Origin of the sequence: Methylibium sp. (assembly GCF_031393925.1) — a bacterium.
In the GTDB taxonomy this organism is placed as follows: domain Bacteria; phylum Pseudomonadota; class Gammaproteobacteria; order Burkholderiales; family Burkholderiaceae_C; genus Methylibium.
Map to the genome: position 1 here is coordinate 1 of NZ_JANMWL010000006.1, position 55146 is coordinate 55146.

Sequence of the window (55146 nt, forward strand, 5' to 3'; positions counted from 1 at the left end):
TTCCCGATGCAAAAGCGCCCGAAGATTTCGCCAAGCAGATCGTCGGCGGTGAAGGCGCCGGTGATCGCACCGAGCGCGTCGTGCGCCAGTCGCAGTTCCTCGGCCAGCAGGTCGAGTGCGCCGTCTGCGCATGCTGCCAGCGCTTGCGCCTGAAGCAAATGCTCACGGGTGGCATGCAAGGCCTGCAAGTGGCGGGTCCGGGCGATGAACACACCCTCGCTGCCGGCGCGCCAGCCGGCCAGCGTCAGCAGGCGTTGGCGCACCGCTTGCAGCCCGAAACCGGTGCGTGCAGAGATTGTCAGGGCCGCTTCGGGCAACGCCGCTGCGGGTGCAGCATCGATCTTGTTGAAGACATCGACCACGCTCGCGCCGGGCGCTAGCCGCTCCGCGATCTCGCGCTCGGCCGCGTCGTACGCGGGCTCGCCGATGCGCGTGAGGTCGTGCAGGAAGATCACGGCATCGGCGTCGACGATGGCCTCCCAGCTGCGCTGCATGCCGATGCGTTCGACCTCGTCGCGCGCCTCGGGCTCGGCACGCAGGCCGGCGGTGTCGATCACATGCAGCGGCACCCCCTCGATCTGGATCGTCTCGGCCACCTTGTCGCGCGTGGTGCCGGCGATCGGCGTCACGATCGCCAACTCGGCGCCAGCCAAGGCATTGAGCAACGAGCTCTTGCCCACGTTGGGCTGGCCGGCCAACACCACGCGCATTCCCTCGCGCAGCAGCACGCCCTGGCGGGCTCGCGCCAGCACCGAATCGAGCTGAGCGGCCATGCGCACAAGCCGCCCGCTTGCGTCGGCCTGCTCGAGAAAATCGAGCTCCTCTTCAGGAAAATCTAGCGTTGCCTCGACCAGCATGCGCAGCTCGATCAGCCGTTCGCGCAGGCCGTCGACTTCGCGCGAGAAGGTGCCGGCCAGCGCGCGCGACGCCGAGCGCGACGCCGCCTCGGTACTGGCATCGATGAGGTCGGCCACCGCCTCGGCCTGCGCCAGATCGAGCTTGTCGTTGAGGAAGGCGCGCTGGGTGAATTCGCCCGGCTCGGCAACGCGCAAGCCCGCCAGCCTGGTCTGACCGCTGCGCGCGTCGGTTTCGGCCGCGGCTTCCAGGCAGCGCGCCAAAAGCAACTGCAGCAGCACCGGCCCGCCGTGCGCCTGCAACTCGAGCACGTCTTCGCCGGTGTAGCTGTGGGGCGCTGGAAAGTGCAGCGCGAGGCCCCGGTCGATCGGCTCGCCGCGTGCGTCGAGGAACGGTAGGAAGTGCGCATGCCGGGGCATCAGTACGCGGCCACACAGCGCGCGGACGAACGGCCCCAGCGCCTGCCCGGAAATGCGCACGATGCCCACCGCACCACGGCCCGGCGCGGTCGCAACGGCGACGATGGGGTCTTGGTGGCGCGGCAGCATGCTCCCGATTGTCATGGCTGAAAAGCAAACGCCCCGCGGTGCGGGGCGTTGCCTGCAACGGTGCGGTGGTGCGCGTCAGTTCACGCCCATCTGGCGATTGATCCACCACTGCTGCGCAATCTGCAGCAGGTTGTTGGTGATCCAGTACATCACCAGCCCGGCCGGGAAAAAGAAGAACATGACGCCGAACACCAGCGGCATCATCCACATCATCCGGGCCTGCATCGGATCGGGCGGCGTCGGTTGCAGCCAAGTCATGAAGACCGAGGTCGCCGTCATCACCAGCGGCAGGATGTAGAACGGATCCTTCACCGACAGGTCCGTGATCCAGCCGACCCACGGCGCATTGCGCATCTCCACACTCGACAGCAGCACCCAGTACAGCGCAATGAAGACCGGCATCTGCACCAGGATCGGCAAGCAGCCGCCGAGCGGATTAACTTTCTCTTCCTTGTAGATGCGCATCATCTCCTGCTGCATCTGTTGCGGCTTGTCCTTCAGGCGCTCGCGCAGTGCCATCACCTTGGGGTTGATCGCCTTCATCTTGGCCATGGACCGGTACGCACTCGCGTTGAGCCCGTAGAACGCCGCCTTGAGCAGCACCACCAACGCCACGATCGCCCAGCCCCAGTTGCCCAGCAGCGTGTGCAGCTGGTCGAGCAGCCAGAACAGCGGTTTGGCAATGATGGTGAACCAGCCATAGTCCTTCACCAGCTCCAGGCCCGGTGACAACGCCTCGAGGCGCTTTTCTTCTTGCGGTCCGACAAACAACTGGCTGTCGAACACCTTGGCTGCGCCGGGCGCGATCTCGCCAAGCGCGAAGATCTCGCCCACCGCATAAAGGTTGTTGTCGACCTTGCGGGTGTAGAACTCACGCGGCGCCTTGTCGTTGTGCAACCAGGCCGAGAAAAAGTAGTGCTGCACCATCGCGACCCAGCCGTTGTCGGCGCTTTTGTCGTGTTCGGCGGCGGTCTTTTCGATGCTCTTGAACTCGATCTTGGTGAATTTGCTCGCGTCGGTATAGATGACCGGGCCGGTGAACGTGCTGTAAAAACTCGACTCCCCGGGCGGCGGGTTGCCGTCGCGCACAAGTTGCAGGTAGAGCTGCGGCGAGAGCGACGCGCCGGAAGTGTTGACGACCTCGTGGCGCACCTGCACCGCATAGCTCGCGCGGTTGAAAGTTAGCGTCTTCCTGAGCCTCACGCCGCCCTGCTCGGGCGACTCGAACACCACGCTGATCGCGTCGCGGCCGGGCGCCAGGGTGGTTTCGCCGGGCTGCAGCAGCATCGGCGTCAGGTGCGTGGGCAGCCCCGCCGCGCCGATGAGCCCGGTCTGCGCGAGGTAGATGCGGGCCGCCGAGCGGTCGAGCAGCACCACGTTCTTGCTGCGGTCGTTCTGGTCGACCTGCGTGAGCAGTTCGACCCGGACCACGTCGCCGCCGCGCGCGTCAAGCGTCGCCTTGACGACGTCGGTGGCGACTGTCACCGTCTGCGCGGCAGCAGGCGCCGAGGCCGCGCCAGAGGGCGGCGCCCCGATGGGGGCAGACACCGAGGCCGCGGCGATGGTGGTCGCGGCGGGCACGGCGCCCGGCGCGGAGAGCGGCGCAGAAGCACCTGCCGCCGGGCGCGACGCACCGCCAAACATCGAGGGCCGGCCGGCATGCTTGTTCCAGCCGTCCCACAGCAAAACGAGCGACATCGTGAATACCACCCACAGCAGGGTGCGGCGCATATCGGTCATGAGGAACTCTCGGACGGGGAAGAGGACACCGCGGCGACCGCGCGTCGAAAAGTAAAGACCGACGGCACGGCATCGTGGCCGCCGGCACATCCGGGATGGCAACGCAGGACGCGGCGCCCGGCAAGAACGCTTCCACCCAGCGCGCCATGCCACTCGAGCGCCTGCAGCGCGTACGCCGAACAACTCGGCGTGAAACGACATCCACTGCCGAGCCAAGGGCTGAGCAGCAATCGGTAGCCGCGCACCAGCGCGATCAGCAACGCTCGCATTGCGTCGTCGGCGTGTGCGCCTTGGCAAACAGCGACTCGACCTCGGCGCGCACGCTGCGGCGCAGCGCGTTGGACGCGGCGCTCGGGAACTGGGCCACGGAGAACGGACTGCGCAAGCGCAGCAGCCAGTCCCCCGCGCGCAGCGCGCCAGCGTGGCGCAGCCAGCCGGCTCGGCCCTGACGCTTGATCAGGCTGCGCGTCACCGCGCGCCGCGCATGGCGTTTGGGGACAACAAGCCCGAAACGCAGGCAGTCTTCCACAGTGGGCGCGCGCGGCGTTTCGCCGGTTGTTGACAACTTAGGCGACTGTGGCAGGTAATGGAGCGCGAAGTGCTCGGTGCGGGCGCAAGCTCGCGTACTCAAGGCACGTTCAAAATCGGCGGCACCGAGACCCTGCCCTGCCGCACACCGGCTCACGCCCGCTTTCGCAAGGATCGAACTCAGAGGCCCAGACGCTTGCGGCCCTTGGCACGACGCGCATTGAGCACGTGACGGCCGCCACGCGTCTTCATGCGCACCAGAAAACCATGGGTGCGGGCGCGGCGGATCTTAGACGGTTGGTAGGTGCGTTTCATGATGAACTAAACCTCAGGGCGTTTGGGAACTCTCGGCAGCGCAGGTAGAGTGTGTTGGGCCGATGCCGCGCCGGCGCGGCTGAAAGGCCCCTAGTCGCAAACGCGGCCAGGGAAACCAGGCATTAGAGCAAAAACGTCCTTTTAGGTCAACGGCTTGCGCCGCGAAGCCTGGTTGCGGGCAGTTTGATCGGCGCTTCTAAACTGTGGATAACCACCTTTTAAAGCGGCTCGTAGCGACTAGAATCCAACCGCTCCGAATGAATTGTCCACAACGAAAACAATGATCGCTGATGTCTGGTTGCGTGGCTGCGAACGCCTGGCGACCGAGTTGCCAGAGCAACAGTTCAACACCTGGATACGCCCGTTGCCGGCGGCTGAAATGGTCGATCGCGGCAGCGAAGTCGTGGCGGTGCTGCGCGTGCCCAATCGCTTCAAGCTCGACTGGATTCGCAACCAGTACGGTGCGCGCATCGAAGCGGTGTTGAGCGAGGCGGCGGGCAAGCCAGTGCGCCTTGATTTACAACTCTCCTTGCGTGAAGCGTCGCCGCGCGGGCCGGATGTGGCTCGCGGCACGGGCCACCTGCAAGCGATTGGTCAGTGGTTGGGGGGTTCGGGGCCGAACGGCGGCCCGGCCGTTGCGTTCAGCGCGCCCGCACCGACGCCGCTGCACCGCCTGAACGCTTCGCTCAGCTTCGACACGCTGGTGCCCGGCCGTGCCAACCAGATGGCGCGCACCGCGGCGTTGCACGTGGCTGGCGCGCCGGGCGTCATGTACAACCCACTGTTCATCTATGGCGGCGTGGGCCTGGGCAAGACGCACCTGATCCACGCAGTGGGCAACGCCCTGCTGCGCGACAAGCCCGACGCACGCATCCTCTACCTGCACGCCGAGCAGTTCATCACCGACGTGGTGAAGAACTACCAGCGCAAGACCTTCGATGAACTCAAGGCCAAGTACCACTCACTGGACCTGCTGCTCATCGACGACGTGCAGTTCTTCGCCGGCAAGGAACGCACCCAGGAGGAGTTCTTCAATGCCTTCGAAGCGCTCTTGGCCAAGAAGGCGCACATCATCATGACCAGCGACACCTACCCCAAGGGGCTGGCCGACATCGACGAGCGCCTCACCTCACGCTTTGATGCCGGGCTGACCGTGGCCATCGAGCCGCCCGAGCTCGAGATGCGCGTGGCCATTCTGATGAAGAAGTCCGACGTCGAAGGCGCACCGATGCCAGAGGACGTGGCGTTTTTCATTGCCAAGAACGTGCGTGCCAACGTACGCGAACTCGAAGGCGCACTGCGCAAGGTGCTGGCGTATGCGCGCTTTTCGCACAAAGACGTCAACATTGCGCTTGCCCGCGAGGCGCTCAAAGACCTGCTGTCGATCCAGAACCGGCAGGTCGGCGTCGAGAACATCCAGAAGACCGTCGCCGACTTCTACAAGATCAAGATCTCCGACATGTACTCCAAGAAGCGCCCTGCCTCGATCGCCCGGCCCCGGCAGATTGCCATGTACCTGGCCAAGGAGCTCACGCAAAAGAGCCTGCCAGAAATTGGTGAGTTGTTCGGCGGCCGCGACCACACCACAGTGCTGCACGCGGTGCGCAAGATCGGCGGCGAACGGACCAAGAACACCGAACTGAACCAGCAACTGCATGTGCTCGAGCAGACACTCAAGGGCTAAAGCATGCCGATCGCCATCACGTCAAGTGACAAGCCTGGGGACAAGTTTCCAACAAGCAGCAGGTCATCCACAGCACCGGCGCGCCGAGCGAAGTTGTTGTGTCCGACTCCCAAGCGACCGGCGCATCGGCACACAGGGTTGCAGCCCAGCTAAGTGACCGTAGGAACGAGAGAAAATGCCCTTGTCCACAGAACACGTCGGCTTCTACTACAACGACTACTCCAAGAGGTTTAAATGATTGTCTTGAAGAGCCCGCAGGAAAAGTTTTTGGGAGCGCTCCAGGCCGTGTCCGGCATCGTGGAGCGCCGACACACCTTGCCGGTGCTGGCCAACGTGCTACTGCGCAAGACGGGCAGCGAGATCGAGTTCACCACCAGTGATCTCGAAATTCAGGTGCGCACGCGCGGCGAGTTCGACGGCGATGAGGGCAACTTCAACACCACCGTCGGTGCCAGAAAACTCATCGACATCCTGCGGACCTTGCCCCCCGAGCAGACTGTCACTCTGTCGAGCGCGCAGAACAAACTCACGCTGACCGGTGGCAAGAGCCGCTTCACCCTGCAAACCCTGCCTTCGGAAGATTTTCCGCTGGTGCAAGAGGCCGCCGATTTCGGCCCTGTGTTCAGCGTTCCGCAGAACTCGTTGCGGGCCTTGATCGCGCAAGTTCACTTCGCCATGGCGGTGCATGACATTCGCTACTACCTGAACGGCATCTTGTTCGTGGCTGAAGGCAAGAGCCTCACGCTGGTTGCAACCGACGGCCATCGGCTGGCGCTGGCACAGGCTAATCTCGACGTAGAAATGCCCAGACAGGAGGTGATCCTGCCGCGCAAGACCGTGCTCGAACTGCAGCGGCTCCTGAAGGAAGAAGACACGCCGATCGAGATGAGATTTGCCGGCAACCAAGCCAAGTTCGCGTTCTCTGGCATGGAGTTCGTCACCAAGCTGGTCGAGGGTAAGTTCCCCGACTACAACCGTGTCATTCCCAAGACCCATAAAAACCATGTCACGCTGGGCCGATTGCCCCTGCTGGCGAGCCTGCAGCGCGCCGCGATTCTGACGAGCGAAAAGTTCAAGGGCGTGCGCCTGAATATCGAGCCCGGCAGCCTGCGGATTGCATCGAGCAATGCCGAGCAGGAAGAAGCCAAGGAAGAGATCGAAATTGACTACGGTGGTGACGCCATCGAGATTGGCTTCAATGTCACCTACCTGATGGACGCTCTGGCCAATATGGGGCAAGAGATGGTGACTCTGTCGCTGCAAGACTCCAATAGCTCAGCGCTTGTGACCGTGCCCGAGCAAGCCGGCTTCAAATACGTGGTCATGCCGATGCGCATTTGAGCGCATTAACCCGACCACCAGAGAGCAGCGGGCCGCGAGCCCGCTGCGGCGTTTTAAAGGAGTGGTACCCGGGCCCAAAGGCCTGCCACCCGAGAGTGAAGAAAGCCCCCATGAGTGATCCAAAGACTCCACAGCACGACGCCAGTAGCGGCGTGACGCAACAACCCGTGCCATCGGCCGAGGGCCACGTCATTTCAGTGGGATCAGACGCATCGCTCGCTTACGGCGAAGGTTCGATTCAGATCCTCGAAGGCCTGGAAGCGGTGCGCAAGCGCCCTGGCATGTACATCGGCGACACCTCCGACGGTACCGGCCTGCACCACCTGGTTTTTGAAGTGGTCGACAACTCGATCGACGAGGCCCTGGCCGGCCATTGCGACGACATCGTCGTCACTATCCATTCCGATAATTCCATCTCCGTCATCGACAACGGCCGCGGCATTCCGACCGGCGTGAAGATGGACGACAAGCACGAGCCCAAGCGCAGTGCAGCCGAGATTGCGCTGACCGAGCTGCACGCCGGCGGCAAGTTCAACCAGAACAGCTACAAGGTCTCGGGCGGCCTGCACGGCGTGGGTGTGAGCTGCGTGAATGCCTTGTCCAAGTCGCTGCGTTTGACGGTGCGCCGCGAAGGAAAGATGCATTTCATGGAGTTCAAGCGCGGTGTGCCGCAGGACCGTGTGCTCGAGCAGCGGGGCGGCTTCGAGGTCAGTCCAATGAAGATCACCGGAGAAACCGAGAAGCGCGGCACCGAGGTGCATTTTCTGCCCGATGAAGAGATTTTTACCAACATCGACTTCCACTACGACGTGGTGGCCAAGCGCTTGCGCGAACTCTCGTTTCTGAACAACGGCGTGAAGATTCGCTTGGTCGACGAGCGCAACGGCAAGGAAGACAACTTCGCCTACGCCGGCGGCGTGAAGGGTTTCGTCGAGTTCATTAACACCGGTAAGAAAGTGCTGCACCAGAACATCTTCCACGCCCTGGGCGACAAGATGAGCGAGTTCAATACCAACATCGGCGTTGAAGTGGCAATGCAGTGGAACGACGGCTACAGCGAAAACGTTCTGTGCTTCACCAACAACATTCCGCAGCGCGACGGCGGCACTCACCTCACCGGCCTGCGCGCTGCCATGACGCGCGTCATCAACAAGTACATCGACGAGAGCGAGCTGGCAAAGAAGGCCAAGGTCGAGATCGCTGGTGACGACATGCGCGAGGGTCTGGCCTGCGTGATCAGCGTGAAGGTGCCCGAGCCCAAGTTCAGCAGCCAGACCAAGGACAAGCTGGTGTCCAGCGAAGTGCGCGGCCCCGTCGAAGAAATCGTCGGCAAGCTGCTCAACGATTACCTGCTCGAGAACCCGGTCGATGCCAAGATCATCTGCGGCAAGATCGTCGAGGCCGCGCGGGCGCGTGAGGCCGCGCGCAAGGCCCGGGAACTGACACGCCGCAAGGGCGTGCTCGACGGCATGGGGCTGCCCGGCAAGCTGGCCGACTGCCAGGAAAAAGACCCGGCACTGTGCGAGATCTACATCGTCGAGGGCGACTCCGCCGGAGGCAGTGCCAAGCAGGGCCGCGACCGCAAGTTCCAGGCGATCCTGCCGCTGCGCGGCAAGATCTTGAACGTGGAACGGGCGCGTTTCGAGAAGCTGCTCACCAGCAACGAGATCCTCACGCTCATCACCGCACTGGGCACCAGCATCGGCAAGGACGAATACAACCCCGACAAGCTGCGCTACCACCGCATCATCATCATGACCGACGCCGATGTGGACGGCGCCCACATCCGCACGCTGCTGCTGACCTTCTTCTACCGCCAGATGCCGGAGCTGGTCGAGCGCGGCCACATCTACATTGCGCAGCCGCCGCTCTACAAGGTCAAGCTCGGCAAGGAAGAACAGTACCTCAAGGACGGCGTGGAGCTCGATGCCTACTTGCTGCGTGTGGCACTGCGCGACGCGCGCCTGGAAACCGGCGTCGACGGTGCGGTGCTGCAAGGCGAAGCGCTCGAAGCGCTGGCGCGCCAGTACGTGCTGGCCAGCAACGTGAGCGCGCGCTTGGCCAACTGGATGGACGTCGAAGCGCTTCGCGCCATTGCCGACGGCCTGCCGCTGGACCTGGACACCCTGGCCGAGGCCGAGACCTCTGCCGCAGGCCTGGCCGCGGCGCTGCATGACGCCGAGGTTCGCGCCGAATTCGACGTGCGCACCGACAAGCACATCCTGCGCATCAGCCGCCGCCATCACGGCAACACCAAGAGCAGCGTGATCACTGCCGACTTCGTGCATGGCGCCGACTACGAAGCCCTGGCCAATGCCGGGCTTGCCTTCAAGGACCTGGTGGCAGCCGATGCCCTCATCAAGAAGGGTGAAGGCGAGAAGCAAAAGGAAGCCAAGGTCAGCGACTTTCGCCAGGCGATGGCGTGGCTGATGCTGCAAGCCGAGAACAGCGTCGGCCGCCAGCGCTACAAGGGCCTGGGCGAGATGAACCCGATGCAGCTATGGGAGACCACCATGGACCCGACCGTGCGGCGCCTGCTGCGGGTGCAGGTCGACGATGCGATCGAGGCGGATAGGGTGTTCACGATGTTGATGGGCGACGAGGTGGAGCCGCGAAGAAACTTCATCGAGGCCAACGCCCTGAGGGCGGCGAATATCGACGTGTGATCACTGGAGAAAGGTCAGCGGTAGTTGCCGCGCAGGCGGGCGGCGCAGCCGTTCTTGGACGCCGCGCTTCGCTCAGCGCACTCCGGCAGCCGACGCCAGCGCCGACACCGCGGCCGGGTAGTTTTGCCCCGCCGCATGACGCAGCCAGGCCTCGCTTTGCGCCAGATCACGTTCCTTGCCCTTGCCGTTTCGAAACATCATCGCCAAGGCGTACTGGGCCTCGGGGTCACCCGCTTCGGCCGCTGCCGTGAAGCGCCGGGCGGCTCGTCGAGGTTGCGCGGCACGCCGCGGCCGGCTTCATACATCCAGGTCAGACGCGTCAGTGCCGAGCGGTCGCCTTGTTCGGCCAGCTTTGCCGCTTCGTCGAAGCTGCGCTCGCGCTGCGCATCGGCGGGAATCTCCAGGCTCACCGTGTCTTGTGCGGCGACGGTGACGGACCATCGTTCAGGCGCCGCTGCGGCGGCCGGCTGCACCAGGGAATTTCTGAGTTTGCTCATGATCCGCCAAGCGTAGCGGATGCGTGCGCACCGTCTGGCAAGAGGCGGGGGCATACTCGGTTGGACCAACGGCATGCTTCGTGCTCAGCATTCATTGCCCTCGACATGCCGACCACGATGATCAAGCTCAGCCTCGCTCTCGACCTGAACTACCTGGTGGGTGAGTACGGCGCCGATTTCGTCTTCAACATCCACGCCGCGCACACCGCTTGCCAGACCCTCGCCAGCGAACAGCTCACGCTGAGCCCGCCGGTCGAGCACCGCGTGGACACCGACCCCGCCACCGGCAACCGTTACCTGCGCCTGAAAGCGCGGGCCGGGGCCCTTCACGTGGCCTACCGCGCCACGGTGGAGCTGCGACACCACTTCGCGGCACCCGAAACGCTCGCCGAGGTGCCGGTGGAGCGCATGCCGCTGACGGTGCTCGGTTATCTGTACCCAAGCCGCTACTGCCAATCCGATCGCCTCATCAAGCTGGCGATCCGCGAGTTTGGCGCGCTGCGCCAGGGCCACGCACGCGTCGAGGCGATCCAGGCGTGGGTGCGCGAGCGGGTCAGCTTCACGTCCAATTCGTCCAACAGCAACACCGCGGCGGTCGACACCCTGATCGAACAACGCGGCGTATGCCGCGACTTCGCGCACCTCATGATTGCGCTGTGCCGCGCCGTCAACATCCCGGCGCGTTTTGCCACAGGCACCGACTACGGCGCCGACCCCGCCCTCGGTCCGCCCGACTTCCATGCTTACGTAGAGGTCTACCTGGGTGAGCAGTGGGTCATCTTCGATCCATCGGCCACGGCCACGCCGATGGGCTTGGTGCGCTTCGGCACAGGCCGCGACGCCGCCGATGTGGCCTTTGCCACCATCTTCGGCGCCGTCAGTTCGCAGCCGCCGCTGGTGAGCGTGCTAGCTCTAGAGGATGCCGCGGCGGGCATTGGGCCGCCTTATCACTGCCGCGAGGCGATCTCTACCGACGGGGTCGCCACGCTCTGCTAGGAAGCGCTCTTGCCCGGCTACCAAGTCAAGCACGAGCGCATCGCCGTTACCGGCGTCGCCGACCTGCAGATCCGCTCGCTGCTCGACCGCCAGCAGTTCGCCGACCCGCTCGGCGTTGCACTGCGGCTGGGCATTTCGTCGGCGGCTTGGCCGCTGTTCGGGCTGCTTTGGCCTTCGGGCTACCAACTCGCGGCTCGCATGGCGCTGCGGCCGGTCTGCCAGGGCGAGCGCATTCTGGAAATTGGCTGCGGCCTGGCGCTGGCCAGCCTGGTGAGCCACCGTCGCGGCGCGGACATTACCGCCAGCGATTGCCACCCGCTGGCCGCCAGCTTCCTGGCCGAAAACGTACGGCTCAATGCGCTTGCGCAGTTGCCCTATCGACATGGGCATTGGCAGGACGACACGTTCGGCGTTGAAGGGCCCGTGGGGCTCTTGCCGGTGCAGGGGCGCTACGACCTCATCATCGGCAGCGACCTGCTTTACGAGCGCGACGAGCGCGGATCGCTTGCCGGCTTCATCGCTCGCCACGCGCTGCCTTCCGCGGCGGTGTGGATGGTCGATCCCAACAGGGGCAATCGCCCCGCGTTCGCGCGCCACATGCGCCTGCTGGGTTTCTCGCTGCACGAGCAACGCCTGGATGTCCCCGCCACGTTCGACACTGCCGGCTACAAGGGCCGCCTGCTGGTGTTCTCGCGAGCCGTGTAGCGCGATGGGTCAACTCCGGCACGGTATACATCCGCTTACCCCGTGACCGAGGGGGCATGACGCCTGCGAATGGGGGCTGCGCTGGTGCGTGTCAGCCGGCACACTAAAGGTGTCGCAACGCCCACGGCGCTAGCGCAACACAATTAAGCGTCGGAGGGCTGAATCATGAATACGCGCAAACGTAAGGCGATCTTCAGAAGTCTCATTGCGCTGGTGTGCCTCGCGGCCACAGGCATCGGCACGTATTCCATGAGGGCCAGCCAATTCCCCGGTGGCGAGGCCGAGCACGATCCGCGCGCGCAGGCCAAGTTGCTGGCGCACGCGCCTACCGGTGGACCCGACGAGTCGCTGGGCAAGATCGCGCCGTGGCCTACGGCCGGGCGTGGCGGTTCGGTGGGCGGTGTCGAGCCGGTTTCGCTGGTGGTGGTCGGCACCCGCGACGCTCCGGCCTTGAGCAGCACGGTGCTGTTCGACTATCCGCCGACCGATGAGTTTTTTGAGCCATTCGTGCTTGCCTTTGCGCACCCGCCCGCGGGCGGGCCGTCGAGTGGCGGCAGCGACGGTGCCGTGCCCGGAACGCCCGGCGACGAGGCCGGCCCCGATCTGGGCGATGCACCGATCACCCGGTCCGGCCCACGCGCCTTTATTGGCGGGCCCGGTGGCGCGTCAGGCGGTGCGGGTTCGCCGTTCACGGTCTTGTCCGGGCCACCCGCCAGCGATTGCTCGGACTGCGTCGGGCAGCAGCCGTCGGTGCTGATGGCCGTTTCGCCGGTGCCCGAGCCCAGCACCTACGCCCTCATGATCGCTGGCCTGCTCGCCGTGGGCGCCACGACGCGACGCCGCCGTCGCGAGGGTTGAAGCGCGGCCGGGGCGCTGCGCTGGTAGGCGCCCCGCTGCTTCACTTGAGTTTCACGTCCTCGCTCTTGGCCTCGGCCATGGCCTCAGGCTCCAGCTCCTCCGCCGCGCGGTTGAGTTTGATGAACACCCCCAGCCGGCCAGCAGCGCGCCCACCGCCAGCAACACGGACGCCGCTTCGGGCAGTCGCTCGGGCGCTTCGTGCAACGCCTGAAACACGGCGACCAAGCCCTCGATCGCCAGCGCCACCACCACCACGACGAGAAAGCGCGACAGGAAGCGCCGCACCCGCGTCGGCGCGCTCACGTGCGCCTCGCGCACGACCTCTCTTCGATGATGGTCTGGCCGATCTGTAGCGGCGCCACGACCGCCACCGCGATCAGGCCGATGGCTTCGATTACGCCCAGTGAGGCTTTGTGCGTCAGGCCATCGCCCAGCGCCTCCCACCCGGTATGCATCCCGATGGCCACCAGCGCCAGCGACGCAAGTACGAAGATCAGCGCAATCAGCGCGTGGACGAGCGGAATACGCGCAACAGGAACTTCATGAGGCGGGTCGAGAGCGGGCCGGAACGCCCGCATCGTAGCGGCGCCCGGCCGCACGCGCCTGCTGCAATCAGGGGGCGTCCGCCGCGCGACGACGGCCGGCGCGCGTGCGCGGCGGTGATGCTGGCCCCGGCGCCCGGGGCGCCAGGGCCGGCGTCTCTTGCTGCGTCTGATTCTGCGTTGTCGTCGGCGCGGGCACTTGAGCCCGCAGCGGCGTCGGGGCGGGCGCAGCGGCACTGGACGAGCTGATCGCGGCCTTCATCATCGCCCGCTGGGCCAGCAGCAAGGCACGCGTTTCCTCCACGCGGCTGCGGTGGGCTTGTAATGCGCCGTAGGAAGGTTTGCAGTTGCCCAGGCGCACGGCGCCCATGCCTTCGATCAGGCACCTGCCCGAAGCGCGATCCCACAGCCAGTAGAACCCTTCGAGCAGGGTGAGGATCTGCTGCGGCGTGGCCTGCACGAGGCAGTGGCGGTAGCCATCGGAGTCGTACAGGGATTTCGTGACGTTGAGTCTTCGATCGAGCATGGCGGCGGGCAAGCTGGCAAGGGTGGGAAAGCCAAGCATGCCGGCAATCGCGTCGCCGCCGCGTTAAATACGGCGCGCCGGAGCGCTTCGCTGCTGCGAAGCGCCGATGAAAGCGGGCCAAACGTGATGTCCTGCTATCGAATCCTGCTGAAATCGCAGCCCGGCACTTAGCGGCTCAGCTGCTCTGGGCGCGCGGCCCGACCGCCTGCCCACCTGCGCAGCCCGCCCGGCGGGCGCGTGCCTCCATCGTCAGATACAGCGGCACCGCCACGGCGAGCGGTGCGAGGTAGTAGATCGCCCGGTAGGTCAGCAGCGCCGCAAGCAACTCGGTCGTCGGCACACGGTGCGAGAGCAGGGCGACGAACACCGCCTCGAGCACGCCCAGCCCGGCCGGCACGTGTGCGATCACACCCGCCACGGCGGCCACCAGCAGCACGGCGAGCACGGTGGGGTAGTCGATCTGGCGCTGCAGCAGCATGAACACAACACCGCCGATCAGCGCCCAGTTGAGCATCGACAACACCAACTGCAGCAGCGCCAGTCGCGCGCCGGGCAAGGTGAAGTCGTGCCCGCGCAGGTTGAAGCTGCGTCGGCGCGCGAACGCGCACAGCGCCAGGTAGGCCAGCGAGGTCGCGAGCATGCTCGCACCCAGCCAGCGCAGTCCGCCGCTGCCCAGCTTCCAATCGGGCGGCAGCTCCAGTGGGCGCAGTAGGAATAGCGTACCGCCCAGGGCCAGATAGCCCAGCCAGTTGGTGGTGAGGCTCAAGGCCAGCACTCGCGTGATCACGGCCGTGTCCAGGCCGAGCCGTGAATACAGGCGGTAGCGAAACGCGAAGCCGCCGACCAGCGAACCGAAGTTCAGGTTGAAGGCATAGCTCACGAAGGTGACGCCGATCACTTGGCGGATGCGCAGGTCGTGCCCGGCGTAGTGCCGGCCCAATACGTCGTAGCTGCCGTAGACGGCGTGGCTCGCGAGCGCCAGCGCGGCGGCCGCCAGTAGCGTGGGGGTGGTGTAGCGTTGCATGGCGACAAACACGTCGGACCATTCGATTTGCCGTGCGTGCTTGACGATCAACCACGCTACCAGCGCGAAGAACGCGCAGGTGAGCACACGCTTCAAACCAGGCCACCATGGTCGTGACGTGATGCCGCCGCGCGAGCGATCGGGCACGGTGATCCCCGACTTGCGGGCGGTGGCCGGGCTATTGGACGAAGACCGCGAGCCCATTTCAGTGGGGATCGGGCAGCCCCGACGCGCCGGAGCTAGCTTCTGGCGCCGCAGGCGGCTGCGTCGAAGCCAGTCGCGGCGCATGAGCCGGCAGCCATCCGGCCCAAGCCGGAAAGCGCCGCAGGAAATGGAACACGAAGAAACTGCGCACGCCGCGCCAGACCCGGCTGCCGGCGTTCGGCTCGACCGAAATTTCCTTGCAGCCATGCTCCATGAGCGACTCCAGCCGTTCGCGCAGGCAGGCATTGAAGGCGCGGTCGCGCACCACCAGATTGGCTTCCAAGTTGAGCGCCAGGCTCAGCGGGTCGAGATTGCTCGAGCCGACCGTGCACCATTCGTCGTCGACCAGCGCCACTTTGCCGTGCAGCGGGCGCTTGCAGTATTCGTAGACCTTGACGTTGGCGCGAAGCAGATGCTCGTAGAGCATCTCGGCGGCGGTCTTCACGATCGCCATGTCGGGCTCGCCCTGCAGGATCAGCCGCACGCGCACGCCGCGGCGCGCCGCGCGGCGCAGCTCGCGCAGTAGCCGGTAGCCGGGGAAAAAGTAGGCGTTGGCGATCACCACCTCGTGGCGCGCCGAGCGGATGGCGACGCGGTAGTGGCGTTCGATGGCGGTACGGTGCTCGGCGTTGTCGCGCGTCACGAACATCGCCTGGGCGGGGCCGGCTTCGGCCTGGGTCGGGTCCGGCACAGTCCGCGCGTCGGCGCGGCGCCGCAACCAGTGCCGACCTGGCGCCGGCTTGTCGAGCGCGTCGCTAACGAAGCGGCGGATGTCGGCCACCACCGGCCCGACGACTTCGACGGCGTAGTCCTGCTTGGCCTCGGGGCCGAAATCGGCCAGGTGGTCGGCCGAATAGTTGATGCCGCCGACGAAGGCACGTTCGCCGTCGATCACCACCAGCTTTCTGTGCATGCGCCGGAACACGTTGAGCCGAAAACCGAACAGGCGCGGCTGCGGGTCGAATACGTGCAGGCGAACGCCAGCGTCGCAGAGGCTCGCGATGTAGGGCGGCGTCAGTTCGGAGGAGCCGAAGCCGTCGACGGTGAGATCGACCTGCACGCCGCGCCTCGCGGCGGCGACGAGCGCGTCGCGCAGCGCCAGGCCGACCTTGTCTTCGAACAGGATGAAGGTCTCGATCAGCACCTCGCGACGTGCTGCGCCGACCGCCTCGAACACCGCGGGGAAAAACTCCTCGCCGTTTTCGAGCAGGCGCAGCGCATGGCCGGGCTTCCAGCGCGCGCTCCTGGCCGGCCTGCCCGGGATGTTCACAGGCTGATCTCCGCAGCCAGCGGCGCGTGGTCCGACAGGTGCGACCAGGGCCGGCGCGGCAACACCATGGGCGAATGCACGCGCGCGTTGCGCACGTAGATGCGGTCGAGCGAGAGCATTGGCCAGCGCGCCGGAAAGGTCTTGGCGGCCTGGCCGTGCGCCCTCACGAACACCTCGTGCAGGCCGGCACAGCGGTCGAGCACGTGATGCGCGCGGCGCCGCCAATCGTTGAAGTCGCCGGCAATCAGGAGCGGCGCATCGCCCGGCACCTCGTCTTCGATCATGTGGCGCAACAACTCGAGTTGCTGGCGGCGGTGACTCTCCTGCAGGCCGAGGTGCACACAGATTGCATGCACCTGCGGCTCGTGGTCGGGCAGGCGCAAGACGCAGTGCAAAAGCCCGCGCCGCTCCGGCCCGGCGATCGATACGTCGCGGTTCTCGTGGTGCACGATCGGAAATTTCGACAGCAGCGCGTTGCCGTGATGGCCGCTCGGGTACACCGCGTTTCGACCGTAGGCGAACTGCGGCCAGATGGAATCGGCCAGGAATTCATAGTGCGGCGCTTCAGGCCAGTCGGCCAGCCGTCCCTGGTGCTTGGCGTGCGTGCCCTGCACTTCTTGCAGGAACACGACATCGGCCGACACGCCGCGCACCGCCTCGCGCAGTTCGTGCAGCATGAACCGGCGGTTGAAGACGGTGAAACCCTTGTGGGTGTTGACCGTAAGGACCTTGAACGAGAACGAGGACGAGGCGGCAACCATGAAAGCGATTGGACTCTGGGCAGCGAGGGTTCGTTGTAAGAGCAATCGGCCCTCCCGGCTGTAGGAGAGCAGGCCGAGCACCCGACCGACGTGGCAGCCTCGTGCGCTACCGACGGGCCAAAATGCGGCATGCCCAGGCTCGATGCGCGCGAACCCGCGGCGCCGTCCACCGAAACACCGCCCTCGCAGCGGCTGCGCGGCGCGCCGGCCGACCCGCAGAAGTACGCCGTGCAGGTGCTCGCTAGCCGCATCGACGGACACGGCGCCTTCGCCGGCGAGCCGATCCCGGCGCGCCGCAAGATCGGCGAGATCCGCGGTGAAGCCATCAGCGTGCGCGAGGCGAGGCGCCGCGCCCGCGAGCTGCAGCGCATCATGATCGTCGAGGTGTCCGAGCAGCGCGCGATCGACGCTTCGCAATCGAGCGACCCACTGCGCTTTACCAACCACGCCTGTACGCCGAATGCGTCGCTGCGCATCCGCCAGGGCCGCGTGGAGATTTATGCAATGCGTGACATTCGCACCGGAGAGGAGATCGTGGTCGATTACGGCCTGAGCCATCACGCAGGCCGCCTGCGTTGCCGCTGCGGCGCACCCAACTGCAAGGGCCGCCTTTGAGGGCGCTTTGTTTCAGGGCAAGCCAGGCGCGACGCCGGTTGCGTGCGCCAAGACGCGGTCAGACACAGTCGATCGGCGATTGCGGAGGCGTGTTGTTGAGGCTGAGCCCGGTTCGAGCCCAGGCACCCGGTGACATCCGCACGCAGCGCGCGAGGCGTGCAAACGTCACAAAAGGCTGTCTTGTCGACACTTCACAGTGAAGTTTGATGACGACTTTTACGAATCTCGAGCCAACGTAGCTGAATTGACGAACACACTCGGTGGGTGAATGACGCAACAGTGACCGATGGTTTCTTAGTGACCGCTCTCGAACCCGTTTCGATCACCCAGCGGAGTTGCGCGCGCAGTGCGCAATTGCGCGAGCACTCATTGCTCGTGCGCAAGATCGCCGGTCGGGTGAGTGCGCGCGCGCCCGCCAACGTGGGCATCGACGAATTGGTGCAAGCCGGGATGATCGGTCTGGATGAAGCGATCACGCGCTTTGAATCCGACCGGGGTGCCACGTTCGACACCTATGCCTCACGGCGCATCGAAGGGGCGATGCTCGACACGCTGCGCATGGCGGACAGCCTTTCCAGAGAGGCTCGCCGACGCCAGCGCGTGATTCGCAACACCGTGCAGGAACTCGAGCACCGACTGCTGCGCGCACCGCGTGCCCAGGAGGTTGCCAACGAACTCGGCTGGGCCCTGGCGCAGTTACACGACGCCATGGTCGAGGCCGGTGCGGGCTCCAGACGCAGCCACGACGACTCGCTCGACGATGTGCAGTTCGAGGCCAACACCGCCGCCGAGCTGGGCAACGACGAATCGCATCACCTGACGGACGAGCACGCCGACCCGGCGCACGCTTTGCAGCGCCGTCAGCGCCACCTCGCGCTCAACCGCGCCTTCGACGCGCTCGACGAGCGCGAGCGCAAGGTCATGGAAATGATCTACGAGCACGGGCTTGACCAGGCCGACGTGGCTCAGAACCTCGGCCTGAGCGCCGCGCGCATGTCGCAGATCCACGCCTCGATCGTCGCCAAGCTCAAATTGCGGCTGCGCGACTGGTAGCGGCGCGCCGACAGCGCTGCGCCACTACAAGGCAACGGACCCTAGCTGCGGGGCGCGGCCTGATGCGCCAACACACGCAACAACCAGCGGTTCAAGTCGCCGATCTCCGCGGCGCACACCGCATGCTGCATGGCGTACTCATGCCACTCCAGCGGCTGCCCGAGTTCGAGCAGGGCGTCGCGCGTGGCGATGGCGCGCGACAGCGCAATGACCGGGTCGGCGCGCCCGTGGGCCAGGAACACAGGCGTGTCGCGGTTGGCGACGCTGCGCTCGGTCTCGGTGTGTGCGGCCAGCGGCAAATAGCCTGAAAGTCCAGCCAGCCCGGCCAGCCGCTCTTCATGACGCAAGCCGGCGAGCAGGGTCATGGCGCAGCCCTGCGAGAAGCCGGCCAGCACGATGCGCGATGCGAGGACGCCGCGCTCCTTTTCGCGCGTGATCAACGCTTCGACCTCGAGCAGCGAGGCTCGCAGCCCGGATTCGTCCTCGCGCTGCACCACATCGGCGCCGAGGATGTCGTACCAGGCGCGCATGGCGTGGCCGCCGTTGATGGTGACCGGCCGTACCGGCGCATGCGGGAAGACGAAGCGCACGGCGCCGACCGGCGCCAGCTCTAATTCACCGCAGATCGGCACGAAGTCGTTGCCGTCGGCGCCCAATCCGTGCAGGACGATGACGCTGGCGGTGGGCGCTTTGCCGGTTTCTATTTCAATGCAGTCGAGTGTCATGCGCGACATGCTAAACGCTGTGCAGGCCGCGCTACTTTGGCTGTCGGAGCGTCCCATCACCGCCCTCGTGCTCGGCCTCTTGCTCTTCCTCGGCGCGCACTCAGCGCGCATCGTCGCCGACCCCTGGCGCACGCGCGGCATCGCGCGCCTGGGCATCGTCAAGTGGAAGGGCTTGTACGCGCTGCTGTCGATGGCCGGCTTCGCCCTGCTCGTCCGGGGTTACGGCCAGGCGCGCTAACAGCCCGCCGTGCTGTGGGTCGCACCGCTGGCGACGCGCCACATCGCGACCTTGCTGACGCTGGTTGCGTTCGTGCTGGGGACGGCCGCTTACTGGCCGTGCAACGCCATCAAGGCGCGCTTGCATCAGCCGATGTTGCTGGGCGTCAAGGGATGGCGCTTGCGCATCTGATCGCCAACGACACGCCAGCAGATCTGCTGCTGTTCGGCGGCTTCCCGGGCGCGGCGGCGCTGTGTTTTCGCGCCGCCCGACGGCGCGACCGGGCGCAGGGCACGCGCTATGCCGCCGGCACGGCACGGCGCTCGGCACGGTCATGACGGTCGTGGTCGTGGTCGCGGCAGGGGCGGCCGTTCGCCTTCTGGGCCCATGAGCGTTGCATGGGCGTGCGGCCGTTCGGCTGAGAAGACGACCCCCATGCACCTGCGGTGCTGCCCCCGAGGGGCGCCCAGCCTCCTTGGCGCGGCCCGGCGAAGGCGGTGCGGTGCCAAGCTCCCCCTTTAGAGGGGGTCGGACTCCTCCTTCGGTGTGATGGCGCCGACGCGCACCGGCGCTGAACATGAAGCCCATCACACCGCGGAGCCCGCCATGACCAGCCTTTTCCTTACCGCCTGCCTTGCCCGCATTGCCGGGCGGCCCGTTTCCTCGGCCGCCGTGGCGCGCGCCCGCTGCGCCGCGCGCACCGATGCTGATGCCGATGAAAACACACCCTGTGGTGGCTGCTTCGACTCCAGCCACGAGCTGAGCCAGGGCTTGGCGATTACCGAGCACGGCGAGCTCGACGCCGGCGCGGTCGAGCAAGCAGCGCTCGGGTGCGCGCATTGAGCTGCGGTGCCTCGGCGGGCATGATCGTGGCCCTATGTTCCCGTCGCCCGCACGCCGCCATGCAAGTCGATGCTCCCGCCGCTGGACTGTTTGTCGACGCCGCCGAGCCGGCGCTGGCGCGCTGCGCTTGGTGCAAGGCAACGCCCGCCTACCGCCATTACCACGACCACGAATGGGGCCATCCGGTCGACGACGACCGCCGGCTGTTCGAGAAAGTCTGCCTGGAAGGTTTCCAGGCCGGCCTGAGCTGGCTCACCATCCTCGACAAGCGCGAGAACTTTCGCCGCGCCTTCGCTGCCTTCGACGCCGAGCAGGTGGCGCGCTACGGCGCCGCCGATGTCGAGCGCCTGCTCGGCGACGCGGGCATCGTGCGCCACCGAGGCAAGATCGAATCGACCGTCAACAACGCGCGGCGTGTGATCGAAATGCGCGCCGAGTTCGGCTCGCTCGCCGCCTACGCCTGGAGCTACGAAGCGCAGGCCGGCCCGCGCCCGCCGCGCGTCACGCTGGCGGCCCTGAAAACGATGACCAGCTCGGCCGCGTCCGTCGCCCTGTCGCAGGACCTTAAGCGCCGCGGCTGGAGCTTCGTCGGGCCAACCACGATGTATGCCTTCATGCAGGCGATGGGTTTGGTCAACGACCACCTCGAAGGTTGCCATGTGCGCGAGCGCGCGCTCGCAGCGCGCGCCGCGTTCACGCCGCCGCTGCCCGGCTGCAGCCAGTCGGCGGCGGCCGGCCTGCCTATTTGAGCAAGCCCTCGGCCTTCATCGCCGCCTGCACCGCAGGGCGCGCCGCCACGCGCTGCATGAAGGCGCCGAGGTGGGCGTAAGGCTTGATGTCCACGCCGACATGCTGGCCCCAGTTGGCGACGACGAACAGGTAGCCGTCAGCGACGGTGAAGCCCTCGCCCATCAGGTAGTCCTTGCCGGCGAGCTGCCCGTCGACCCATTGCAGCCGCTCGCCGAGCTTGGCGCGAAACAGCGCCTTGGCTTGCTCGGGCATGTCCGCGTTGAACAGCGGCGTGAACACCTTGTGCAGCTCGGCGGTGATGAAGTTAAGCCACTCCTGCAGCCGGTAGCGCTCGCGCGTTCCGTTGGCGGGTGCCAGCTTCTTGTCGGGCACCTGGTCGGCGATGTATTGCACGATCGCCGGGCCTTCGGTGAGACGGCTGCCGTCGTCGAACTCGAGCACCGGCACCTGGCTCTTCGCATTGATGGTGTTGAAGTCGGTGCCGTCGGCGAGCTGCTTGGTCTTGGTGCTGGCCAGCACCGGGGTGAAGGCGAGGCCGGCCTCGCGCAAGGCGATGTGCGGCGAGAGCGAGCAGGCGCCGGGGCTGTAATAGAGTTTCATAGAGGGTTCTTTCAAAAAGAAGGCGGCCGCGCGGCGAGACCGCGCGGCCGGGAGAGCGATCAAGCTCAGATGCCGAGGATCTTGCGGGCATCGCCGAGCGACTTGACCGCGTCGTCATGCTTGCCGGCCTTGTGCTCGGCCTCGCCCTCGCTGCGCAGCAGCTTGACCTTGGCCAGGTCGGCGTCGGTGAGCGTGGGCGACGTGGCGAGCTTGGCGTCGATCGCGGCCATGTCCTTCGGGCAGTGATGGGCCAGCGCGGAGCCGGCGGCGACCGACAGGACGGTCGCCAGTGTCATGGAAAGAAGCTTGTTCATCGAGTTCTCCATTGAATCCAAAGGGCGGGTCCACAGCGGGCGGGCCCGCAAACACTTTAGTCGGCCCGCGCCGATCCTGCCGGCGGGGCAGCGAGCCACGGTCGCTGCCTAGAATCAGTCTATGACCGTCGATGCTGCCGCCCCTGCCTACCGCCGCAAGCTGTTCTGGGTCGCGCTGCTGTACTTCAGCGAAGGGCTGCCGCTCGGCGTCTTCTACGACATCTTCCCGGTCTGGTTTCGCCAGCAGGGCGTGAACCTGGCCGACATTGGCCTGCTCTCGCTGCTTGGCCTGGCGTGGACCGTCAAGTTCCTGTGGGCGCCGGCCATCGACTGGGCGCGCCACCATCGCCGCTGGGTCGCCGCCGCCAACCTCGGCATGGCCGGCGTGATGGTGGCTTTCGCGCTGGCCGGCCTCGCGCTCGGGCCGTGGGTGTGGGTGGCGATCGGCGCCTTTACCGTGCTCTCGGCCACCAACGACATCGCCACCGACGGCTACACCATCGAGCTGCTAGATCAGCGCGAATACGGCCTGGCCAACGGCTTGCGCATTGGCTTCTACCGTGCCGGCATGCTCACCGCGGGCGTACTGCTGATGCTCTCCGGCTGGCTCGGCTGGGGCGCCGCCTATGCCTTCGGCGCGGCGGTGTTCCTGCTCAACGGTGCGATGGCGCTGCTGGCGCCGCGCGAGCGGGCTCGACTGGGCGCGCCGCTGGCCAGCGTCGGTGCCGAGTTCGCGTTACTGCGCCGCCAACCCGCCTTCCTGGTGGCGCTGGGACTGGTACTGCTTGGCCTGCTGTGGCCGGTGCTCGGCCCGGCGGCGCGCTGGCTCGACTGGGCAGGCGTGCAGGCGGTGAGTGGCAGCTGGTGGTTTCGCGGTGCGGTGCCGGTCGGTTTGATGTTCGCGGGCGCGACCCTGCTGGTGCGCTCGGCGCGCACGCCTGCGGCGCTGGCCCTGCGTGACGGGCCGGTGTTCGGCGCCTGGGTCGAGTTGCTGCTGCGCCCCGGCATGGTGCCGGTGCTTGCCTTCATCCTGCTGTTCAAGCTGGGCGATTCCGCCATGGGCTTCATGGTCAAGCCGTTCTGGGTCGATGCCGGTTTTTCCGCCGGGCAAATTGGCTTCGTGAGCGTGAACATCGGCTTGGCTTTGTCGATCGCGGGGGGTCTCGTCGGCGGCTGGTATGTCGACAAGCGCGGCATCTTCCGCGGCCTCTGGGTGCTGGGTTTGTGGCAGGCGGTGTCCAACCTCGTGTATGCCGCCGCAGCCCATGTCGTGCCGCTGCTCACGCCGGGTGCCGCGGCGACGATGGGCGTGGCGCCCGAACACATGGCGCTGGTCTATGCGGCGAGCGCGTTCGAAAGCCTCACCCAGGGCCTGGGCACCGGCGCTTTCCTCGCCTTCCTGATGGGCATCACGAGCAAGCAGCGCGCGACCACCGAGTACGCCATCTTGTCGAGCATCTTCGCCTTCAGCCGCTCGGTGGCCGGCTGGGCCGGTGGCATCGGCGCGCAGGAGCTGGGCTATGCGACCTACTTCTTCCTGACCTTCTGGCTTTCGTTTCCGGCCTACTTTCTGTTGCCGCAGGTACGCCGCATGCTGGAACGCGAAGCCACCCCCGGAGTCTGAGCGCTCATGCAGCAAGTTTTCTCTTCCATGCCACGCCTGCACTGCAGCCTGTGCGAGAGACTGGGGCGGCTGGGTGGTGCGACGCCCGACATGGGCGGGACACCCGATCGGCCCGACGCATCGCGGCGCTGGTTCAGCGGCACCTTGCTAGCGGGCGGGCTGGGCCTGGCGGTGCCGGTGCTGGCGCGCGACGGTGGCGTCGACGTCGGCAAGCAGTCGAGTTTTTCCAAGCTGGTGTCGGCCGAACAGGTTGAACAGGCCGCCACGCAGCAGTACGCGCAGCTGCTGCAGGAGGCGCGCAGCAAGAACGCGTTGGTGCCCGCGGGTGACGCGCAGACCGAGCGGCTGCGCGCAATCGCGCAGCGCATCATTCCCTTCACCGCCGACTGGAACCCGCGCGCGGCACAGTGGAAGTGGGAGGTCAACCTGCTCGCCAACAAGCAGATCAACGCGTTTTGCATGCCGGGCGGCAAGATTGCCTTCTTCACCGGCCTCGTTCAGCAACTCGAGCTGACCGATGATGAGGTCGCGATGGTGATGGGCCACGAGGTAGCGCACGCACTGCGCGAGCATGCACGCGAACGCATGGGCAAGTCGGCCGCCACCGGGCTCGGGCTGGAGCTGGGTGCGGCGCTGCTGGGTCTGGGCGACGGTGGCCGCACGCTGGCGGGCATCGGCGGGCAGCTGCTGCAGCTCAAGTTCGGCCGCGACGACGAATCGGAGGCCGACCTGGTCGGCATGGAACTCGCGGCGCGCGCCGGCTACGACCCGCGTTCGGGCGTGAGCCTGTGGACCAAGATGGGCCGGGCCACCGGCGGTGGCGGCGGCGGCAACAAGCTGGCCGAATACGGCTCGACCCATCCGCAGGGGCCCACGCGCATCCGCGACATCGAGGCCAATTTGCCCAAGGTGATGCCACTCTACGAGCGCGCCGCCAAGCCGACGCGGCGCTGGGACAGCGGGCTCTCAGACAGCGGCGATCGGGCGCGGCGGCCGGCAACACCGGCGCGGTCCGAGGCGCGATGAGGGACTGAGCGCTGCGCCTGCTGCGCTGAAGTGGCAAGGCGTCGGCTGGCCTCGCACCGCAGAGCGTTTGATGCCGACTTCACCACCGGAGCTGGCGCGACGGGAAGCCGGCCCGGGTCGGCCTGCTCAGCCCCCCAAGCGCTCGAAGGCCCATTGCGCCGCGCCCAGCAGCCGATGGTCGTCACCGTAACGGCCGATCAACTGCACCCCCACTGGCAGGCCGCTCGCACCGTGCCCGACGGGCAGGTGAATGCACGGCAGGCCGAGCATGGTCCAGCCGCGGCAAAACAGCGGATCGCCGGTGTGGTCGAGCCCCGCGGGCGCCTCGCCGAGGGTGCTGGGAGCCAGCAACAAGTCGTGCCGCTCGAACAGGGCGTCGACGGCCTGGCGGGCGCGCATGACGGCGGCCACGTCGGCGGCGTGCATCGCGCCATCGATCGCCGAGCCGGCGTCGAGCAACGCACGCAAAGGCGTGCTCAGGCGAGCAGCATGCCGCGTGCGTTCGTGGCTGAGCGAGCGCGCCGTTTCGTGCGCCATCACGTCCTTTTGCAACTGCACCCAAGCCAGCGATCCCGCCGGCAGTGCCGTGTCGCGGCAGGCCGCCGCGAGCGGCGCCAGCACATCGGCGGCGTGCTGCCAGGTGCGTTGGGTATCGGCGTCGGCCTGGTCCCATTGCGGCGTGCGGCACAGGCCGATGCGGGGCGCGTCCGGCGCCTGCCAATGGCGCAGGCGCGCGTCGCCCGTGAGCACCGCGCCGAGCAGCGCGACGTCGCGCACGCAGCGCCCGAAGCCGCCGACGGTGTCGAGTGATTCAGACAGACTCTTCACGCCAGCGCGCGGTACGCGACCGAGGCTGGGCTTGTAGCCGACGATGCCGCAGAAGGCCGCAGGGCGGATCAGCGAGCCGGCCGTTTGTGTGCCCAGCGCCAGTGGCAGCATGAAGTCGGCCACCGCCGCCGCCGAGCCGCTCGATGAGCCGCCCGGCGTGTGCGTGAGGCGGTGGGGATTGCACGTCGGGCCCGGGTGCATGTTGGCCAGTTCGGTGCTCACCGTCTTGCCCAGCACGAGCGAGCCGGCCTCGCGGCAGAGCGACACCGCTGCTGCATCGGCCGCCGGGCGGTGGCCGGCATGAATCGGCGTGCCGTAGCCGGTGGGCAGATCGACCGTGTCGAATACGTCCTTCACGCCCAGCGGCAGGCCGTGCAGCCAGCCGCGCAGCGGGCCGGCGTCGAGCGCACGCGCCTGTGCCAGCGCCGCCTCGCGGTCGAGCTGCACGAACGCATGCAGCGCGGGTTCGCGCTCGTCGATGCGCTCGAGGCAGGCGCGCACCAGATCTTCCGCGCGCAGCTCGCGCCGGGCGATGCGATCGGCAGCCTGCCAGGCGTGCAGCCGGTTCGGATTCATCAGCCGTCGCCGCGCGTGCGCTTTATTTCTTCGCGCGCAGGCCGACCACCACCAGCAGCGCGCCGACACCGAGCAACACGTAGCCGAGCAAGGGTGCGGGCTTCTTCTGCGCGGTCGTCGTCACTTCCAGCGGGCCCAGTTTGGCGACGATCTCCTGCTGGGGAAAGCTCACGACGCCGGCCGAGATCAGGCCACCGGCGATGAGCATCAGGATGCCTGCGATGAGAGCGGGTGTGCGCATGGCGAGGGTTCCAATCAAAGGGTGAGGTCGTAGTCGATGGTCAGCGGCGCATGGTCCGAGAAGCGTTCGGCCTTGTAAACCGAGACCGATCTCGCGGTGGCGGCCAGGGCTGGCGTGGCGAGCTGGTAGTCGATGCGCCAGCCGACGTTGTTGGCCCAGGCCGCACCGCGGTTGCTCCACCAGGTGTAAGCCTCGCCGCCGTCGTCGGGACGCAGCAGGCGATGCACGTCCACCAGGCCCAGCTCGTCGAGCGCGCGCGTCATCCACGCGCGTTCTTCGGGCAGGAAGCCGCTGTTCTTCTGGTTGCTGCGCCAGTTTTTCAGATCGATCTCGCGGTGCGCGATGTTCACGTCGCCCACCAGGATGAGTTCTCGCGTGGCCGCCAGCAACTGCAGGTAGGGAAAGAACACGCCGAGGAAGCGGAACTTGGCCTGCTGGCGCTCTTCGGAGCTCGAGCCGCTCGGGAAGTAGCAGCTGATGATCGAGAGCTTGCGCGTGGGCGTGTCGAAGCGCGCCTCGACATAGCGGCCCTCGGCGTCGAACTCAGGCTCGCCGATGCCGGTGATGACTGCGCTCGGAGCCGCTCGCGTGTACAGGCCCACGCCCGAGTAGCCTTTCTTGTCGGCGTAGTGAAAATGGCCCATGAGGCCGGCCACGTTCGCGAAGCGCGGCACCACGTCCGCGGCCTGGGCCTTGAGCTCCTGCACCCCCATACAATCGATCGAGCCTTGCTCGGCCCATTGCAACCAGCCCTTGCTGGCCGCCGATCGGATGCCGTTGAGATTGAGCGACACGAGACGCAACACGACGCACCCCACGATCCGATGATGACCACGGCAGCCCCCGAAAGCGACGCGCTGGCGCAGGACTTCGTGGCCTTCGCGGTCGAGGCCGGCGTGCTGCGTTTCGGGGAGTTCAAGACCAAGGCCGGGCGGCTCTCGCCTTACTTCTTCAATGCCGGCCTGTTCGACGACGGCGCCAAGCTGGGCCGACTTGCGCAATTTTATGCACGGCGCCTGCTCGCCGAGGGCATCGAGTTCGACATGATCTTCGGCCCTGCCTACAAGGGCATCACGCTGGCGGCGGCCACCGCCATCGAGCTGGCCCGGCTCGGGCACAACCTGCCGTACGCCTACAACCGCAAGGAAGCCAAGGACCACGGTGAAGGTGGCAGCTTGGTCGGCGCGCGTTTGTCCGGGCGCGTGCTCATCATCGACGACGTGATCTCGGCCGGCACCTCGGTGCGCGAATCGATCGCGATGATCGGTGCCGCCGGCGCCACGCCGGTGGCCGTGGCGATTGCGCTCGACCGCCAGGAGCGGGCCACCCTCGCCACGCCCGACGGTGTGCGTGACGCCGATCACTCGGCCGTGCAATTTGTCCAGCGTGAGCTTGGTTTGGCGGTGTCGGCCATTGCGACGCTGGGTGACTTGTTGCAGTATCTGGCGGGCGAAGCCGACCCCGCACTGACGCACCATCTGCCGCGCGTGCGGGCCTACCGCGACCGCTACGGCGTCTGAGGCCGGTGCCGGGTCCGCCGCGGGTTCAGCACCGGTTGAGCAACCGGGTTCATCACGAGAGAGCTGGGAAATCGAATGAAGATTGGTCGAGTCAAGGCGCGGGCAGCCGCCGCGCCGCTGCTGGTGGCGGCGCTTGTCGTGCTGGGCATGCCCGCCCCGCTGTGGGCGCAGGCCAAAGACGCGGGTTCGATCTTTACCTGCACCAGCGCTGGCGGACGTCGGCTCACGTCGGACCGCCCGATCGTTGAATGCCTCGACCGTGAGCAGCGCGTGCTCAACAAGGATGGTTCGCTGCGCCAAATCTTGCCGCCGAGCCTGACGCTCGACGAGCGTGCCGCCGCCGACGAGGCTGAACACCGCAAGCTGCTGCAGCGCGCCAGCAAGCAGGAGGCGATCCGTCGCGATCGCAATTTGCTCTCGCGCTTCCCCAGCGAGCCGACGCATCGCAAGGCGCGCGACGCCGCGCTCGACGAGGTGCGCACGGGCACGCGCACTTCGGAGCAGCGCCTCGCTGATCTGCAGAAAGAGCGCAAGCCGCTGGCCGAGGAGCTGCAGTTCTACCAGGGTAAGCAGCCGCCAGCCAAGCTGCGCGGGCAGGTCGATGCGATCGACGTGAGCGTGGAGGCGCAGCGTGCGCTCATCGCCAACCAGCAAGTCGAGATCAACCGCGTCACGGCGCTGTTCGACGCCGAGCTGCAACGGCTCAAGCTGCTGTGGGGCGGCGCCGAGCCGGGTTCTCTTGGGCCGCTGCCGCAGTCAGCCCAGGCCGCAGCGTCAACGCCGGCCGCCGCCTCGGTGCCGTTGGCGGCGGCTAAGAAGCCCGGTTGAGCCGCGGCGGGCCGGGGGCGCTCAGGCAAGCTTCTTCTTCAGCACCTCGCTCAGCTGCGCCGGGTTGGCCTTGCCCCGGCTGGCCTTCATGGCCTGACCGACCAGCGCGTTGAAGGCCCTGTCCTTGCCGGCGCGGTACTCGGCGACCGATTTTTCATTGGCAGCGAGCACGTCGTCGACGATGCGTTCGAGTTCGTTGGTGTCGCTCGACTGCTTTAGGCCCTTGCGCTCGATGAGCGTGTCCACGTCGCCGCCTTCGCCCGACCACAGCGCTTCGAGCACCTGCCGGGCGCCGTTGTTGGAGACGCTGCCGTCGACGACGCGCCCGATCAGCGCCGCCAGCGTGGCCGCAGGCACCGGGCTCGCGTCGATTTCGCGTTCTTCGCTGTTGAGGCGTCGCGATACTTCACCCATCAGCCAGTTGGCTGCCAGCTTCGGCGGTGCGCCAGCTTGCTTGACCGCTTCGTAGTAGCGAGCGAACGCAAGGCTTTGCGTCATCATCGTCGCGTCGGCGGCGGCCAGGCCATCGTCGCGTCCGAAGCGCCGCGCCATCGCACCCGGCAGCTCGGGCATTTGGCCCTTCACACGTTCGATCCAGGCGGCGTCGACCACCAGCGGCGGCAGGTCGGGGTCGGGGAAATAGCGGTAGTCGTGCGCGTCTTCCTTGCTGCGCATGGCACGCGTTTCGCCTGAGCCTGCGTCGAACAGCACGGTGGCCTGCTGGATCGCCAAGCCGTCCTCGAGCTGGTCGATCTGCCACTGGACTTCAAAGTCGATCGCCTGCTGCATGAAGCGAAAGCTGTTGAGGTTCTTCACCTCGCGCCGCGTTCCATAGGGCGCGCCCGGGCGGCGCACCGACACGTTGGCGTCGCAGCGAAAGCTTCCCTCTTGCATGTTGCCGTCGCAGATGCCCAGCCACATGACCAGCGCATGCAGCGCCTTGGCGTAGGCAACGGCCTCGTTGCTCGAACGCATGTCGGGCTCGGAGACGATCTCCAGCAGCGGCGTGCCGGCGCGATTGAGGTCGATGCCGCTGGACCCGTGCTGGCCTTCGTGCATCGACTTGCCGGCGTCTTCTTCCAGGTGCGCACGCGTGAGGCGCACCTTGTGCGGCGCATCGCCGAGCAGGAACTCGACCGCGCCGCCCTGCACCACCGGCAGCTCGTACTGGCTGATCTGGTAGCCCTTGGGCAGGTCGGGGTAGAAATAATTCTTGCGCGCAAAAATCGACAGTGACGCGATCTGCCCGCCCACGGCCAGACCGAAACGGATCGCGCGTTCGACGGCGCCGCGGTTCATGACGGGCAGGCTCCCGGGTAGCGCCAGGTCGACCGCACAAGCCTGCGTGTTGGGCGGCGCACCGAAGGCGGTGCTGGCGCCGGAGAAGATCTTCGATGCGGTCGAGAGCTGGGTGTGTGTCTCCAGGCCGATCACGACCTCGTAGCCGCGGATGAGTTGAACGGGGCTCATGCAAGGCACTCCGGCGGGGCGCATCGATGCCAGTCGGTGGCCTGCTGCAGGGCATGCGCCGCGTGCAGCAGTGCGGCCTCCTGCCAATAGTTGCCGATCAGCTGCAGGCCTACCGGCAGGCCGTGTTCGCCAAATCCTGCCGGCACGCTCATGCCCGGCAGTCCCGCCAGGCTTGCGGGCAGCGTGAAGATGTCGGCCAAGTATTCGGCCAGCGGGTCGGTCTGCGAACCGATGGTGCGCGCCACCGTCGGCGCCACCGGCCCGGCGATCAGGTCGCAGTGCGCGAACGCGGCCTGGAAGTCGTCGGCGATCATGCGGCGCAGCTTTTGCGCCTGCAGGTAGTAGGCGTCGTAGTAGCCGTGCGAAAGCACGTAGGTGCCGATCATGATGCGGCGCTTGACCTCGGCGCCGAAGCCCTCGCTGCGGCTCTTGCGGTACATGTCGAGCAGGTTGGTGTACTCGGCGGCGCGGTGACCGTAGCGCACGCCATCGAAGCGCGACAGGTTCGAGCTCGCCTCGGCCGGCGCGATGATGTAGTAGACGGGAATCGACAGCTCGGTGCGCGGCAGACTCACGTCGACGAGCGTGGCGCCGAGTCGCTCGGCTTGCACCAGCGCAGCGCGCACCGCCTTCGTCACGCCGGCTGCGACGCCCGCACCAAAGAACTCGCGGGGCAAGCCGATGCGCAGACCCCGCAGCGGCTTGGCGCCCGTCGCGCCCTCGCGCGGCATGCGCAGCGCCGCGGCAAAGTCGGGCACCGGCTGCTGCGCGCTGGTCGAATCGCGCTCGTCGTAGCCGCTCATCGCGCCGAGCAGCAGCGCACAGTCTTCGGCGCTGCGCGCCAGGGGGCCGGCCTGGTCCAGACTGGAGGCAAAAGCAATCATCCCGTAGCGCGAGCAACGGCCGTAGGTCGGCTTGATGCCGGTCACGCCAGTGAGCGACGCCGGCTGGCGCACCGAGCCACCGGTGTCGGTGCCGGTGGCCGCCGGCACGAGTCGGGCCGCCACCGCCGCTGCCGAGCCGCCTGACGAGCCGCCCGGGATGCGCGTCGGATCCCACGGGTTGCGCGCTGGCTTGACGCTCGAGTTTTCGTTGCTGCCGCCCATCGCGAACTCGTCGCAGTTGAGCTTGCCGAGGGTCACGGTGCCCGCGTTTTTCAATTTCGCCACCACCGTGGCGTCGAACGGCGAGCGGTAGCCGGCCAGCATCTTCGACGCCGCCGTGCTCGGGAAGTCGGTGGTCACGTAGATGTCCTTGTGCGCGATCGGCACGCCGTCGAGGGCGCCGCGCGCGCCGTCGTTCGCGCGGCGCGCGTCCGAGGCGCGCGCCTGCGCCAGCGCCAGTTCGGCGTCGCTGCACAGGAAGGCGCCGAGATGCTCATGCGCGGCCAGCCGCGCAAGCAGATGGCGCGTCACTTCTTCGCTCGACACGGTCTTGGCGGCCAGCGCCACCGCCAGTTCGGCCACGCCCAGGCAATGCAGGGCCTCGCTCACTCGATCACCTTGGGCACGAGATAGAGGCCGCCCTCGACCGCGGGGGCGCTGCGCTGGTTGGCCGCGCGCTCGTTGGTCTCGGTGACGCGGTCCTCTCGCATCCGCAGCCTCACGTCCTGCACCGCCGACAGCGGCGTGTACAGCGGCGCAATGCCGGTGGTGTCGACGGCACGCATGCGCTCGACGATGGCGAAGAAACCGTTGAGCTGGGTCAGCATCGCGGCCTGTTCGGTCGGGCTCAATTCAAGTCGCGCCAGCAGCGCGATGCGGTTCACGTCGGTGGGTGTCAAGGTCATGGGGTGCGGTCGGGGCGGCGGCCAGCTGTAAGCGAGAGCTTCCATGCGCTTTTGCAGGCAGTTTGCACGGCGGCTAATCGAAGAAGCTGAAGTATTATCCGCGGCCATGCACAAGAGGTCGGGATGGAGGCGTTCACTGCGCGGATGGCGCAGTGTTGGCGCGGATATCGCGGCCGGCGGTCTGCCCTTCGCACCCCCGACACCCCGGCGCTGCGCCCTCCCCGGCGCCGTGCCGCTTCGCTGAAAAACGCAACGCCATGTTCGCTTCCCTGCGGCGCTATTTCTCCACCGACCTCGCCATCGACCTCGGCACGGCCAACACGCTGATCTACGTGCGCGGCAAGGGCATCGTGCTCGACGAGCCCTCGGTCGTCGCGATCCGCCACGAGGGCGGACCCAATGGCAAGAAGACCATCCAGGCGGTCGGCGCCGAGGCCAAGGCCATGCTCGGCAAGGTGCCGGGCAACATCGAGGCGATCCGGCCCATGAAGGACGGCGTGATCGCTGACTTCACGGTCACCGAGCAGATGCTCAAGCAGTTCATCAAGATGGTGCATCCGCGTTCCATCTTGAAGCCGAGCCCGCGCATCATCATTTGCGTTCCCTGCGGCTCCACGCAGGTCGAGCGGCGCGCCATCCGCGAATCGGCGCTAGGCGCCGGCGCCAGCGAGGTCTACCTGATCGAGGAGCCGATGGCCGCGGCCATCGGCGCGGGCCTGCCGGTGAGCGAAGCCTCGGGCTCGATGGTGGTCGACATCGGCGGCGGCACCACCGAGGTCGGCGTCATCTCGCTCGGCGGCATGGTCTACAAGGGCAGCATCCGGGTCGGCGGCGACAAGTTCGACGAATCGATCATCAACTACATCCGCCGCAACTACGGCATGTTGATCGGCGAGCCCACCGCCGAGGCCATCAAGAAGCAGATCGGCTCGGCCTTCCCCGGCTCCGAGGTGCGCGAGATGGAAGTCAAGGGCCGCAACCTCAGCGAAGGCGTGCCGCGCAGCTTCACGATCAGCAGCAACGAGATCCTCGAAGCACTGACTGACCCGCTCAACAACATCGTCTCGAGCGTGAAGAACGCGCTCGAGCAGACGCCGCCCGAGCTCGGTGCCGACATCTCCGATCGCGGCATGATGCTCACCGGCGGCGGCGCCCTCTTGCGCGACCTCGACCGGCTGCTGGCTGAAGAGACCGGCCTGCCGGTGCTGGTGGCCGAGGATCCGCTGACCTGCGTGGTGCGCGGTTGTGGCATGGCGCTGGAGCGCATGGAGCGCCTGGGCGCCATCTTCACCTCCGAGTGACGCGCAAGCGCCGGGCACCACCGATGCAGTCCCGAAGCCGGCGCGTGGCCCACGTGGCCGGCTTCTTCGTTTCACGCCGCTGACAATGCCGCTCGGCACCCTTGACCGAACCCCGCCGCCCTTCTTCAAGCAAGGCATCTCGGCGCTCACCAAGCTGGTGTTCTTTTCTGCGTTTGCCTTGTTCCTGATGGTGGCCGACACCCGCTTCAAGCTCACCTTGCCGCTGCGCGCGGCGATGGCCACGGCGCTGCACCCGATCGAGCGCGTGCTGCTGGCGCCGGTGCAGGTGTGGAACACGGTGCATGACTATTTCGCCGGCATCGCGAATGCCCGTGAGCGCGAAGACAGCGCGCTGCTCGCGCTGGCTGCGCAGGCCGAGCGCAGTGCGCGCATCGAGCCGTTGATGCAGGAGAACCAGCGCCTGCGCGAGCTGCTCGCGCTGCGCGCCAAGTTCACGGTGCGCACCGAGGCCGCCGAGGTGCTCTACGAGGCCGCCGACCCTTACACGCGCAAGATCATCATCGACCGGGGCGCCACGCACGGCATCGTCGCCGCCTCGCCGGTGGTCGACTCGACCGGCGTGCTGGGGCAGGTGACGCGCGTGTACCCGCTGGCCTCCGAGGTGACGCTGCTGACCGACAAGGACGCCGCCATTCCCGTGCTCAACACCCGCACCCAGGCACGCGCCGCGGCCTATGGCGACCCGGGCAGCGTGGCGTCCGGCGCCGGCATGGAGCTGCGCTTCCTGGCCAGCAATGCCGATGTCGAAGCCGGTGACCTGCTCAGCACCTCGGGCGTGGACGGCATCTACCCACCCGGCTTGGCTGTCGCCACGGTGCTGGGCGTGGACCGGAATGCTGGCTCGACCTTCGCCAAGGTGAGTCTCGCGCCTGCGGCGCAGCCCGACAGCGTGCGTCACGTCCTGGTGCTCGAGCCGCTGAACCTTCAGTTGCCGCCGCGTCCCGTCGAGCCCGCGTCCAGCGGGCCGATCACGAAGCGCGGCACGAGGGCGCGGCGATGAGCCCGTTTCAGGTATTTGCGAGGCGCAACGGGCTCACGGCGCGAATCGGGAGGCGCACCGTGATCATGGCGCGAGCATTCGGAGGCGCACCATGATCATGGCGCGCACGGGCGACCAGTTGCTGCTGCCGGTCAACACCTTCTTCATGTGGGTGTCGCTGCTGGTCGCGCTGCTGCTCAACCTGATCCCGTTCGGGCGGGTCAATGCCATGCCCGATTTCCTGGCGCTCGCGCTGGTGTTCTGGAATGTGCAGCAGCCGCGCCGCGTGGGCATCGGGGCAGCGTTCGTGTTCGGTTTGCTGATGGACGTGCATCAGGGTGCGCTGCTCGGTCAGCACGCGCTGGCCTACACGTTGCTGAGCTTCTTCGCGATCATGATCCACCGTCGCCTGTTGTGGTTCAGCGTGCCGGCGCAGGCGCTGCAGATCCTGCCGCTGTTCGTGGCGGCGCACTTGGTGTCGGTCGTGGTGCGCATGGCGGCCGGCAGTGTATTTCCGGGCTGGAACCTGCTCTATGCGCCGCTGATCGAAGCCTTGTTGTGGCCGTTGGCCTCGCTGCTGCTGCTGGCGCCGCAGCGGCGCGCGCCCGACCGTGACGCCAACCGTCCGCTGTAAGGTCGGCCTCGACCCCGATGTGTTGACGTGACCGAACTCAAGAACCTCGACCGCGAACTCGGCAGTTTCCGGCTGCGGCTCATCGCTGCCGCGCTGCTGGTGCTGTTTGGTTTCGGCCTCTTGGTGGCGCGGCTCGTCACGCTGCAGGTGGCGCGCCACGACGAACTCTCCACCCAGGCCGAGAACAACCGCATCACCGTGTTGCCAGTGGTGCCCAACCGCGGCCTCATCCTCGACCGCAACGGCGTCGTGCTCGCCAACAACTACGCAGCCTACACGCTCGAGCTCACACCGAGCAAGATCGACGACCTGGAAGGAATGATCGACGCGCTGGCGCAAGTGGTGGACATCAGTACGCGTGACCGCAAGCGCTTCAAGCGGCTGATGGATGACGCCAAGAGTTTCGAGTCGCTGCCGATCCGCACCAAACTCGACGACGAGGAGGTGGCGCGCTTCACGGCCCAGCGCTTCCGTTTCCCAGGCGTGGACATCAAGGCGAGGCTGTTCCGCAACTACCCCTACGGCGAGCTGGCGAGCCATGTGCTGGGCTACATCGGGCGCATCAACCAAGCCGAGAAGGAGGCGATCGACGAGACCGAGGACGCCGCCAATTACAGGGGCACCGACTACATCGGCAAGCTCGGCATCGAACAGCGTTACGAGGCCGAGCTGCACGGCGCGACCGGTTTCGAGGAGGTCGAAACCAGCGCTGGCGGCCGTGCCGTGCGACGCCTGCGTGCCAAGCCGCCGACGACCGGCAACACGGTGCGGCTGGCCATCGACATCAAGCTGCAGGCGATGGTGGAAGAGCTGTTCGGTGAGCGGCGCGGCGCGCTGGTGGCGATCGACCCGCGGACCGGCGAGGTGCTGGCCTTCGTGAGCAAGCCGACTTTCGACCCCAACCTGTTCGTCGACGGCATCGACAGCGAAAGCTGGAGGGAACTCAACGAGTCGCTCGACAAGCCGCTGTTGAACCGTGCGCTGCGCGGCACCTATCCGCCGGGCTCGACCTTCAAGCCCTTCATGGCGATCGCCGCGCTCACGAGCGGCAAGCGCACGCCGCAGCAGACCACCTACGACAACGGCGTATTCCAGTTTGGCAACCATCGCTTTCGCAGCCACGGCGATGGCGGCCTGGGTGTGGTCGACATGAACCGCTCGATCGTGAAGTCAAGCAACGTCTACTACTACACGCTCGCCAACGACATGGGCGTGGACCTGATCCACGATCAGCTCGAGCCGTTTGGCTTCGGGCGCAAGACCGGCATCGACCTGTACGGCGAAGTGACCGGCGTGTTGCCTTCGACCGAGTGGAAGCGCAAGTACTACAAGAAGCCCGAACTGCAGAAGTGGTATGCGGGCGAAACCATTTCGTTGGGCATCGGCCAGGGCTACAACAACTTCACCATGCTGCAACTCGCCAGCGCCACTGCCACGCTGGTGGCCGGCGGCCAGCGCTTCGAGCCGAGGCTGGTGCGCGAGATCGAGGACGTGACGACGCGCGAGACGCGGCTGATCTCGGCCGAGGCGCTGAGCCCGCTTGCGCTCGAGCCGACGCATGTCGAGGTGATCCGCAAGGCGCTGTACGGCGTCACGCAAGAGGGCACGTCCACGCGCGTGTTCCTCGGTGCTGGCTACAAGAGCGGCGGCAAGACCGGCACGGCGCAGGCGGTCGGCATCCGGCAAAACGAGAAGTACAACAAGGACCGCATGGCCGACTACCTGCGCGACCACTCGCTCTACACCGCGTTCGCGCCGGTCGACAACCCGCAGGTGGCGCTGGCCGTGGTGGTTGAAAACGCCGGCTTTGGCTCCGAGGCCGCGGCGCCGATCGCGCGTCGCGTGCTCGACTACCTGCTGCTCGGTCGCTATCCGAACGTCGAGGACATTGCGCTGGCGCAAAAGGGCCAGGCAGGCGCGCCGGTCGGTGCGACGCGGCTGGCCGCCGAAGTGCCGCTGCTGGCCGTCACGCCGGGGTCGGTCACGACGGCGGGCGCCACGGAGGCGCCGGCACTGCCTGCGTCCGCGTCGGTGCCCGCCGCTGCGGCGTCCCGACCAATGCCCGTCGCCTCGGCCATCGGACCGGCTGCCAAGGTCGCAGAGGCGCGCGCGTCGGGAGCGCTCCGATGAGCCCGCACGGCCGCCGAGGCCACGAAGGGGCCACTTGCGCGGCCCTTGGCGAAGACTTCCGCTCTTTGGTCCGGCGCGCAACGCGAAGGGTGCATCAATGAGCGGGATCTTCGACAGCGTGCCCTTGTGGCGCCGCGCCCTGCGCGTGTTCATGGGCTTCGACGGCGCGCTGGCGCTGGCGGTCGTGATGTTGGCCGCGGCGGGGCTGTTGACGATGTACTCGGCCGGCTTCGACCACGGCACGCGCTTCGTCGACCACGGCCGCAACATGCTCATCGCCGCGGGTGTGATGTTCGTGGTGGCGCAGTTGTCGCCCCAGCGCCTGGCACAGCTGGCGGTGCCGCTGTACGTGGTAGGCGTCGCGCTGCTCGTGGCCACGGCCGTGTTCGGCGTCACCAAGAAGGGCGCGACGCGCTGGCTGCACGTGGGCGTGATCGACATCCAGCCGAGCGAGATCTTGAAGATCGCCATGCCGCTGATGCTGGCCTGGTGGTTCCAGCGCCGCGAGGGCCAGGTGCGCGGCGCCGATTTCGTGGTGGCCTTCGTGCTGGTGGCGGTGCCGGTCGGACTGATCGTCAAGCAGCCCGACCTGGGCACGGCCATCCTGGTGATGGCCGCAGGCGTGTACGTGATGTTCTTCGCCGGCCTGAGCTGGAAGCTGATCCTGCCGGTGATCGCTTTCGGCGCCCTCTGCGTGGTGGCGCTGGTGTGGTTCCAGACCGCGATCTGCCAGCCCGACGTGCAATGGCCGCTGATGCGCGACTACCAGAAGCACCGCGTCTGCACCTTGCTCGACCCGACACAAGACCCGCTCGGCAAGGGCTTTCACATCATCCAGGGCATGATCGCCATCGGCTCCGGCGGCGTTACCGGCAAGGGCTTCATGAACGGCACGCAGACGCACCTGGAGTTCATTCCCGAACGCACCACCGACTTCATCTTCGCCGCGTTCTCCGAGGAGTTCGGGCTGCTCGGCTGCATTGCGCTGCTGCTGGGCTTTACCTTCCTCATCTTTCGTGGATTGATGATCGCCGCCGAAGCGCCCACGTTGTTTTCGCGCCTGCTCGCCGGTGCCGTGACCTTGAGTTTCTTCACCTACGCCATGGTCAACATGGGCATGGTGACCGGCATCCTTCCGGTGGTGGGCATTCCGTTGCCCTTCATCAGCTACGGCGGCACGGCCATGGTCACGCTCGGCCTGGGCCTGGGCCTGCTCATGTCAGTGGCGCGCAGCAAGCGGCTGATGCAGACGTGAGCGCAGCGGCCCGCGCAGCGCCTGCACCGGCCGCTGCGCGGGCCCGCCCACATGCCGGCTGGCCAGCCGCGTGGAGCGCGCTGCGCCGGGGTCAGGCGCGCACGGCGCGCCGCGGCTTGGCAAGGAACTGGCGCTCGATGTCGAGCGTGCTGCGCACGCCGATAGCGTCGCGGTGAAGCGCGAGCCAGCGGTCGGCCGCTGCGCGCCCCAGCTCGAACAGGCTGTCGAGGAACGCGCGGTCGGTGTTGAACTTGCTGCTCGCGTTGTAGGGCGCAAGCCCCTCGTCGTCGGCAATCATGTGCAGCCGCAGGTCTTTGTAGCGGCCCGGGTCGAGCTTGCCCTGGCGCACGAGCCTGGAGACGAACGCGATCGCGCGCATCTCGCCCAGCAGGCTGGCGTTGAAGGTGATCTCGCCAAGCCGGTCGATGATCTCCACGCTGCGCGTGGGCGTGCCTTCGCGGTGCAGCGGGTTGATGCGCACCAGCAGGATGTCGAGCGCCTGGGTGTTGTAGATCAGCGGAAACAGCGCCGGGTTGCCGGTGTAGCCGCCGTCCCAATAGGCCTTGCCGTCGATCTCGACCGCCTGGAAGACCAGTGGCAGGCAGGCCGAAGCGAGCAGCGCGTCGATCGACAACTCGGCACCGGTGAACACCCGCGCCTGACCGCTTTCCACGCTGGTGGCGGTGATGAACAGTGGGATCGGGCAGCTGCGCATCGCGGCCTCGTCGACGTGTCGGCGCGCCACGTCGCGCAGCGGGTTGAGGTTGAGCGGGTTGAACTCATAGGGGCTGAATGCGCGCAAAAAACTGCCCAGCCACTGGTAGCTCGGCAGCTTGTCGAAGTTGAAGTTGTTGCCCGCCGCGCCGGCCTGGGTGAGGCTGAAGGGCGAGAAGGCCGGCCCGCCCCCGCTCACGTCATGCCAGAACGCGGTCAGTGCCGCGCGCGCGCCCTCGCGCCCACCGCGCACGTAGCCGGTGGCCAGCACGCCGGCATTGAGTGCCCCGGCGCTGGTGCCGGAGATGGCCGTGATGTCGAGTTCGCCGTCTTCGAGCAGGCGGTCGAGCACGCCCCAGGTGAAGGCGCCGTGCGAGCCGCCGCCCTGCAGGGCCAGGTCGACGCGCCGCCGCCCGTCGCGCACGCGGGTCGCAGGCGTCGGCCCGGAGGCCGCTGGCACGGCAGGTGGCGAAGCAGCCAGGCGCGGCTTGCGCAGCAGGCTCATCAGCCGATCGCGGAAGCTTGTCATCGCATCTCCAAGGGTTTACCCCAGTCTACGCGGGTCGCGGCGCCGCGGTAGCGGGTGCTCAGGAGCGAACGTCGGTGTCCGTGCTGCGCAGCTCGACGTCGCCTGTGGCGGCGGGGAAGCGCAGGGTGAAGCGGGCGCCGGGCGTGTCGCCCTCGGCAAGCGGGCCTTCACGCGCGTCTCCCAGGTCCACGGCCGCGCCGTGTTGGCGTGCGATCTCGGCGACGATCGCCAGGCCCAGGCCGGAGCCGTCGACATTGGTGCCAAGCGCGCGGTAGAAGGGCTGGAACACCAGCTCACGTTCGCCCGTCGGGATGCCGGGGCCGGAGTCTTCGACCTGCAGCACCACGACCTGCCCGAAAGGGTCGTCGAGCACGCGCACGGTGACCGTGCCGCCGCCCGGCGTGTACTGCAGGGCGTTGTCGACCAGGTTGCGGATGAGTTCGCGCAGCAGCAGGGCATTGCCTCGAACACTGCTGCGCTCGGGCGACGCACGGTCTCCATCGGCCCCGGCGCCTTCGTAGCCGAGGTCGATGCGCTGCTCCAGAGCGCGCGGCACGAAGTCGCGCACCGTCTCGGTAGCCAGCCGCGCGAGGTCGACCTCGGCCACGCGGGCTGCCACTTCGCGGTCCTCGGCACGCGCCATCGCCAGCAGTTGGTTGACCATGCGCGCCGCGCGCTGGCTGGACAGCGCTATCTGCTGCAGCGAGCGCTTGAGCGCCTCGGGCTCGCGCTCGCCCTGGTCGATCTGACGCTGCGCCAGCTCGGCCTGCGTGCGCAGCCCGGCCAGCGGTGTCTTGAGCTGGTGCGCGGCGTCGGCAAGAAAGCGCTTCTGGGTGGCAAAGGAGCGGTCGAGCCGCTCGAGCAGGTCGTTGATCGCGCGCACCAGCGGCGACACCTCTTCGGGCGCCTCCAGTTCGTCGATCGGGCTGAGGTCGTCGGCCGCGCGCTCGCGGATGCGCTGCTGCAGCTCGTTGAGCGGCGCGATGCCGCGCGCCAGCGCAAGCCACACCAACAGCACGGCCAGCGGCAGGATCACGAACTGCGGCAGGATCACTCCCTTGATAATTTCGGTGGCCAGTTGCGAGCGCTTGCCCAGCGTTTCTGCCACCTGCACCAGCGCCGGTGCGGCGTTGCCGGGGAGGCGCTGCGGCGAGGGCATTGCCACCCACAGGTAAGCCACGCGCACCGCCTGGTTGTGGACCTCGTCGTCGCGAAACCGCATCTCACCGACGATGGGCAGCTCGTCGCCCTGGGGCAGCGGCAGGGCGTGGTCGCCGCCGACGTATTCACCGCGACCGCCGACCACCTGGAAATAGATCTGGTCGGCCTCGTCGACACGCAGCAATTCGTCGGCGCCGACCGGCAGAGAAAAAGAGATACGGCCGCTCTCCACGCTGATTTGCTGCGACAGGGCCCGTGTCATCTCGCCGAGCGCACGGTCATAGGGCCGGTTGGCGATGCTCTGCGCCACCAACCAGGTCAGCGCTACGCTCATCGGCCACAGCAACAGCAGCGGCGCCAGCATCCAGTCGAGGATCTCACCGAACAGCGAGCGCTGACCGCGCAGCTTGTCCACCGGGCCTCAGTGCGCGTCGGGCCGCCCCAAGCGGGCTGAGCGCGCCCTTGGGGGGCAGCACCGAAGGTGCGTGGGGGTCGTCACTTCAGTGCGCGTCGGGCCGCCCCAAGCGGGCTGAGCGCCCCGAGGTTGACGGAGTGGCCCCTTCGAGGTCAGGGGGGCAGCACCGAAGGCGCCCGGGGGTCGTCATTTCAGCCGGCAATCTTCTCGAGGCAGTAGCCCAGGCCACGCACGGTGGCGATGCGCACGGGGCCCTGTTCGATCTTCTTGCGCAGGCGGTGGATGTACACCTCGATGGCGTTGTTGCTGACTTCGTCGCCCCATTCGCACAGGCGCTGCACCAGTTGATCCTTGCTGACCAGCCGGCCGGCGCGCTGCAGCAGCACTTCCAGCAGCGACAACTCGCGCGCCGACAGTTCGACCATCTGGTCGTTCAGGTAGGCGACGCGGCCGGTCGCGTCGAACGACAGCGGGCCATGCTTGATGACGCTCGACGCCGTGCCCAGGCCTCGCCGCGTGAGGGCGCGCACACGCGCCTCCAGCTCCTGCAGCGCGAACGGCTTGGCCATGTAGTCGTCGGCACCGAGGTCCAGGCCCTTGACGCGCTGCTCCACGCTGTCGGCCGCAGTCAAGATCAGTACCGGCGTGGTGGTGCCGCGCGCGCGCATCTTGCGCAGCACCTCCAGGCCGTGCAGCTTTGGCAGACCCAGATCGAGGATCACCAGGTCGAACTCATGGTCGGCCAGGGCCGCGTCCGCCTCGCTGCCGCTGCCCACCGCGTCGACCGCATAGCCGACCTTGCGCAGGGTGCGCAGCAGGCCATCGGCCAGCACCTGGTCATCTTCGGCAATCAGGATGCGCATGCGGGTCTCCTCGCGAGGGTGCGTGGTTCATTGTAGGGAGGGCCGCGTTTTCGATCGCAAAAGATACTGTACAAATAACCAGGTTCGACCATAATTGAGCCCATCCCGGAGGACACCATGGACGCACCCGTCAAGACACTCAACACCGAAAAGGCCAAGGCCCTGCAAGCGGCGCTAGCGCAGATCGAAAAACAGTTCGGTCGCGGCACGATCATGCGGCTCGGCGAGGGCGAGGTCATCGACGACATCGAGGTCGTCTCCACCGGCTCGCTCGGCCTGGATGTCGCGCTGGGCGTCGGCGGTCTGCCGCGCGGCCGCGTGATCGAAATCTACGGCCCCGAATCCTCGGGCAAGACCACCCTCACGCTCCAAGTCATCGCCGAGATGCAAAAGCTCGCCGGTACTTGCGCCTTCATCGACGCCGAGCACGCGCTCGACTCGCAGTACGCGCAAAAGCTCGGCGTCAACCTGCAGGAGCTGCTGATCTCCCAGCCCGACACCGGCGAGCAAGCGCTCGAGATCGTCGACGCGCTGGTGCGCTCCGGCTCGGTCGACTTGGTGGTCATCGACTCGGTGGCTGCGCTCACGCCCAAGGCCGAACTCGAAGGCGAAATGGGCGACTCCCTGCCGGGCCTGCAGGCTCGGCTCATGAGCCAGGCGCTGCGCAAGCTCACCGCCACGATCAAGAAGACCAACACCATGGTCATCTTCATCAACCAGATTCGCATGAAGATCGGCGTCATGTTCGGCAGCCCCGAAACCACCACCGGCGGCAATGCGCTCAAGTTCTACGCCTCGGTGCGACTGGACATCCGCCGCATCGGCAGCATCAAGAGGGGCGAGGAAATCATCGGCAACGAAACCAAGGTCAAAGTCGTCAAGAACAAGGTCGCGCCGCCGTTCAAGACGGCCGAATTCGACATCCTGTTCGGTGAAGGCGTCTCGCGCGAAGGCGAAATCGTCGACATGGGCGTCGAGGCCAAGGTGGTCGAGAAGTCCGGTGCCTGGTACGCCTACAAGGGCGAAAAAATCGGCCAGGGCAAGGACAACGCCCGCGAGTTCTTGCGCGAGAACCCCGAGATCGCCCACGAAATCGAGAACAAGGTTCGCGAGTCGCTCGGCATCTCGCTGCTGCCCTCGATCGAGGTCGAGGTGCCCAAGGGCGCCAAGAAGGCAGCCTCCGGCGGTTGAAGTCACGGCGCGGGCCGGGGAGAGAGGGCATGCCGCGTGCGCCACAGTCGCTCAAGGCCAGGGCCTTGGGACTGATCGCCCAGCGCGAACACAGCCCGGTCGAGTTGCGACGCAAGCTGCTCGCGCAGGCGATGCGCCAGCGCCGTGCCGCCGAGCGCACGCCGCTGGCATCGCAAGCGGCCGACACCGACGCCGACGAAGCAGCCACCGCGACCACCGGCGTCACGGTGCCGACCGCGCAAGAGCTTGATGAATTGCTCGACTGGCTGGTCGCAAAAGACCTGCTCAACACCGCGCGTTTCGTCGAGGCTCGCGTGAATCTGCGTGCGCAACGCCACGGCAATTTGCGCATCCGTCATGAGCTGGCGCAGCACGGTGTCGAGATCGATCCCGATAAAGCCGCAGCGCTGGAGCGCAGCGAGCTGGCGCGGGCGCAATCGGTGTGGAGCAAGCGCTTCGGCGAACGGGCGGCCGACGCGGCGGGGCGTGCGAAGCAAATGCGTTTCCTGGCGGCCCGCGGCTTCAGCACCGACGTCGTCCGCCGCGTGGTGGCAGGCCGTGAATGAGCCGCATCTTCGGGGTCGGCGTGCGCAGCGTCCCGCTGGCTGGAGCCCAACGGCGAGTGCGCTGCAAAGACCCTAAGTCGTTTAAAGCCCCAACATCAGCCGAATGTTTTGCACCGCTGCGCCGGACGCGCCTTTGCCGAGATTGTCGAGCCGCGCCACCAGTACCACCTGTCCGCGCGCAGCGTTGCCGCAGACCCGCAGCTCCAGCCGGTTGGTTTCGTTCAAGGCTTCGGGTTCGAGTTTGCCATCGGGCTCGGCCCGCTTGACGCTGACCCATTCGCTGCCGGCATAGTGCGCGGCCAACGTCGCCTCCAGGTCGCCCGGCGTCGGCGCGCCGTTGAGCAAATCCAAATGCAGTGCCGCCTGGACGAGCATGCCCTGGCGAAAGTTGCCCACGCTGGGCACGAAGATAGGGCGGCGGTCGAGCCGGGAGAATTTCTGCAATTCGGCGACGTGCTTGTGTTCCAGCCCGAGCCCGTAGAGCTCGAACGCGGGCGCCGCTCCTGACTCATAGGCCTCGATCATGCTTCGCCCACCGCCGGAATAGCCGCTGACCGCATGCACCGTGACGGGGTAGTCGGGCGGCAGCAGGCCGACGTCGACGAGCGGGCGCAGCAGAGCGATCGCCCCGGTCGGATAGCAGCCCGGATTCGACACCCGCCGCGACGCGGCAATGGCTGCGGGTTGCTGCGGTGTCAATTCCGCAAAGCCGTAGACCCAGCCCGGATCCACCCGATGCGCCGTGCTGGCGTCGACGATGCGCGGACCGCCGCCAGGCAAGCTAGCGGCCAGCGCCACCGATTCGCGCGCCGCATCATCATGCAGGCACAACACCACCAGATCGATGCTCGCCATCAGCGAGCGTTTGGCCGCTTCATCTTTGCGTCGGGACGGGTCGATGCTGACCAGCGTAACGCCTGGCAGCGCCACCAGCCGATCCCGTATACCCAGGCCCGTGGTGCCGGCTTCACCGTCGATGAATATGCGCGCGCGACCTTGGTTCATAGGGCTGACTCGAGCGGAAAGCGGGCACCGATGGTAGCGCCGCAGGCGCCGATTGTTGCGCTGCACCATGCTAGAGTCCGGCGCGCTCCAGCCGGGGTGCCGCGCTCGCGCCTACCGCACCGACCCCGTCCCGATGGCTTTGCCTCCCGCCACCGCCGACCGCCTGCTCGAGCATCGCCGCTCGATCGAAGTGCGGGTGTTCGTACGCAAAGACGGGCGCTGGGAGGTTGACGCCCGCCTTATCGACCTCGAAACGCCCGACTCCCCGCTGGCCAGCGGAGCGAGGTGCTCGACTCGCAGCAAGGCGGACAGTCCGCCAGCAACGAGCGGCCATTCCAGATCGACCGCTGCCATGCCTTGCGCAGCGACGGCGAGACGGTTCCTACCTTTTACCCGCGCTGGTACCTGCAGGGCGCAGCGCACAATCCGCAGCGCTGCGAAGCGGCCGGCGAAGCGCTGCTGCCCGGCCCCTGACCCCCTGACCATCGCCCCCTCTTTCGTCCCCCAGCAGAGATCACCATGAAGATCCACGAGTACCAAGGCAAAGAGATCCTTCGCCAGTTCGGCGTGCCGGTGCCGCGAGGCTATGCCGCGTTCACCGTTCAGGAGGCCGTCGAAGCGGCGCAAAAGCTCGGCGGCCCGGTCTGGGTCGTCAAGGCGCAAATCCATGCCGGCGGGCGCGGCAAGGGCGGTGGCGTCAAGATCGCCAAGACGGTCGACGACGTGAAGACGATGGCCGGGCAAATCCTGGGCATGCAGCTCAAGACCCATCAGACCGGCCCGGCGGGCCAGAAGGTCCGTCGCCTGCTGATCGAGGAAGGCGCCGACATCAAGAAGGAGTACTACGTTGCGGCGGTCACCGATCGCGCAACGCAGAGGGTCGCGATCATGGCGTCGAGCGAAGGCGGCATGGACATCGAAGAGGTGGCGCAAGCCTCGCCCGAGAAGATCATCAAGGTGTTCGTCGACCCGGCCACGGGCCTGACCGACGCGCAGGGCGACGAGCTCGCCCGGGGCATCGGCGTGCCGGCCGGCTCGCTGGCGCTGGCGGTGGATGTCTTCAAGAAGCTCTATCGCTGCTACGTGGAGACCGACGCTAGCCTGGCGGAGATCAACCCGCTCGTCCTCGAAGGCTCGAAGGACGGCAAGGCGGGCAACATCAAGGCGCTCGACGCAAAGTTCAACTTCGACGCCAACGCGATGTTTCGCCACCCCGAGATCGTCGCCTACCGCGACCTCGACGAGGAAGATCCGGCCGAGATCGAAGCCAGCAAGTTCGACCTCGCCTACATCCAGCTCGACGGCAACATCGGCTGTTTGGTCAACGGCGCGGGTCTGGCGATGGCCACGATGGACACCATCAAGCTGTTCGGCGGCGAGCCGGCCAATTTTCTGGACGTGGGTGGCGGCGCGACCGCCGAGAAGGTCACCGAGGCCTTCAAGATCATGCTCAAGAACCCGAACGTGAAGGCGATCCTCGTCAACATCTTCGGTGGAATCATGCGCTGCGACGTGATCGCCGACGGCGTCATCACCGCCAGCAAGGCGGTGGGCTTGACCGTGCCGCTGGTGGTGCGCATGAAGGGCACCAACGAAGAGCTGGGCAAGAAGATGCTTGCCGAGTCGGGCCTGCCGATCATCAGCGCCGACACCATGGCCGAGGCCGCCCAAAAGGTGATGGCCACGCTGAAGTGAGGCCCAAGAGGAAAAGAACATGAGCATCCTGATCGACAAGAACACACGGGTCATCACCCAGGGCATCACCGGCAAGACCGGGCAGTTCCACACTCGCATGTGCCGCGACTACGCCAACGGCCGCAACTGCTTCGTCGCGGGCGTGAACCCCAAGAAAGCGGGCGAGGATTTCGAGGGCATCCCGATCCATGCGACGGTGAAGGACGCCGCGAGGGCCACCGGCGCCACGGTCAGCGTGATCTACGTGCCGCCGGCCGGCGCGGCCGCGGCGATCTGGGAGGCGGTCGAGGCCGACCTGGACCTGGTCGTCTGCATCACCGAGGGCATCCCGGTAAGGGACATGCTCGAGGTGCGCAACAAGATGAAGGCCAAAGAGGCGGCGGGAGGAAAGAAAACCCTGTTGCTCGGCCCGAATTGCCCGGGGCTGATCACGCCCGAGGAAATCAAGATCGGCATCATGCCGGGGCACATCCATCGCCAGGGCCGCATCGGCGTGGTCTCGCGCTCCGGCACGCTGACCTACGAGGCAGTGGCGCAGCTCAGCGAGCTGGGTCTGGGTCAGTCGAGCGCGGTGGGCATCGGCGGCGACCCGATCAATGGCTTGAAGCACATCGACGTGATGCGGCTGTTCAACGACGACCCCGGCACCGACGCGGTGATCATGATCGGCGAGATCGGCGGTCCCGACGAAGCCGAAGCCGCACTCTGGTGCAAGCAGCACATGAAGAAGCCGATCGTCGGCTTCATCGCCGGCGTCACCGCCCCGCCGGGCAAACGCATGGGCCATGCCGGGGCGCTGATCTCGGGCGGCGCCGACACCGCAGACGCCAAGCTCGCCGTCATGGAAGCGTGCGGCTTCACGGTGACGCGCAATCCGTCGGAGATGGGCAAGTTGCTCAAGGGGCTGTTGTAGCGGCTTCGGTGGTGCCCGCATAGATTGCCGGCAGTTCGCGAAAAGGAGGGCCTCCGCGCCCTCTGAAACTCAAAAACGCGCCCACCATGGACCTGACTTCCGCCCCTTTCTGGGCCGCTCTGGGCTCGATCATTCTCGCCAACGTCGTGCTGTCGGGCGACAACGCGGTGGTCATTGCGCTCGCCGCGCGATCGCTGCCAGCCGAGCAGCAGAAGAAGGCAATCTTTTGGGGCAGCGCGGCGGCGATCGTGATGCGCATTGCGCTCACGCTCATTGCCGTCGAGATGCTGAAGTGGCCCTACCTCAAGATTGCCGGCGGCCTGCTGCTGCTCTACATCGGCGTGTCGCTGCTCAGCGAGGATGATGGCGGCGAGGGCGGCAGTGCCGAGGCGGGCGGCATGGTCTCGGCGATCCGCACCATCCTCGTGGCCGACCTGGTGATGAGCCTGGACAACGTGCTGGCAGTCGCCGCTGCGGCCAAAGGCAATACGCCGCTGCTGATCATCGGCTTGGCGGTCAGCATCCCGCTCATCATCTTCGGCAGCACGCTGTTGCTCAAGGTGATGGAGCGCTTTCCGGCCATCATCACGCTCGGCGCCGCCTTGCTCGGCTTCCTGGCGGGCGAGATGATGTTCACCGACCCGGCGGTGACCGCGCGCTTGGGCGAGCTTTCGCATGACGTGGTCAATGCCGTCGGTGCAGTCGGGGCCGCTTTGGTGGTGAGCACCGGACTGTGGCTGCAGCGCCGCGCCCGCGCGCACGACGCGGCCTGATGTACCCCCTATACTGAAATCTTGAAGGGGAGTAGCTCGACTCCAGCGCCGCTACCTTCTGAGTGCAGCGCAAGAGTTTCGGCAAGCCGTCAGTACGAAGCGATGAGCTTCCGGTTTGTCGGGCCATAACAATTACTCCACGCCGAGCAAGACCTTCGATGCAAGCCGCTGTGAGCGGCAGGCTCGAAGGCGACCCGCGCCCCACCGATCCTGCGCCCACGTGGCCTGCGCCGTTTGTCGCGCAACTTCGTGGAGTCGCGGATGGAAGTTCTCTCGACAACTTGGTGGTCGGCGCTGTTGGCGATCGTGCTGATCGACCTCGTGCTGGCCGGCGACAACGCCATCGTCATCGCACTGGCGGCGCGCAACCTGCCGGCGCACCTGAAGAAGAAAGCGATTGTCTGGGGCACGGTCGGCGCGATCGTCGTGCGCAGCGCCATGACGGTTGGCGTCGTCTGGTTGTTGCAGGTTCCCGGTTTGATGCTGATCGGGGGGCTTGGCCTGGTGTGGATCGGCTACAAGCTGCTCGCGCCGCAGGGCGGTGAGGCGCATCACGACGTGCGGGTCACGTCCTTCTGGTCCGCCATGAAGACCATCGTCATCGCCGACGCGTTGATGGGAGTGGACAACGTGCTCGGCGTGGCCGGCGCGGCGCACGGCAGCTTCGATCTGGTCGTCATCGGCTTGTTGATCAGCGTGCCGATCGTCGTGTGGGGCAGCTCGATGGTGCTGCGTTTGGTCGATCGATACCCCGTCATCACCTATGCCGGGGCCGGTGTGCTCGCCTTCACAGCCGCCAAGATGATCGTTAGCGAACCGCTGCTCGATGCCGTGTTCGACCCGAGCTGGGTGTTGCGCCTGGCCATTTATGCGCTGCTCGTCACCGGTGTCGTTGGCGCCGGCTGGTGGACAGCGCGGCGTGCGGCCTTTCCGTCGCGGCCACTTACCTGACCTTCAGCCACTCAAGGAGATGCACGATGGAAACCATTGCAGTGTTCGTCAACGACGCGCGCTACGCGCAGCACCTGCTGGCGCCATTGCTGCAGGGGGCACCGCCTACGCACTGGATCGTGGTGGCGTGCGCGCCGCGGCTCACGCGCCACATCGGCCGCTGGGTCTCCAGCCGCGCGCGCGAGCAATGGCGCGAGCGCTGGGCCGCCGAGCTGTTCGCCCAGCTCGAGCCTGAGATCAAGGCGCAGCACGGTAGCCGGGTCGAGAAGATACTTGCCAAACGCCCGCTCGTCGCGGTGTCGTCGCGGCTCAAGGCCAGGCTTGCCGAGGTGCGACTGCTCGACGCGCGCATGCCGCGCTGGGGCAAGCCCGAAGAGCCGCTGACCGATGCGCAGCCGGCGCTGCAGCCGCAATGGGCGGGTCCACTCGCAGTGACCACTGGCTTGAGTGCGATGCTGGCGTTGGTCGACTGAGCTCGTGCTCGGAAGCCATGAGGCCGCGGTACCGAATCACCCCGACCCCAAGCCGCGCCTCAGTGCTACGCGTCGCGGCGCCGCGCGGCATGCGCGTGATAACGTCCCGTCATGCTGCGTAGCGCTCTTCCTTCACGCTGCGCCGCGGCGCTGCGAATCCGCAGCGCGGCCGCTTCACTGGTCATCGGGCTGAGCGGCTGCGACCTTGCCGTGGCGGCCCCATTCGAGAGCGTCGCCAGCGGACTGTGGATCGGCCTGTCCGGCGTGTTGCTTGTCACGCTGGCCACCGCGCTCTGGTGGCGTTGGCGCGTTCGCACCCACATGCCGCCGGAGCTGCAACGCCGTCGGCGCACCGACCACCAGGTGGGTGCCGCATTCGACAGCACCCAGCTCGACTCGATCGTCGACACCGTGCTCGACCCGCGCGCCGCCGACCCGGCGCGTCGCATCGGCCCCTACCTGGTCGAACGCGATATCGGCCGCGGCGCAATGGGCATGGTGCTGCAGTGCCGCGACGAGCGCACCGGCGAGCTGGTCGCGCTCAAGACCATGGCGCTCGGCCGCGAGTTCCACGGCGAGGCGCTCGAGGGCGCCCGCGAGCGTTTCTTCCGTGAAGCCGAAATGGCCGGCCAGTTGCACCACCCTGACATCGTGACGGTGCGCGAAGTCGGTGAAGCGGACGGCATCGCCTACATCGCCATGGAGTTGCTCGGCGGACGCGACCTGAGCGAGCTGGCACAGCCGGCGCGACTGCTGCCGGTGTCCATGGTGCTGGGCATCGGCGCGCGCGTGGCGCAGGCGCTGGCCTATGCGCACCGCCAAGGCGTGACGCACCGCGACATCAAACCGGCCAACATCATGGTCGAGCTGCAAAGCGGCATGGTCAAGGTCACCGACTTCGGCATTGCCCGCATCATCGATTCGACGCAAACGCGCACCGGGCTCGTGTTGGGTACGCCCTCGTTCATGTCGCCCGAGCAGATGGCCGGCGCGCGCGTCGACGGCCGCAGCGACCTCTATGCGCTTGGCGTCACCTTGTTCCAGCTGCTCACCGGTGCCTTGCCGCACAAGGCCGATTCCATGGCCGAGCTGCTGCGTTCGATCAGCAGCGACGTGGCGCCCGACGTGCGCACGCTGCGCCCGGAGCTGCCGCAGTCGCTGGCCGACGTGGTGGCCCTGGCGCTCGAGAAACGCCCCGAGGTCCGCTATGCCGACGGCGATTCGCTGGCCGCCGACCTGCATGCGGTACTGGTGCAGATGAAGGGCGAGCAAGCCGGGACCAACTCCGGGCACGACGATGAAGCGCGGGCGCTGAGCCCGGGTCGTGCCACGTCGGCACCGTCCTGGGTGCGTTCCGCTGCGCCCATGGCGGCGGAAGCGCGGCACAATCCTTCGCGTTGAAGCGCCCCGGTTGGCGCGTAGCCTTTTCTTCCGATGCCCACGCTCCAGCCCGTACCCACCTTGCGCTTCGAGTTCGTCAGCGCCACCGACACCGGCCGCTCTCGCAGCAACAACGAGGACTCGGTGGTGCTTGACGAGACCGCGGCGCTGGCCGTCCTGGCCGACGGCATGGGCGGCTACAACGCCGGTGAAGTGGCCAGCGGCATGGCCACCAGCTTCATCAAGGCCGAGCTCGGCCGCTGGCTCTCCGAGGCGAGTACACAAGCCACCGACACCGACGTGCGCCGCGCCATGGACATCTGCGTCGACAACGCCAACCGCGCCATCTTCAACGCCGCCAATTCCAACCCGCAGTACGCCGGCATGGGCACCACGCTCGTGGTCGCAGTGCTGCGCGAATCCAGGTTGCTGCTCGGCCATATTGGCGATTCGCGTGCCTACCGCTGGCGCGACAGCGAGCTCAGCCAGATCACCCGCGACCACTCGCTGTTGCAGGAGCAAATGGACGCCGGCCTCATCACGCCCGAGCAGGCTGCAGTGTCCAACCACAAGAACCTGGTCACGCGCGCCGTGGGTGTCGAAGACACCGTGCTGCTCGAGACTCACCTGCACCAGACCCAGCCGGGCGACTGCATCCTGATGTGCTCCGACGGCCTGTCGGACATGATCGACGACGACCAGATCGCCTCGCTGTTGCGCGAGCACGACTCTTTGCCGGAGGCCGCGCAGGCCCTGGTTGAAGCCGCCAATGACGCTGGCGGACGGGATAACATCTCTATCATCCTGGTGCGCGCGCTTGGCACGCCGCCAGCTGCGCGCGCCTGGTGGCCATTTCGGCGTTAGCGGTCCGCAGGCAGGCGCCCGCAGGCGGCATCCACAACATCAGAGCAGACGCACGGGGTCACGAGATGGGCAAGCTGGTCGTATCGCTGGATGGGGTCGTCATCAAGGAAGTCCAGATCACCAAGGACAAGACGACGCTGGGCCGACGGCCGTACAACGACATCGTGATCGACAACCTGGCGGTGAGCGGCGAACACGCCGTACTGCAGATGGCCGGGCAAGATGTCTTCATTGAAGACCTGAACAGCACCAACGGCACCTACATCAACGGCAAGGCCGTCAAGAAACAGCTGCTGCAGCACAACGACACGGTCGAGATCGGCAAGTACAAGATCAAGTACCACAGCGTCGAAAACTCCGACTACGAAAAGACGATGATCTTGAAGCCCGGCACCGTGCCGGGCGCCCCCGTGGGTGCGGCGCCGTCGTTCATGCACACGGCCCCCATGAATTCAAACTTCGGCGGTCTGCCCTCATCGAGCGGCGCGTCGTCCGCGGCCATCAAGGTGCTCAATGGAGCTGCCGTTGGTCGTGAGGTGGCGCTCACCAAGGTGGTCACCACCGTCGGCAAGCCCGGCGTGCAGGTGGCCTCCATCACCAAGCGTCCCGGCGGCTACGTGTTCGCGCATGTCGAAGGCGCGGGTCGGCCGCTGGTCAACGGTAACCCCGTGACCGGTGATCCCGTCCACCTGAAAAGCGGCGACGTGATCGAACTGGCCGGCACGCAGATGCAGTTCGTGCAGAGCTGAGGACGCTCGCAGGCATTCCGGTAGACGCGGCGTCGCCGTATCTCCAAGCGCGCGGGCGGGCACGGCGCGGCCACCGAAGCGCCTCGCTACACATGTGCAGCGCGTATCTCGTCCCGGCGTGAGGCATCGCACGCTGGCACGCTTGCCCCGGCGCCCCTGCGCGGGCACCATTCCCCGGTGAGGTTTTCCGTGCTTGGCGCTGCGTTCAGCGCGCCACCTTTCCTGCCATGACGCTGCCCATCCCGGTGCGATTGCGGGTGCTCGGCTGCTCGGGCTCGATCGCCGCCGGCAGCCGCACAACCGCCTTCCTGCTCGACGACCACACGCTCATCGACGCCGGCACCGGCGTCGGCGATCTGCCGCTCGACGCCATGGCGTGCATCGACGACATCGTCGTCTCGCATTCGCACCTCGACCATGTGCTCGCGATCCCGCTTCTGGCCGACAGCGTGATGAAACTGCGCTTCGCCAACCCAGGGCGTGGGCCGATCCGCGTACACGGGCTGCCGCAAACGCTGGTTGCGCTGCGCACTCACCTCTTCAACGGCCAACTGTGGCCCGACTTCACCAGCATCCCGAGCCCCGAGCGGCCGATCCTGGCCTTGCACCCCTTCGAGATTGGCGACACGCTCAGCTTGGGCAGCGGCGCGGCACTGCGCCGCGTGGAAGTGCTGCCCGCCGCGCACACCGTGCCGGCCTGCGGCTTTGCGGTCGATACGCCGCAGGGCTGGTGGGTCTACAGCGGCGACACCGGCCCCAACCCGGCGCTGTGGGCGGCGCTCAAAGGCCGCCGCATCGCCCACCTCATCATCGAGACCGCTTTCGGCGACGACGAGCGCTGGCTCGCCGACCTGAGCGGCCACCTCTCGCCCAGCAGCCTGGCGGCCGAGCTGGCGCAGCTCGACGGCATCGTGCCGGTACACATCACCCACCCGAAGCCGGGCGAGGTGGCGGTCGTGGTGGCGCAGGTCCGCGCCATCGATACGGCGCACCGGGTGGAGCCCTTGGTCAAGGGGATGGTGTTCGAGTTGTGAGCACACGCGAAATGCGCTGCCGCCTCGGCGGCGTGCCCTACCATCCGCAGCGCTCGCGGGGGTCGCGACGCATTCAGTACGGGAGCTGAGCATGGCATTGGGCTGGTTTGACGCATCCGAGGCACAAGACTTTGGCAAGTCGCTCGCAAAGTCATTCATCGATCGTCTGCCGCCAGTGGAAAAGACGAGCAGCAAGAAGTTCGAAGGCAAGGCCAAAGAGGCCTTGGGCAAGATGGCCAAGCAGATCGCGACATTTCGCTCAACCAGCAAGCTCAATTTCTACAAGAAAGCCAAGCTGGGCAACGCCTTCAAGTGGACGCTGCGTGAAGCCGGTTACGACCATGCCTACACCGACGAGCTGACCGAGTGGCTGATGCTGCAACTGCAGTAACAACCGGAGCGCAGCGTGGGACTTTCAGCCTGGATCAAGGGCTTGCCGTCGCTGGGCCGTGGGCCCAGGCCGCTTGCTCGAACGCCACTTGCCGCGGTTGTCAACGACGCGCCGCAAAAGGACGCAGCCACCGGTGACATCGACCCGGCCAAGCTGGGAGTGAGCTTGCTGCAGTCTGGCAAGCTGGCGGCGGCTGCCGATGCCTTTCGCAAGGCCGTGGCGCAGGCTCCCCAATCCGCTGCCAACCACGTCAACCTGGCCTACGCGTTGCAGGAGCTCGGCTCGGGCGCAGACGCCGTCGTGTATCTGCGCCAGGCTATCGTGCTCGACCCGGTTTCGTTCGATGCCCACTACATGCTCGGCGGGGCGCTCGAGGGATTGGGTGAGCACGCTGCCGCGGCCGAACACCTGCGCCAGGCGGTGGTGCTCAAGCCGGAGTTCGAGCCGGCCCGCGCAGAGTTGTGCCGGGCGCTCGTTGCGAGCGGTGATACGGCCGAAGCGCGCGCGGCCATCAAGGAGGCCATCGCCTTCAATCCGCGCCATGCCGACTTTCATCACTACCTGGGCAATGTCTGCCTGAGCGAGTCGCACGCCGAGGCGGCTGTCGCCAGTTATCTGCGAGCCTTGGAATTGCAGCCGAATTACGCCCAGGTTCACGGCAACCTGGGCCTTGCGCTGCACGCGCAACAGCGGTACGACGCTGCCGCAGCAAGCTTCGAGCGCGCGCTCGAGATCGATGCGTCGCTGATCGATGTGCACGTGAAGCTCGCTCAGACGCGCAAGGCGCAAGGTCGCCTTGAAGATGCCGCGCAATCGCTGCAACGCGCGCTCGATGCGCGCCCCAATGACGCTGAAGCGTTGAACCAGATGGGCACCGTGCTGCAGGAGCAGGGCCAGCTGGAGCGCGCCACGGCGTGCTACCTGCGCGCCATCGAGCTCGCGCCCGGGCAGCCGGGCGCCTACGGCAATCTCGGTCTGGCCTTGTATGAACAGGGCAAGGTCGGCGAGGCGGTCGAGGCCTACCGGCGCGGCCTGGCCGTTCGGCCGCTGGCCACCACGCACGACAACCTGGGCAGCGCG

The 55146-nt window shown here is 67.0% G+C and carries 57 protein-coding genes and 2 pseudogenes (1 of these 59 only partly in view); 34 read left to right on the forward strand and 25 right to left on the reverse strand.

The window, feature by feature from the left end; all coding sequences use genetic code 11:
• From mnmE to rpmH, 5 genes are all read right to left on the reverse strand, one after another.
• The coding region (gene mnmE / locus RMO12_RS00350) for a tRNA uridine-5-carboxymethylaminomethyl(34) synthesis GTPase MnmE (protein ID WP_309637786.1) at positions 1-1403 on the reverse strand (1403 nt) is incomplete at its 3' end.
• Between the two features lie 75 nt (positions 1404-1478).
• Positions 1479-3143 (reverse strand): membrane protein insertase YidC, encoded by a 1665-nt coding sequence (gene yidC, locus RMO12_RS00355; protein WP_309637787.1) that lies wholly within the window; start codon positions 3141-3143, stop codon positions 1479-1481.
• Positions 3140-3412, reverse strand: coding sequence for a membrane protein insertion efficiency factor YidD (gene yidD / locus RMO12_RS00360; protein WP_309626231.1), 273 nt, complete (start codon positions 3410-3412; stop codon positions 3140-3142). Before yidD ends, yidC begins: the two co-directional genes overlap by 4 nt.
• Positions 3397-3828, reverse strand: a complete 432-nt coding sequence (locus RMO12_RS00365) for a ribonuclease P protein component (RefSeq protein WP_309626230.1) — start codon at positions 3826-3828, stop codon at positions 3397-3399. The genes yidD and RMO12_RS00365 overlap by 16 nt, the downstream gene beginning before the upstream one ends.
• A gap of 23 nt (positions 3829-3851) precedes the next feature.
• Positions 3852-3986 (reverse strand): 50S ribosomal protein L34, encoded by a 135-nt coding sequence (gene rpmH / locus RMO12_RS00370; protein WP_309626229.1) that lies wholly within the window; start codon positions 3984-3986, stop codon positions 3852-3854.
• Positions 3987-4266: 280 nt separating this feature from the next.
• Between rpmH and dnaA the strand changes: the two genes are divergently transcribed.
• The 3 genes from dnaA (at position 4267) to gyrB (ending at position 9677) form a co-directional block, all read left to right on the forward strand.
• Complete coding sequence (gene dnaA / locus RMO12_RS00375; protein ID WP_309637788.1) at positions 4267-5670, forward strand: chromosomal replication initiator protein DnaA; 1404 nt, start codon at positions 4267-4269, stop codon at positions 5668-5670.
• A gap of 234 nt (positions 5671-5904) precedes the next feature.
• Positions 5905-7011, forward strand: a complete 1107-nt coding sequence (dnaN, locus tag RMO12_RS00380; protein WP_309637789.1) for a DNA polymerase III subunit beta — start codon at positions 5905-5907, stop codon at positions 7009-7011.
• 110 nt (positions 7012-7121) lie between these two features.
• Positions 7122-9677 (forward strand): DNA topoisomerase (ATP-hydrolyzing) subunit B, encoded by a 2556-nt coding sequence (gyrB, locus tag RMO12_RS00385; protein ID WP_309624271.1) that lies wholly within the window; start codon positions 7122-7124, stop codon positions 9675-9677.
• A 72-nt stretch (positions 9678-9749) separates the two neighbouring features.
• Here the strand turns inward: gyrB and RMO12_RS00390 are convergent, their stop codons facing one another.
• The gene (locus RMO12_RS00390; protein ID WP_309624272.1) at positions 9750-9878 is read right to left on the reverse strand and encodes a hypothetical protein; all 129 of its coding nucleotides are present in this window, start codon (positions 9876-9878) and stop codon (positions 9750-9752) included.
• The gene (locus RMO12_RS00395; protein WP_309637790.1) at positions 9875-10174 is read right to left on the reverse strand and encodes a hypothetical protein; all 300 of its coding nucleotides are present in this window, start codon (positions 10172-10174) and stop codon (positions 9875-9877) included. The genes RMO12_RS00390 and RMO12_RS00395 overlap by 4 nt, the downstream gene beginning before the upstream one ends.
• 117 nt (positions 10175-10291) lie before the next feature.
• On the opposite strand from RMO12_RS00395, the gene RMO12_RS00400 reads away from it, so the two are divergent.
• From RMO12_RS00400 to RMO12_RS00410, 3 genes are all read left to right on the forward strand, one after another.
• On the forward strand, positions 10292-11170 hold the full coding sequence (locus tag RMO12_RS00400) for a transglutaminase family protein (RefSeq protein WP_309637791.1): 879 nt from the start codon (positions 10292-10294) through the stop codon (positions 11168-11170).
• A gap of 9 nt (positions 11171-11179) precedes the next feature.
• Positions 11180-11875, forward strand: coding sequence for an SAM-dependent methyltransferase (locus RMO12_RS00405; protein WP_309624275.1), 696 nt, complete (start codon positions 11180-11182; stop codon positions 11873-11875).
• 165 nt (positions 11876-12040) lie between these two features.
• Positions 12041-12733 (forward strand): PEP-CTERM sorting domain-containing protein, encoded by a 693-nt coding sequence (locus tag RMO12_RS00410; RefSeq protein WP_309637792.1) that lies wholly within the window; start codon positions 12041-12043, stop codon positions 12731-12733.
• 40 nt (positions 12734-12773) lie between these two features.
• Here RMO12_RS00410 and RMO12_RS00415 read toward each other — a convergent pair.
• The 5 genes and pseudogenes from RMO12_RS00415 to RMO12_RS00435 all read right to left on the reverse strand — a co-directional run bounded on the left by RMO12_RS00415 (position 12774) and on the right by RMO12_RS00435 (position 17060).
• Positions 12774-13277, reverse strand: a pseudogene (locus tag RMO12_RS00415) (hypothetical protein).
• Between the two features lie 68 nt (positions 13278-13345).
• Complete coding sequence (locus RMO12_RS00420; RefSeq protein WP_309637793.1) at positions 13346-13801, reverse strand: hypothetical protein; 456 nt, start codon at positions 13799-13801, stop codon at positions 13346-13348.
• 175 nt (positions 13802-13976) lie between these two features.
• Entirely contained in the window at positions 13977-14972 is a 996-nt protein-coding gene (locus tag RMO12_RS00425) for a lysylphosphatidylglycerol synthase domain-containing protein (RefSeq protein WP_309637794.1), read from the reverse strand.
• 58 nt (positions 14973-15030) lie between these two features.
• Positions 15031-16299 (reverse strand): cardiolipin synthase ClsB, encoded by a 1269-nt coding sequence (gene clsB / locus RMO12_RS00430; protein ID WP_309637795.1) that lies wholly within the window; start codon positions 16297-16299, stop codon positions 15031-15033.
• Positions 16296-17060 carry an endonuclease/exonuclease/phosphatase family protein gene (locus tag RMO12_RS00435; protein WP_309637796.1) on the reverse strand — a complete coding sequence of 255 codons (765 nt, stop codon included), beginning with the start codon at positions 17058-17060 and terminating at the stop codon, positions 16296-16298. Before RMO12_RS00435 ends, clsB begins: the two co-directional genes overlap by 4 nt.
• 129 nt (positions 17061-17189) lie before the next feature.
• Between RMO12_RS00435 and RMO12_RS00440 the strand changes: the two genes are divergently transcribed.
• Positions 17190-17675 carry an SET domain-containing protein-lysine N-methyltransferase gene (locus tag RMO12_RS00440; protein ID WP_309637797.1) on the forward strand — a complete coding sequence of 162 codons (486 nt, stop codon included), beginning with the start codon at positions 17190-17192 and terminating at the stop codon, positions 17673-17675.
• 297 nt (positions 17676-17972) lie between these two features.
• Positions 17973-18728 carry a sigma-70 family RNA polymerase sigma factor gene (locus RMO12_RS00445; protein ID WP_309637798.1) on the forward strand — a complete coding sequence of 252 codons (756 nt, stop codon included), beginning with the start codon at positions 17973-17975 and terminating at the stop codon, positions 18726-18728.
• Positions 18729-18769: 41 nt separating this feature from the next.
• On the opposite strand, the gene RMO12_RS00450 is transcribed toward RMO12_RS00445, so the two are convergent.
• Positions 18770-19453: a dienelactone hydrolase family protein gene (locus RMO12_RS00450; RefSeq protein WP_309626435.1), complete on the reverse strand. Its 684-nt coding sequence runs from the start codon at positions 19451-19453 to the stop codon at positions 18770-18772.
• Between the two features lie 7 nt (positions 19454-19460).
• Here RMO12_RS00450 and RMO12_RS00455 point away from each other — a divergent pair.
• The 3 genes and pseudogenes from RMO12_RS00455 (at position 19461) to RMO12_RS00470 (ending at position 21262) form a co-directional block, all read left to right on the forward strand.
• A pseudogene (locus tag RMO12_RS00455) lies at positions 19461-20008 on the forward strand (NnrU family protein).
• A 268-nt stretch (positions 20009-20276) separates the two neighbouring features.
• Positions 20277-20513: a hypothetical protein gene (locus tag RMO12_RS00465; protein WP_309637800.1), complete on the forward strand. Its 237-nt coding sequence runs from the start codon at positions 20277-20279 to the stop codon at positions 20511-20513.
• Between the two features lie 59 nt (positions 20514-20572).
• Positions 20573-21262: a DNA-3-methyladenine glycosylase I gene (locus RMO12_RS00470; protein WP_309637801.1), complete on the forward strand. Its 690-nt coding sequence runs from the start codon at positions 20573-20575 to the stop codon at positions 21260-21262.
• Here RMO12_RS00470 and gstA read toward each other — a convergent pair.
• Together gstA and RMO12_RS00480 are read right to left on the reverse strand one after the other, a co-directional pair.
• Positions 21255-21863: a glutathione transferase GstA gene (gstA, locus tag RMO12_RS00475; protein ID WP_309626442.1), complete on the reverse strand. Its 609-nt coding sequence runs from the start codon at positions 21861-21863 to the stop codon at positions 21255-21257. The two genes, RMO12_RS00470 and gstA, sit on opposite strands and share 8 nt — an antisense overlap.
• A gap of 65 nt (positions 21864-21928) precedes the next feature.
• Positions 21929-22177, reverse strand: coding sequence for a hypothetical protein (locus tag RMO12_RS00480; protein ID WP_309625102.1), 249 nt, complete (start codon positions 22175-22177; stop codon positions 21929-21931).
• Positions 22178-22298: 121 nt separating this feature from the next.
• Here RMO12_RS00480 and RMO12_RS00485 point away from each other — a divergent pair, with 121 nt between their 5' ends.
• Positions 22299-23801 carry an MFS transporter gene (locus RMO12_RS00485; RefSeq protein ID WP_309637802.1) on the forward strand — a complete coding sequence of 501 codons (1503 nt, stop codon included), beginning with the start codon at positions 22299-22301 and terminating at the stop codon, positions 23799-23801.
• Between the two features lie 90 nt (positions 23802-23891).
• A complete protein-coding gene (locus RMO12_RS00490) occupies positions 23892-24827 on the forward strand; it encodes a M48 family metallopeptidase (RefSeq protein ID WP_405029598.1) in 936 nt (311 codons plus the stop codon).
• 126 nt (positions 24828-24953) lie between these two features.
• On the opposite strand, the gene RMO12_RS00495 is transcribed toward RMO12_RS00490, so the two are convergent.
• From RMO12_RS00495 to RMO12_RS00505, 3 genes are read right to left on the reverse strand one after another with little or no spacing between them, the layout of a single operon-like run.
• Positions 24954-26231 carry an amidase gene (locus tag RMO12_RS00495; protein WP_309637804.1) on the reverse strand — a complete coding sequence of 426 codons (1278 nt, stop codon included), beginning with the start codon at positions 26229-26231 and terminating at the stop codon, positions 24954-24956.
• A gap of 22 nt (positions 26232-26253) precedes the next feature.
• Complete coding sequence (locus RMO12_RS00500) at positions 26254-26472, reverse strand: hypothetical protein (RefSeq protein ID WP_309625098.1); 219 nt, start codon at positions 26470-26472, stop codon at positions 26254-26256.
• 14 nt (positions 26473-26486) lie between these two features.
• A complete protein-coding gene (locus RMO12_RS00505; RefSeq protein ID WP_309625097.1) occupies positions 26487-27278 on the reverse strand; it encodes an exodeoxyribonuclease III in 792 nt (263 codons plus the stop codon).
• A gap of 18 nt (positions 27279-27296) precedes the next feature.
• Between RMO12_RS00505 and pyrE the strand changes: the two genes are divergently transcribed.
• Both pyrE and RMO12_RS00515 read left to right on the forward strand, forming a co-directional pair.
• Positions 27297-27992, forward strand: a complete 696-nt coding sequence (pyrE, locus tag RMO12_RS00510) for an orotate phosphoribosyltransferase (protein ID WP_309625096.1) — start codon at positions 27297-27299, stop codon at positions 27990-27992.
• Between the two features lie 75 nt (positions 27993-28067).
• Positions 28068-28820 (forward strand): hypothetical protein, encoded by a 753-nt coding sequence (locus tag RMO12_RS00515; RefSeq protein ID WP_309625095.1) that lies wholly within the window; start codon positions 28068-28070, stop codon positions 28818-28820.
• A 21-nt stretch (positions 28821-28841) separates the two neighbouring features.
• On the opposite strand, the gene gatB is transcribed toward RMO12_RS00515, so the two are convergent.
• The 3 genes from gatB to gatC are packed head-to-tail and all read right to left on the reverse strand — an operon-like array spanning position 28842 to position 32079.
• On the reverse strand, positions 28842-30290 hold the full coding sequence (gene gatB / locus RMO12_RS00520) for an Asp-tRNA(Asn)/Glu-tRNA(Gln) amidotransferase subunit GatB (protein ID WP_309637805.1): 1449 nt from the start codon (positions 30288-30290) through the stop codon (positions 28842-28844).
• A complete protein-coding gene (gatA, locus tag RMO12_RS00525; RefSeq protein WP_309637806.1) occupies positions 30287-31783 on the reverse strand; it encodes an Asp-tRNA(Asn)/Glu-tRNA(Gln) amidotransferase subunit GatA in 1497 nt (498 codons plus the stop codon). The genes gatB and gatA overlap by 4 nt, the downstream gene beginning before the upstream one ends.
• Positions 31780-32079, reverse strand: a complete 300-nt coding sequence (gene gatC / locus RMO12_RS00530; RefSeq protein ID WP_309625092.1) for an Asp-tRNA(Asn)/Glu-tRNA(Gln) amidotransferase subunit GatC — start codon at positions 32077-32079, stop codon at positions 31780-31782. The genes gatA and gatC overlap by 4 nt, the downstream gene beginning before the upstream one ends.
• Before the next feature lie 257 nt (positions 32080-32336).
• Between gatC and RMO12_RS00535 the strand changes: the two genes are divergently transcribed.
• From RMO12_RS00535 to rodA, 5 genes are all read left to right on the forward strand, one after another.
• Positions 32337-33380 (forward strand): rod shape-determining protein, encoded by a 1044-nt coding sequence (locus RMO12_RS00535; protein WP_309637807.1) that lies wholly within the window; start codon positions 32337-32339, stop codon positions 33378-33380.
• 85 nt (positions 33381-33465) lie between these two features.
• Positions 33466-34401 carry a rod shape-determining protein MreC gene (mreC, locus tag RMO12_RS00540; RefSeq protein WP_309625915.1) on the forward strand — a complete coding sequence of 312 codons (936 nt, stop codon included), beginning with the start codon at positions 33466-33468 and terminating at the stop codon, positions 34399-34401.
• Between the two features lie 91 nt (positions 34402-34492).
• Positions 34493-35014 (forward strand): rod shape-determining protein MreD, encoded by a 522-nt coding sequence (gene mreD / locus RMO12_RS00545; protein ID WP_309637808.1) that lies wholly within the window; start codon positions 34493-34495, stop codon positions 35012-35014.
• Positions 35015-35041: 27 nt separating this feature from the next.
• Positions 35042-37144, forward strand: a complete 2103-nt coding sequence (mrdA, locus tag RMO12_RS00550) for a penicillin-binding protein 2 (protein WP_309637809.1) — start codon at positions 35042-35044, stop codon at positions 37142-37144.
• A gap of 97 nt (positions 37145-37241) precedes the next feature.
• A complete protein-coding gene (gene rodA / locus RMO12_RS00555) occupies positions 37242-38399 on the forward strand; it encodes a rod shape-determining protein RodA (protein WP_309626828.1) in 1158 nt (385 codons plus the stop codon).
• A gap of 91 nt (positions 38400-38490) precedes the next feature.
• On the opposite strand, the gene RMO12_RS00560 is transcribed toward rodA, so the two are convergent.
• From RMO12_RS00560 to RMO12_RS00570, 3 genes are all read right to left on the reverse strand, one after another.
• The gene (locus RMO12_RS00560) at positions 38491-39642 is read right to left on the reverse strand and encodes a patatin-like phospholipase family protein (RefSeq protein WP_309637810.1); all 1152 of its coding nucleotides are present in this window, start codon (positions 39640-39642) and stop codon (positions 38491-38493) included.
• 58 nt (positions 39643-39700) lie between these two features.
• Positions 39701-41167, reverse strand: a complete 1467-nt coding sequence (locus RMO12_RS00565) for a sensor histidine kinase N-terminal domain-containing protein (RefSeq protein ID WP_309637822.1) — start codon at positions 41165-41167, stop codon at positions 39701-39703.
• A gap of 242 nt (positions 41168-41409) precedes the next feature.
• Positions 41410-42081 (reverse strand): response regulator, encoded by a 672-nt coding sequence (locus RMO12_RS00570; protein WP_309637811.1) that lies wholly within the window; start codon positions 42079-42081, stop codon positions 41410-41412.
• Between the two features lie 117 nt (positions 42082-42198).
• Here RMO12_RS00570 and recA point away from each other — a divergent pair, with 117 nt between their 5' ends.
• Together recA and RMO12_RS00580 are read left to right on the forward strand one after the other, a co-directional pair.
• Positions 42199-43272: a recombinase RecA gene (recA, locus tag RMO12_RS00575; protein WP_309626825.1), complete on the forward strand. Its 1074-nt coding sequence runs from the start codon at positions 42199-42201 to the stop codon at positions 43270-43272.
• A gap of 29 nt (positions 43273-43301) precedes the next feature.
• Complete coding sequence (locus RMO12_RS00580; RefSeq protein WP_309637812.1) at positions 43302-43838, forward strand: regulatory protein RecX; 537 nt, start codon at positions 43302-43304, stop codon at positions 43836-43838.
• An 81-nt stretch (positions 43839-43919) separates the two neighbouring features.
• Here RMO12_RS00580 and argC read toward each other — a convergent pair whose 3' ends face one another.
• Positions 43920-44843: an N-acetyl-gamma-glutamyl-phosphate reductase gene (gene argC / locus RMO12_RS00585; RefSeq protein WP_309637813.1), complete on the reverse strand. Its 924-nt coding sequence runs from the start codon at positions 44841-44843 to the stop codon at positions 43920-43922.
• A 285-nt stretch (positions 44844-45128) separates the two neighbouring features.
• On the opposite strand from argC, the gene RMO12_RS00590 reads away from it, so the two are divergent.
• The 12 genes from RMO12_RS00590 to RMO12_RS00645 all read left to right on the forward strand — a co-directional run.
• Positions 45129-45317 (forward strand): hypothetical protein, encoded by a 189-nt coding sequence (locus RMO12_RS00590; RefSeq protein WP_309624530.1) that lies wholly within the window; start codon positions 45129-45131, stop codon positions 45315-45317.
• 45 nt (positions 45318-45362) lie between these two features.
• The gene (gene sucC, locus RMO12_RS00595; RefSeq protein ID WP_309637814.1) at positions 45363-46538 is read left to right on the forward strand and encodes an ADP-forming succinate--CoA ligase subunit beta; all 1176 of its coding nucleotides are present in this window, start codon (positions 45363-45365) and stop codon (positions 46536-46538) included.
• A gap of 19 nt (positions 46539-46557) precedes the next feature.
• The gene (gene sucD / locus RMO12_RS00600) at positions 46558-47451 is read left to right on the forward strand and encodes a succinate--CoA ligase subunit alpha (RefSeq protein WP_309625442.1); all 894 of its coding nucleotides are present in this window, start codon (positions 46558-46560) and stop codon (positions 47449-47451) included.
• An 86-nt stretch (positions 47452-47537) separates the two neighbouring features.
• Entirely contained in the window at positions 47538-48224 is a 687-nt protein-coding gene (locus tag RMO12_RS00605; RefSeq protein WP_309637815.1) for a TerC family protein, read from the forward strand.
• A 261-nt stretch (positions 48225-48485) separates the two neighbouring features.
• Positions 48486-49175, forward strand: a complete 690-nt coding sequence (locus tag RMO12_RS00610) for a TerC family protein (protein WP_309637816.1) — start codon at positions 48486-48488, stop codon at positions 49173-49175.
• A gap of 26 nt (positions 49176-49201) precedes the next feature.
• Entirely contained in the window at positions 49202-49648 is a 447-nt protein-coding gene (locus RMO12_RS00615) for a hypothetical protein (protein WP_309625445.1), read from the forward strand.
• 111 nt (positions 49649-49759) lie between these two features.
• Entirely contained in the window at positions 49760-51049 is a 1290-nt protein-coding gene (locus RMO12_RS00620; protein WP_309637817.1) for a serine/threonine-protein kinase, read from the forward strand.
• Between the two features lie 33 nt (positions 51050-51082).
• Complete coding sequence (locus tag RMO12_RS00625; RefSeq protein ID WP_309637818.1) at positions 51083-51892, forward strand: Stp1/IreP family PP2C-type Ser/Thr phosphatase; 810 nt, start codon at positions 51083-51085, stop codon at positions 51890-51892.
• A gap of 65 nt (positions 51893-51957) precedes the next feature.
• On the forward strand, positions 51958-52641 hold the full coding sequence (locus tag RMO12_RS00630; RefSeq protein ID WP_309637819.1) for an FHA domain-containing protein: 684 nt from the start codon (positions 51958-51960) through the stop codon (positions 52639-52641).
• 227 nt (positions 52642-52868) lie between these two features.
• Positions 52869-53675: a 3',5'-cyclic-nucleotide phosphodiesterase gene (locus RMO12_RS00635; RefSeq protein ID WP_309637820.1), complete on the forward strand. Its 807-nt coding sequence runs from the start codon at positions 52869-52871 to the stop codon at positions 53673-53675.
• A gap of 91 nt (positions 53676-53766) precedes the next feature.
• Positions 53767-54066 (forward strand): hypothetical protein, encoded by a 300-nt coding sequence (locus RMO12_RS00640; RefSeq protein ID WP_309625450.1) that lies wholly within the window; start codon positions 53767-53769, stop codon positions 54064-54066.
• A gap of 15 nt (positions 54067-54081) precedes the next feature.
• Positions 54082-55146: part of a tetratricopeptide repeat protein coding region (locus RMO12_RS00645; protein ID WP_309637821.1), annotated on the forward strand (this coding region is incomplete at its 3' end). The annotated region continues 204 nt past the right edge of the window; the window shows 1065 of its 1269 annotated nt.

Bases quoted from the DNA above. Each gene is read 5' to 3' on its own strand.
- yidC (WP_309637787.1), bottom strand. From the start codon at position 3,143: ATGACCGATATGCGCCGCACCCTGCTGTGGGTGGTATTCACGATGTCG.
- yidD (WP_309626231.1), bottom strand. From the start codon at position 3,412: ATGCGAGCGTTGCTGATCGCGCTGGTGCGCGGCTACCGATTGCTGCTC.
- rpmH (WP_309626229.1), bottom strand. From the start codon at position 3,986: ATGAAACGCACCTACCAACCGTCTAAGATCCGCCGCGCCCGCACCCAT.
- dnaA (WP_309637788.1), top strand. From the start codon at position 4,267: ATGATCGCTGATGTCTGGTTGCGTGGCTGCGAACGCCTGGCGACCGAG.
- dnaN (WP_309637789.1), top strand. From the start codon at position 5,905: ATGATTGTCTTGAAGAGCCCGCAGGAAAAGTTTTTGGGAGCGCTCCAG.
- gyrB (WP_309624271.1), top strand. From the start codon at position 7,122: ATGAGTGATCCAAAGACTCCACAGCACGACGCCAGTAGCGGCGTGACG.
- RMO12_RS00390 (WP_309624272.1), bottom strand. From the start codon at position 9,878: ATGATGTTTCGAAACGGCAAGGGCAAGGAACGTGATCTGGCGCAAAGC.
- RMO12_RS00395 (WP_309637790.1), bottom strand. From the start codon at position 10,174: ATGAGCAAACTCAGAAATTCCCTGGTGCAGCCGGCCGCCGCAGCGGCG.
- RMO12_RS00400 (WP_309637791.1), top strand. From the start codon at position 10,292: ATGATCAAGCTCAGCCTCGCTCTCGACCTGAACTACCTGGTGGGTGAG.
- RMO12_RS00410 (WP_309637792.1), top strand. From the start codon at position 12,041: ATGAATACGCGCAAACGTAAGGCGATCTTCAGAAGTCTCATTGCGCTG.
- RMO12_RS00420 (WP_309637793.1), bottom strand. From the start codon at position 13,801: ATGCTCGATCGAAGACTCAACGTCACGAAATCCCTGTACGACTCCGAT.
- RMO12_RS00435 (WP_309637796.1), bottom strand. From the start codon at position 17,060: ATGGTTGCCGCCTCGTCCTCGTTCTCGTTCAAGGTCCTTACGGTCAAC.
- RMO12_RS00440 (WP_309637797.1), top strand. From the start codon at position 17,190: ATGCCCAGGCTCGATGCGCGCGAACCCGCGGCGCCGTCCACCGAAACA.
- RMO12_RS00450 (WP_309626435.1), bottom strand. From the start codon at position 19,453: ATGACACTCGACTGCATTGAAATAGAAACCGGCAAAGCGCCCACCGCC.
- RMO12_RS00465 (WP_309637800.1), top strand. From the start codon at position 20,277: ATGACCAGCCTTTTCCTTACCGCCTGCCTTGCCCGCATTGCCGGGCGG.
- RMO12_RS00470 (WP_309637801.1), top strand. From the start codon at position 20,573: ATGCAAGTCGATGCTCCCGCCGCTGGACTGTTTGTCGACGCCGCCGAG.
- gstA (WP_309626442.1), bottom strand. From the start codon at position 21,863: ATGAAACTCTATTACAGCCCCGGCGCCTGCTCGCTCTCGCCGCACATC.
- RMO12_RS00480 (WP_309625102.1), bottom strand. From the start codon at position 22,177: ATGAACAAGCTTCTTTCCATGACACTGGCGACCGTCCTGTCGGTCGCC.
- RMO12_RS00485 (WP_309637802.1), top strand. From the start codon at position 22,299: ATGACCGTCGATGCTGCCGCCCCTGCCTACCGCCGCAAGCTGTTCTGG.
- RMO12_RS00490 (WP_405029598.1), top strand. From the start codon at position 23,892: ATGGGCGGGACACCCGATCGGCCCGACGCATCGCGGCGCTGGTTCAGC.
- RMO12_RS00495 (WP_309637804.1), bottom strand. From the start codon at position 26,231: ATGAATCCGAACCGGCTGCACGCCTGGCAGGCTGCCGATCGCATCGCC.
- RMO12_RS00500 (WP_309625098.1), bottom strand. From the start codon at position 26,472: ATGCGCACACCCGCTCTCATCGCAGGCATCCTGATGCTCATCGCCGGT.
- pyrE (WP_309625096.1), top strand. From the start codon at position 27,297: ATGATGACCACGGCAGCCCCCGAAAGCGACGCGCTGGCGCAGGACTTC.
- RMO12_RS00515 (WP_309625095.1), top strand. From the start codon at position 28,068: ATGAAGATTGGTCGAGTCAAGGCGCGGGCAGCCGCCGCGCCGCTGCTG.
- gatB (WP_309637805.1), bottom strand. From the start codon at position 30,290: ATGAGCCCCGTTCAACTCATCCGCGGCTACGAGGTCGTGATCGGCCTG.
- gatC (WP_309625092.1), bottom strand. From the start codon at position 32,079: ATGACCTTGACACCCACCGACGTGAACCGCATCGCGCTGCTGGCGCGA.
- RMO12_RS00535 (WP_309637807.1), top strand. From the start codon at position 32,337: ATGTTCGCTTCCCTGCGGCGCTATTTCTCCACCGACCTCGCCATCGAC.
- mreC (WP_309625915.1), top strand. From the start codon at position 33,466: ATGCCGCTCGGCACCCTTGACCGAACCCCGCCGCCCTTCTTCAAGCAA.
- mreD (WP_309637808.1), top strand. From the start codon at position 34,493: ATGATCATGGCGCGCACGGGCGACCAGTTGCTGCTGCCGGTCAACACC.
- rodA (WP_309626828.1), top strand. From the start codon at position 37,242: ATGAGCGGGATCTTCGACAGCGTGCCCTTGTGGCGCCGCGCCCTGCGC.
- RMO12_RS00560 (WP_309637810.1), bottom strand. From the start codon at position 39,642: ATGACAAGCTTCCGCGATCGGCTGATGAGCCTGCTGCGCAAGCCGCGC.
- RMO12_RS00565 (WP_309637822.1), bottom strand. From the start codon at position 41,167: ATGCTGGCGCCGCTGCTGTTGCTGTGGCCGATGAGCGTAGCGCTGACC.
- RMO12_RS00570 (WP_309637811.1), bottom strand. From the start codon at position 42,081: ATGCGCATCCTGATTGCCGAAGATGACCAGGTGCTGGCCGATGGCCTG.
- recA (WP_309626825.1), top strand. From the start codon at position 42,199: ATGGACGCACCCGTCAAGACACTCAACACCGAAAAGGCCAAGGCCCTG.
- RMO12_RS00580 (WP_309637812.1), top strand. From the start codon at position 43,302: ATGCCGCGTGCGCCACAGTCGCTCAAGGCCAGGGCCTTGGGACTGATC.
- argC (WP_309637813.1), bottom strand. From the start codon at position 44,843: ATGAACCAAGGTCGCGCGCGCATATTCATCGACGGTGAAGCCGGCACC.
- sucC (WP_309637814.1), top strand. From the start codon at position 45,363: ATGAAGATCCACGAGTACCAAGGCAAAGAGATCCTTCGCCAGTTCGGC.
- sucD (WP_309625442.1), top strand. From the start codon at position 46,558: ATGAGCATCCTGATCGACAAGAACACACGGGTCATCACCCAGGGCATC.
- RMO12_RS00605 (WP_309637815.1), top strand. From the start codon at position 47,538: ATGGACCTGACTTCCGCCCCTTTCTGGGCCGCTCTGGGCTCGATCATT.
- RMO12_RS00610 (WP_309637816.1), top strand. From the start codon at position 48,486: ATGGAAGTTCTCTCGACAACTTGGTGGTCGGCGCTGTTGGCGATCGTG.
- RMO12_RS00615 (WP_309625445.1), top strand. From the start codon at position 49,202: ATGGAAACCATTGCAGTGTTCGTCAACGACGCGCGCTACGCGCAGCAC.
- RMO12_RS00620 (WP_309637817.1), top strand. From the start codon at position 49,760: ATGCTGCGTAGCGCTCTTCCTTCACGCTGCGCCGCGGCGCTGCGAATC.
- RMO12_RS00625 (WP_309637818.1), top strand. From the start codon at position 51,083: ATGCCCACGCTCCAGCCCGTACCCACCTTGCGCTTCGAGTTCGTCAGC.
- RMO12_RS00630 (WP_309637819.1), top strand. From the start codon at position 51,958: ATGGGCAAGCTGGTCGTATCGCTGGATGGGGTCGTCATCAAGGAAGTC.
- RMO12_RS00635 (WP_309637820.1), top strand. From the start codon at position 52,869: ATGACGCTGCCCATCCCGGTGCGATTGCGGGTGCTCGGCTGCTCGGGC.
- RMO12_RS00640 (WP_309625450.1), top strand. From the start codon at position 53,767: ATGGCATTGGGCTGGTTTGACGCATCCGAGGCACAAGACTTTGGCAAG.